The sequence below is a fragment of the Nocardiopsis oceanisediminis genome, from assembly GCF_048595525.1.
Taxonomy (GTDB): domain Bacteria; phylum Actinomycetota; class Actinomycetes; order Streptosporangiales; family Streptosporangiaceae; genus Nocardiopsis_A; species Nocardiopsis_A oceanisediminis.
Map to the genome: position 1 here is coordinate 1239789 of NZ_JAFMZJ010000001.1, position 56369 is coordinate 1296157.

The window sequence follows — 56369 nt, forward strand, 5'->3', positions numbered from 1 at the left end:
TCTGGTGGCGGCCGGCGCGCGCTGCGAGGTCTCCGGCCGGGCCGGGGACGTCCCGGCCGAGCTGCGCACCCTGGCCGCGTGGGTGGTGCGCGAGGCGGGCACCAACGTGGTCCGGCACAGCGCCGCCAAGCGCTGCGACATCGCGCTCCGCCGGGGCGAGCGCACCGTCACCGTCGAGGTGTACAACGACGGCGTCGCGGCCGGGCCGGAGCCGAGCCGCGGCAACGGCGTCACCGGGCTGGCCGAGCGGGTCGCCGCGGCCGGCGGCTCGCTCTCCGCCAGCCGCAGCGGCGCCGACGGCTTCCTGCTCCGCGCCGTGCTGCCGGTGGCCTCCGGCGGCGACCGGGAGCGGATCGCCCCGGGGGCGCCCGGCCCCGCCGCCGCGCCGGACGGGCCGGCGGCGGAGCGGGAAGAGACCCGAGAGGGAGCGTGATGAGGACCGGCCCGCGGCCCGGAACCGCGCCCGGCCGGACGGAGGAGAGCATGGGCACCGAACCCGCCGGCCCGGAGCCGGCCGCCTCCCCGGGAGGCGCCGGCACCGCCCCGGGGAAGGCCACGGACCGCACCGCTTCGGCGGAGGCCGGCGGCGGCGCCGCGGAGCCTGCGGGCGGCACGGCGTCCGAGGCGCCTCCGGGCCCGGCCGGCGCGCTGACCGACCGCGGGCTCGCCTCGGCCCGCCGCAGCGCCTACGGCGCGCTCGCCGTGATGGTGCTGCAGATCCCGCTGTGGACCGCCGCCCTGGCCTGGACGCTCTACCTGGACGGGACCATGCGGGAGATCCCGGGCCTGTTCGCGGTCCTGCTCGCCGCTGTTCTGCTCGCGGTGGCGCTGGCCGCCGTCGCGGCGCTGCTGCTGCGGATCCGGGTCGCCGGCTCCGCGCGGTACCGCGCGACCCTGGTCTGGTCCGGCAACGCGCTGGCGCTCGCCCTGCTCTTCCTGCTCGGCCCCAACCTGAACACCGCGATCGCCCTGGGAACCTGGTGGGCCGCGGTCTCGGTGGTCCCGCCCCGGCGGCACGTGCTGCTCACCACGCCGCTGCTGGTGGCGCTGCCGGTGGTGCACGCGCTGCTGCTCGACCGGTTCGACCCGGTCCAGTTCGCGGTCATCGGCGGGTTCGCCGTGCTGATCTGCGCCATCCTCCGCCTGATCGACCTGGGCATGCTGCAGCTGCTGGAGATCGCCCGGGAGGCCATCGCCGGCCGGGAGGCCCGCGCCCGGCTGGCGGTGAGCGAGGAGCGGCTGCGGTTCGCCCGGGACATGCACGACCTGCTCGGGCACAGCCTGTCCGGGATCGCGGTCAAGAGCGAGCTGGCCGGGCGCCTGGTGCGGCGCGCGCCGGAGCGGGCCGAGGCGGAGATGGCCGGGGTGCGGGAGGCGGCCCGGGAGGCGCTCCGCGAGGTGCGCGCGGCGGTCAGCGGGTACCGCAGCATCGACCTGGCCGGGGAGCTGGCCGGGGTGAGCGGGGTGCTCCGCGCCTCCGGCGCCGAGTGCGAGGTCTCCGGATCCCCCGACGACGTCCCGGAGGACCTGCGCGACCTGGTGGCCTGGCTGATCCGGGAGGCGGGCACCAACGTCATCCGGCACAGCACCGCGGCCCGGTGCCGGATCGCGCTCCGCCGCGACGGCGGCGCGGTCGTCGCGGAGGTGTACAACGACGGGGCGGCCGGGGCCGCGGGCGCCGCCCCCGGCAACGGCATCACCGGCCTGGCCGAGCGGGTCGCCGCGGCCGGCGGCACCCTCTCGGCCGCGCCCAGCGGCACCGACGGCTTCCTGCTCCGCGCCGTGCTGCCCGCACGCCGGGGCTTCCCCACCGAACCGGAAGAACCACAAGGAGCGAACACGTGATCCGCATCGTGCTGGCCGACGACGAGCACCTCGTCAGGGGGGCCATCGCCGCCCTGCTCGGCCTCGAAGAGGACCTCGAGGTCGTCGCCGAGGTCGGCCGGGGCGACGAGGTGGAGGCGGCGGTGGCCGGGCACGGCGCGGACATCGCCGTCCTCGACATCGAGATGCCCGGAGCCACCGGCCTGGAGGTCGCCGCCCGGCTGAAGGAGGGCGCCCCCGGCTGCGGGGTGCTGGTGCTGACCAGCTTCGGCCGCCCCGGCTACCTGCGCCGGGCGCTGGACGCCGGGGCCCGCGGCTTCCTCGCCAAGGACGCCCCGGTGGACGAGCTGGCCGGCGCCATCCGCAAGGTGCACGCGGGCGGCCGCTACATCGACACCGAGCTCGCCGCGGCCGCCATGACCACCGGGGACAACCCGCTGACCCCGCGCGAGGCGGAGGTGCTCAAGGCCGCCGCCGACGGCCTCTCGGTCTCCGAGATCGCCCGCCGCATCCACCTCACCGAGGGAACGGTGCGCAACTACCTCTCCTCCTCGATCACCAAGACCGGGGCCGGCAACCGGCTGGGCGCCATCCGGACGGCCCAGGAGATGGGCTGGCTGTGACCCGGGCACCGGCCGCCCTCAGCCCTGGTGGCGGGCGAAGCGCCAGCCGCCCGCGGCGGTGAGGGCGGCCGCGTGGCCGGCCAGCACCAGCAGGCCGAGGAGCTGGTGCCCGCCCCCGGCGCCCCCGGCGGCGGCGTCGCTCGCGGCGCTGGGCAGGTAGAGCATCAGGTCGGCGCGGCCGGCCATGCCGAGCAGCGGGAACGCCAGGTACTCGAGGAGCATGGTGACGATGAAGGCCGCGGCGACGGCGGCCGCCGTGCTGCGCAGGGCGGCGCCCGTGCCCACCCCGATCGGCCCCCAGAGCAGCAGGGCGGCGGCCAGGCCCAGCAGGGCCGCGGTCACCTCGGGGGAGCCCAGCCGGGTCGCGGCCCCGTTCGCGGCCAGCACGGCGGCGACCGCCGCGGTGCCCGCCCCGACGGCGGCCAGCGAGCAGACCGCCGCCGCGCCGCTGCCCACGGCGAGTTTCGCCAGGTAGACGGTGTGCCGCCGGGGTTCGGCGAGCAGCGTCTGGGCGATGCTGCCGGACCGGTACTCGTGGGTGACCAGGACGATCCCGATGACCAGCGGGAACAGGTAGCCCAGCGCGAGCGGGGCCTTGTAGAGCACCACCGCGTCGGCGGCCGATTCCGGTACGGATCCGAGGCTCAGCCAGAGCTGCGCCAGGGCGCCGACCAGCAGCGCGCTGACCGCGACCAGGCCGGCCAGGAGCAGCCAGGTGCTCTTCGCGGTGGTGAGCTTCAGCAGCTCGGAGCGGATCTGGACGGTCACGGCCGGCCTCCTCGGGCGGATCGGGGGTCGTCGGTCCGGGTCAGCTCCAGGAAGGCCGACTCCAGGGTCCGCGGCTCCGGGCCGCCCCCGGCGGGGACGGCGGCGGGCGCGCGGAGCAGGGCGCCGAGCGGGCCGGCGTGCACCACCCGGCCCCGGTCCAGCAGCACCACGTCGTCCACGGTCCGCTCCATCTCGGCCAGCAGGTGGCTGGAGACCAGCACGGTGCCGCCGCCGTCCGCGAAGTCGCGGAGGAACTCGCGGAGCCACCGGATGCCGTCCGGGTCCAGCCCGTTGGCGGGCTCGTCGAGGACCAGCAGGTCCGGCTCGCCGAGCAGGGCGGTGGCCAGGGAGAGCCGCTGCCGCATGCCCAGCGAGTAGCCCCGGGTGGGCCGGTCCGCCGCGCCGGCCAGCCCGACCAGCTCCAGGACCTCCGCGATCCGCTCCGGGCCGGCCCCCGCCGGTCCGGCGTAGCAGCGCAGGTGGTTCCGGCCGGTCCGGCCGGGCGGGAAGGCCCGCTCGTCCAGGACGGCGCCCACCGCGCGGGCCGGGGAGGGCAGGTCGGCGTAGCTCCGCCCGAACACCTCGGCCCGCCCCGAGGTCGGCCGGGTCAGGCCGAACAGCATGCGCAGCGTCGTCGATTTCCCCGCGCCATTGGGGCCGAGGAATCCGGTGATCCGGCCCCGGCGGACGGAGAACGAGACGCCGTCGACGGCGGGCGTTCCGCGGAACTCCTTTCTCAGTTCGCGGGCGGATATCACTTCTTCGGCATCGGGCACGCCGTCCTCCAGGGGAGATGGGAAAGGGAAAACGGATCCGCGCCGGCTTCGAGAGGAGATCCGGCGGTGCCTCGAACATAGCGATCCGGGAATGGGAATTCACTGGTCCGTTTGTCATGCCGGCGGCGGTGCGTTTCGCAGGGGATTCCGATGACGGGTGCGGGTTCCCCGGGCCGCCCGGCCTCGGCGAGGATGGGGCGGGGCGCCGCCGCCGGGGCGGGCCGGGAGAGGGGGGACGTGCGCGGACCGACGCTGGACGAGCGGGGGCTCCGCCAGGCCAGGAGGATCGTGCTGGGGCTGTACACCGGCGGGACCTCGGGCCTGGTCGTGCTGCTCGCCCTGAACGGTGTGACGGACATGTCCGACATCTCGGGTGTCGGGCGGGCGCGGCTGGTCGCGGCGGCCCTGCTCGCCCTGCCGCTCACCGGGTGCCTGCTGCTGATGGCCGCCGACCGGGTCGGCCTCCGGCCGAGCGGCCCCCTGCTCTTCTGGATCTCCTACGCGCTGCTGGCCGCGATGGCCGGCACCGCCGGGGTGCAGATGTGGACGATGATGATCGCCGGCGTCTGGTGGGCCGGGTGCGCCCTGGCCGAACCGCGGCGGCGCGTCCCCGCCGCCGCCCTGCTCCTCCCGGTGCTGTTCGGCCCGGCCGCGCTGGCCGGCCCCGAATGGCCGTTCGCGCTGGGGATCGCGCTGTTCATGATCCTCTACCCGGTCTTCACCGGGCTGTTCGTCTACTACGCCGACCTCTGCCTGCTCTGGCTGCTGGACCTGATCGGCGAGGCGGTCGCCGGGCGCGAGCTGCGGGCCCGGTTCGCCGCGAGCGAGGAGCGGGCGCGGATCGCCCGGGACATCCACGACCTGCTCGGGCACAGCCTGTCCGGGATCGCGGTGCGCAGCCAGCTCGCCGCCCGGCTGGCCGGGCGCGACCCGGAGGCGGCCTCCGCGGAGATGCGCGGCGTGCAGCAGGCCGCCCGGGACGCCCTGGGCGAGGTGCGCGCCGCGGTCGCCGGGTACAGGGAGGCCGACCTGGAGGCCGAGGTGCGCAGCGTCGGCGACGTGCTGTCCGCCGTCGGCGCCCGCTGCGACCTGCGGGTGGACGAGGGCGTGCCGGCCGGGCTGGGCGGGGTGGCCGCCTGGCTGGTCCGGGAGGCGGGGACCAACGCCATCCGGCACGCCCGGCCCCGCCGCTTCTCCGCGGCGGTCCGCCGCCTCCCCGGGGCGGTGGAGATCGAGGTCGCCAACGACGGCGTGCCCGGCCGGAAGGGCGGGGCGTGCGCCGAAGGGAGCGGCCTGGCCGGGATGAGGGAGCGCGCCGCCGCGGTCGGCGGCACGCTGACCGCCGGGCCCGACGGGGCCGGCGGCTACCGGGTCCGCGCCGTACTGCCGGCCGCGGAACCGGGGCGGGCGCCGTCGGCGCCCGGGATCGACGAACGGGAAGGGACCGCCGCATGATCCGGATCGTGCTCGCCGACGACGAGCACCTGGTGCGCGGGGCGGTCGCCGCCCTGCTCGGCCTCGAAGGCGACCTGGAGGTCGTCGCCCAGGTGGGACGGGGCGACGAGGTCGCCGCGGCGGTGGCCGAGCACGGCGCGGACATCGCCGTGGTGGACATCGAGATGCCCGGCGCCACCGGCCTGGAGGCCATCGCCGAAACCCTGCGCGCCGCCCCGGGCTGCGGGCTGCTGGTGCTGACCAGCTTCGGCCGCCCCGGCTACCTGCGCCGCGCCCTGGACGCCGGGGCCCGCGGCTTCATCGCCAAGGACGCCCCGGTCGAGGAGCTGGCCGACGCCGTCCGCAAGGTGCACGCCGGCGGCCTGAGCATCGACTCCGACCTGGCCGCCACCGCCATGATGGCCGGGGACAACCCGCTCACCCCGCGCGAGGCCGACACCCTGCGCGCCGCCGCCGACGGCGGCACCGTCACCGACATCGCCCGCACCCTGCACCTGGCCCGCGGCACCGTGCGCAACCACCTCTCCGCCGCCATCGCCAAGACCGGCGCCGCCAACCGCCTGGGCGCCATCCGCAAGGCCCGGGAGATGGGCTGGCTGTGAGCGCCGTGTCCTCTTCCGGGAAACCGGAACCATGCGTATGCTTTTTGTAATACGTTCTGGGCCATGTTCAGGGCGGTTCAGTGGAGCGATGCATCCGAAGAGCACATCGGCCGGCACGGGGTGATGCCGCAAGAGGTGGAGGACGTCCTCTTCCATCCACCGCGCTGGGTCGAGTGGCGGAGGGATTCGACCCGGGCGGTGTTCGGCCGGACGGGGGAGGGCCGCTACCTGGCGGTGCTCGTCGCGGACCGGGGCCGGGGCGAAGTGTTCGTGGTGACCGCGCGGGACATGACCCCGGCGGAGCGGAAGACCTATCGGAAGAAGGCGAAGTGAATGGCGAAGGACAGGGAAGAACTGGACCGCCTCGCCGAGCGGTTCGAGACCGAGGACCAGTCGGCCGCGATCGAGCGGGCCGAACGAGACGACTCGGCGGCCGCCGAGCCCATGGTCGTGACGTCGCTGCGGCTGCCCAAGCCGGTCATGGACGCGGTGCGCGACCAGGCCGCGGAGCGCGGCGTCAAGCCCACGCGGCTCATGCGGGAATGGGTGGAGGAGCGCGCGGTGGCCGGCATGGAGCTCGGCGGAACGGCGGTGCCCACCTCGGCACTGCTCGCCTTCGTGGCGGAGCACGCCGAGCGCCGCACGGCGTGAGCGAACGCGCGCCGCTCCTCTGAGGGGCGGTCCGCACCTCAGAGGAAGCGCAGCACCAGCATCGCCGTGTCGTCGGTGTGCCCGCCCGGGGCGAACTCCTCCAGTTCGCGGTCGAGGCGGCCGATGACGGCCTGGGCGGTCAGCCCGGAGCAGGAGGAGAACATCTCCATCAGGCCCTCGTCGCCGAGCATGGCGCTCTCGTTGCGGCGCTCGGTGACGCCGTCGGTGACGGCGAGCAGCACGTCGCCGGAGTCGATCTCCACCGTCTCGGTGAAGAAGTCGACGTCCTCGAAGGCGCCGAGCAGCGGCTGGGAGGTGCCGACCGGGACGACCTTGCCCTTGCGGGTGAGCTTGATCGGCAGCGGGTGGCCCGCGGAGACCAGCCGGATGCGCATGCCCTCGCCGGGGTCGCCGAGCGGGGTCATCTCGCCGTAGAGCATGGTGAGGAACCGGGTCGAGGTGTTCTCGTCCAGGATGGCCAGGTTGAGCCGGTCCATGATGTGCGCCGGGGAGAAGCCCTCCCGGGCCAGGGCGCGCAGGGTGTGCCGGGCCAGGCCGGTGACGGCCGCGGCCTCCGGGCCGGTGCCGCAGACGTCGCCGATGGCGAAGCACCACCGGCCGTCGGTGGCGAACACGTCGTAGAAGTCGCCGCCGACCACGGTCCGCTCGTCCGCCGGGCGGTAGAAGACCGCGTGGTCCACCCCCGGGATGCTCGGCTCCTTCTCCTTGGCCGGCAGCAGGCTGCGCTGGAGCGCCTCGCTCATCTCGGTCTGCCCGGCGTACAGCCGGGCGTTCTCCATCGCCGAGGAGACCCGGCCGGCCAGGTCGTTGGCGACGTCGACGTCCTCCCGGGTGAACTCGTGGCCGGCCTGGCGGCCCAGCGTCATCCGGCCCAGGGCGCGGCCGTGCGCCACCAGCGGGACGCTGATCGCCGGGCTCTCCGCCAGCTCCAGGGTGAGCTCGTCGGTCAGCCCGGCGGCCGCCACCAGCTCGCGGGACCACAGCGGCCGCGGGCTCCGCTGCTCGGGCGGCGGGAGCGTGGACAGCAGCGTGTGCAGCACGTCGTTGTAGTTCTCGTTGGCGTGCACCGCGTGCGCCAGCCGGGTGACGCCCAGGTCGCTGATGATGTGCACGGCGCACCAGTCGCCCAGCCGGGAGGTGGTCAGCTGGGCCGCGAGGGCCGCGGTCAGCGGCTCGTCCAGCGTCCCGGTGAGCAGGTCGCTGGCCTCGGCGAGGAAGCTCAGCGACGCCCGCCGGGACAGCTCCACCTCGGCCAGCCGGGCGCGCTCCACCGGCAGCGCCATCCGGTCCGCGCCCTCCTGCAGCCGGCGCGCCGCCGTGTCGCCGAAGTGCCGGGTGCGCCGCGAGGCCACCCCGATCAGCCCGGTGATCCTGCCCTCCACGATCAGCGGAGCGGTGACCAGGGAGCGCATCCCCGCGTCGGAGAGCCGGCCGCGGTGCGCGCGGGCGATCATCAGGTCGTCGTTGATCACCGAGCCGGGCGCCGGGGCGGCCGAGGGGAACGTCTCCTCGGTGCGGCTGCGGAACGGGCGCCAGTTCCGCTCGGACAGCCCGGCCCCGGCGCGCACCTCCCACTCGGTCTCGTCGGTGGTGGCCAGCGCGATGTAGGCGGCGTCGCCGCCGAGCGCGGCGCGCGCGTACTCCACGGTGCGGTCCAGCAGGTCGGGCAGGGCCAGCCGGGCGGTGAGCGCCGCGTCCAGCGCGGCCCAGGGGCCCGGCCGGGGCGCGCGGCGGCGCTGCGGGCGCACCGGGGCCGGCGGCGCCAGCGGCCGCTCCGCGGCCTCCTCGTCGTCCGGCACCCGGAACCAGACGGCCTTGTCCTCCTTGCTGTAGGCGACGCCCCACGAGGCGGCGATCGCCGCGGCCAGCGCCAGGCCCAGCCCGCCGCTGCGGGCGTTCTCGGTGGAGGGCGAGGTGTCCACCGCCAGCGGGCCGGCCTGGGGCAGGGCCCGCTCCGGGACCCGGTCGGCCACGACCACCTCGACCTGGCCCTGGTAGCGGCGGACCGTGACCTCCAGCGGGCTCTCGGCGTGGATCACCGCGTTGGTCGCCAGCTCGCTGACGAGCAGCACCACGTCGTCGGCTGAGCGCCCCACCGCCCACTGGTCGAGGGTCTCCCGGACGAACGCGCGCGCCTCGGCGGCGGACTCCGGAACGGGAGGGAACTCCCTGCTGGCGACCTTCATCGCATCATGTGGCATCGTGAAGCCGTACGGTTTCCTTCGGTGGCGGACTCTTCGGTGGCGGACGGCTCGGGCGGCCCGGATGCCCGGCGCCGGAAACCCGGTCGGGCACACCAGCCGAGGGTATCCGCCCGCTCCATCCCTACCCCCATCCGCCTACTGACCGACCCGCGGTGTCGGAACGGTCCTCACATGGGCACAGTAGGAGACAACGCAGTCATGATGGCAGAACGACCGTGTATTGAGCAGCCCGGCCGAATAACGTGAAACACCGCGGCCCGTGAGACCCCCCGAGCCACGGGTCTCCGGTGCTCCCCCCGGGGCCTGGGGCGGGCGCGGCCGCGCGATGGGGACAGCCCAAGGAGGGGATCCATGCCCGAGGCCACCCGGGCGCCGGCCACCGAAGCGCAGCTGGATGCGCTTCTCGGCGCCCTCTACAGCATGCGCGACGGCGATTTCAGCGTGCGCCTGGACGAGCGGGCGGACGGCAAGGCCGGCGAGGTCGCCACCGTCTTCAACCAGGTGCTGGACCACTGCGAGCAGCTCAGCAGCGAGCTGCAGCGGGTCGGCGACGTCGTCCGCACGGAGGGGCGGCTGACCGAGCGGGTCTCGGTCAGCCCGGCCCGCGGCGCCTGGGGCAAGAGCGTGCGCGCCCTCAACCACCTCCTCGACGAGGTCAGCGAACCCGTCACCTCGGTCGCCCGGATCCTGGACGCGGTCGCCGGCGGCGACCTGTCGCAGCGGGTGGACCTGTCCGGCAGGCACGGCGAGCTCCAGGGCGACCTGCGCCGGCTGGCCGCGTCGGTGAACCGGATGGCCGACCAGATGAACGGCTTCACCAAGGAGGTCACCCGGGTCGCCCGCGAGGTGGGCACCGAGGGCAAGCTGGGCGGCTCGGCCAAGGTCGAAGGGGTCTCCGGCGCCTGGCTGGACGTCACCGAGGCGGTCAACCAGATGGCCTCCCGGCTGACCGCGCAGGTCCGCGATATCTCCACGGTCACCGTCGCCGTCTCCCGGGGCGACCTGAGCCGCAAGGTCACCGTGGACGTGCAGGGCGAGATGCTGCAGCTCAAGGACACGGTCAACACGATGGTGGACCAGCTGTCCACGTTCGCCGACGAGGTGACGCGGGTCGCCCGCGAGGTCGGCACCGAGGGCAAGCTGGGCGGCCGGGCCAACGTCAAGGGCGTCTCCGGCATCTGGAAGGACCTGACCAACAACGTCAACTCGATGGCCGACAACCTGACCACCCAGGTGCGGGACATCTCCCAGGTCACCACGGCGGTCGCGCGCGGCGACCTGACCCGCAAGGTCAAGGTCGACGTGCAGGGCGAGATGCTCCAGCTCAAGGACACCGTGAACACCATGGTCGACCAGCTCGACTCGTTCGCGGACGAGGTGACCCGGGTGGCCCGCGAGGTCGGCTCGGAGGGCAAGCTGGGCGGCCGCGCCAACGTGAAGGGCGTGTCGGGGATCTGGAAGGACCTCACCGACAACGTCAACTCCATGGCCAACAGCCTCACCTACCAGGTGCGCAACATCTCCCAGGTGACCACCGCGGTGGCCGCCGGCGACCTGAGCAAGAAGATCACCGTCGACGCCCAGGGCGAGATGCTGCAGCTGAAGGACACCGTCAACACGATGGTGGACCAGCTGTCGGCGTTCGCCGACGAGGTGACGCGGGTGGCGCGCGAGGTGGGCACCGAGGGGACGCTGGGCGGCCAGGCGCACGTCCGCGGCGTCTCCGGGGTCTGGAAGGACCTGACGGACAACGTCAACTCGATGGCCAACAACCTGACCCACCAGGTGCGGCAGATCTCCGAAGTGACCCGGGCGGTGGCCGCCGGCGACCTGACCAGGAAGGTCACCGTCAACGCCAAGGGCGAGATCCTGGAGCTCAAGGGCACCGTGAACACCATGGTGGACCAGCTCTCGGCGTTCGCCGACGAGGTCACCCGGGTGGCCCGGGAAGTGGGCACCGAGGGCAAGCTGGGCGGCCGGGCCGAGGTCAAGGGCGTCTCCGGCATCTGGAAGGACCTCACCGACAACGTCAACTCGATGTCGCAGAACCTGACCACCCAGGTGCGCAACATCTCCCAGGTCACCACCGCGGTCGCCAAGGGCGACCTGACCAAGAAGATCACCGTGGACGTGCAGGGCGAGATGCTCCAGCTCAAGGACACGGTCAACACCATGGTGGACCAGCTGTCCGCGTTCGCCGAGCAGGTCACCCTGGTCGCCCACGAGGTGGGCTACGAGGGGCGCCTGGGCGGGCAGGCCAAGGTCGACGGCGTCTCCGGCACCTGGAAGCAGCTCACCGACAGCGTGAACGAGCTGGCCGGCAACCTCACCACCCAGGTCCGCGCGATCGGCGAGGTGGCCGCGGCGGTCACCCGGGGCGACCTCACCCAGCAGATCCACACCGACGTCCGCGGCGAGATGCTGGAGCTGCGCGACAACATCAACGTCATGGTGGCCAACCTCCGCGAGACCACCGCCGCGCAGCGCGACGACGACTGGCTCAAGTCCAACATCGCCCGCATCTCCGCGCGCATCCAGGGCCACCGCGACCTGAACGAGCTGGCCCGGCTCATCATGACCGAGGTGACCCCGCTGGTCGACGCCCAGCACGGCGCCTGCTACCTGCCGGAGGACTCCGAGGAGCAGAACACCTTCCTGTTCTACGCCGGCTTCGGGTTCCAGCCCGGCGAGGGGCGCAACCGGGTCCGCTCCGGGGTGGGCCTGGCCGGCGAGGCCATCGCGCAGAAGCGCGAGCAGCTGGTCCGCAACGTGCCCGCCGCCTACGTCACCGTGGAGTCGGGGCTGGGCTCGGCGCCGCCGCTCACCCTGGCGGTGCTGCCGATCGTCTCCGAGGGCCGGGTGCTGGGCGTGGTGGAGTTCGGCTCCTTCGGCGACTTCCGCGAGGTGCACCTGAACTTCCTCCGCCAGCTGGTCAACCTGCTGGGCACCACGATCAACACGGTGCTGGCCAACTCCAAGACGGAGTACCTGCTGGTGCAGTCGCGGCAGCTGACCACGGCGCTGCAGGAGCGCTCCAACGAGCTCCAGCGCCAGCAGGAGGAGCTGCGCCGGAAGAACGCCGAGCTGCACAGCAAGGCGGGCCAGCTGGCCAGCCAGAACCGGGCGATCGAGCTGCAGAACCGGCAGATCGAGCGGGCCCGCCGCTCGCTGGAGGACCGGGCGCACCAGCTCCAGGTCTCCTCCAAGTACAAGTCCGAGTTCCTCGCGAACATGTCGCACGAGCTGCGCACCCCGCTGAACAGTCTGCTCATCCTGGCCCGGCTGCTGGCCGACAACACCGAGCAGAACCTCACCTCCAAGCAGGTGGAGTTCGCCCAGACCATCCACAAGGCCGGCAGCGACCTGCTGGAGCTCATCGACGAGATCCTGGACCTGGCCAAGGTGGAGTCGGGCCGGGTCGAGGTGCAGGCCTCCGACGTCTCCATCGGCCAGCTGGTGGACTACGTGGAGGCGACCTTCCGGCCGATGACCACCGACCGGGGCCTGGCGTTCTCGGTCGAGGTCTCCCCGGACATCCCCAACTTCCTCTGGACCGACGAGCAGCGGCTCCAGCAGATCCTGCGCAACCTGCTGTCCAACGCGGTCAAGTTCACCTCCTCCGGCGAGGTCCGGCTGCTGATCCGGCCCGCCTGGGCCCTGGACGACGCCGACCTCGACCTGGTCGGGGAGAACGAGGAGGTCATCGCCTTCTCGGTGGCCGACACCGGGATCGGCATCTCCGAGGACAAGCTCCAGGTCATCTTCGAGGCGTTCCACCAGGGCGACGGCGGGACCGCGCGCCGCTTCGGCGGCACCGGGCTGGGGCTGTCCATCAGCCGCAACTTCGCCCGCCTGCTCGGCGGCGACATCCGGGTGGACAGCACCGTCGGCGAGGGCAGCACCTTCACGCTGCTGCTGCCGGTCCGGGTGCCGGAGGGCACCGCGGAGCGGATGGACGAGACCGTCGACACCCTGCCCGCCCTGGAGGAGGCCGGATCCGACATCGAGCCGCTGGCCGGCATGGACCTCTCCGACCTCTCCGACCCGTTCGCCGAGCCGCTGCCGCAGACCGACGGCGAGCCGGAGGCGGAGCCGGCCGCGGCCGAGGCGGTGCCGGTGCTCCGCGAGCCCGAGCCCGCCGCCGAGGGGGAGGAGTCGGCCGAGGACGGACCGGCGCCCGACCCGCGCCGCGCCGAGGTGCTGCGCGGCAAGCGGGTGCTCATCGTCGACGACGACGTGCGCAACGTCTTCGCGCTGACCAGCGCCCTGGAGGCGAACGGGCTGCGGGTCCTCTACGCGGACAACGGGCGCACCGGCATCGAGAAGCTGGAGGCCAACGAGGACGTCGCCCTGGTGCTGATGGACATCATGATGCCCGAGCTCGACGGCGACGCCACCACCCGGGCCATCCGGGACATGCCCCAGTACGCCGGCCTGCCGATCATCTCGCTCACCGCGAAGGCGATGCAGGGCGACAGGGAGCGCAGCCTGGAGGCGGGCGCCTCGGACTACGTGACCAAGCCGGTGGACCTGGACCACCTGCTGAACGTCATTCAGAAATGGCTGGACCCCGAATCCGGGCAGCACGCCCCGGACGATGAGCAGGAGCAGTAGACGTGCCGCAGAAGGCCAACATCCTCCTCGTGGACGACCGCGACGAGAACCTGACCGCCCTGGAGGCGATCCTCACCTCCCTGGACCAGAACCTGGTGCGGGCCGGCTCCGGTGAGGAGGCGCTCAAAGCCCTGCTCGAGGACGACTTCGCGGTCATCCTGCTGGACGTGATGATGCCGGGCATGGACGGCTTCGAGACCGCCACCCACATCAAGCAGCGGGAGAAGACCCGGGACGTCCCGATCATCTTCCTGACCGGGGTCGGCATCGACCGGCACCAGGTCTTCCGCGGCTACGCCTCCCGCGCGATCGACTACCTCACCAAGCCCTTCGACCCCTGGGTGCTCCGCTCGAAGGTGGAGGTCTTCGTCGAGCTGTTCCAGGTCAAGCAGCGGCTCAAGGACCAGGCCCGGCTGCTCCAGCGCCAGCTGGTCGAGGATGCCGGGGTGGAGGCCGAGCCGCTCAGCGCGCGCCTGGCCCGCCAGGTCGGCGAGGTCAACGCGGGCCTGGAGCCGCTGCGCGAGCTGATCGTCACCGGCGACCACCACACCGACCAGCGCACCGTCGACGCCGTGCGCGACCTGGCCGAGTCGGTGGCCAGGCTGACCACCATGGTGGAGTCCATCCGCGGCCCGGAGTGACCCGGGCGCGCCGCGCGCCGGCCCCGCGCCCGCTTCGAGGGCATGGTCGACACCGGCCGGCGCCCGGCCGAGGCCGCCGACCGGCCGGTGCGCGACTACTTCCGCTTCCGCAGAGGGGCCGCCGGCTTCGGCCGGGTCGGCCCCGGCGGTCCGGGCCGGGCCCAGGACCTGTCCGGCGCCCGGCCCGAAGGGGCCTGGGCCGCCGCACCCCCGCCGGGGCCTGGAACGGCTTCCCCGGTGCGGCGACCGATCGACAGCACCGGGCGGCCGGGGCGGTGCTGTCCGGAAAGAGGTTCGATGTCCGGAATCGGCCAGGCGGGCGTCCGCGGTGCGGCCGGCCGGCGCCGCGCCCCCGCCGGTGACCTGCGGCGGGCCCGCGGAACAGGCCCTCCGGCCTGCGCGCGGCCCGGCGGGGGAGTGCTGCCCTCGGTGATATTCTCACGGCGCTCTGCAACGGCTACGGACAACGGACATCCCCCATGGACCTTCGCGATCAGAACTCCCCGCCCCGCCGCTTCGCATCCCCCGGGGTGCTGGGGTTCGTGCTGCTCTGCTTCTTCCTGCCGTTCGTCGGCGTCTCCTGCGAGAGCTCGATGGGGTCGCTCGAGGTGCAGGCGAGCGGCTGGGACATGGCCGTCGGAGGTGAGCCCTCGATCACCGGCACCGGCGTCTTCGCGGAGGGGACGGAGACCGACGCCTCGGCGCTGACGACCGAGGACCTGGAGTCGGAGACCGGCGAGCCGATCGAGACGTTCAGCCCGCTGATGCTGCTCAGCGCCCTGGCCATCACCGCCGGGATCATCGCCGGGTCGATCCCGGCCAAGCCGTTCGTCCGCGCGGTGGGCGTGCTGTCGGCGAGCGGGCTCGGCCTGCTGCTGTCCCTGGTGAACATCTCCCTCGCCCTGGCCGGCGGTGCGGAGGAGTCCTCCTACGGAGTGACCGTCTCGGCGGGGACCCGGGCGGGCTTCTGGGTCACTGCGGTGCTGCTGATGGCCGTCGTCGGCTTCGCGGTCTTCGAGATGGCGGCGAGCCGCCGGCCGGCCCCCGCCGCCCCCGGCGGGCCCTTCCCGCCGCCGCCCGGACAGGCTCCGCCCGGTGCCGCTCCGCCGCCCGCCGGCCCCTACCGGGCCGGGCCGCCGACCGGGCCGACACCCCCTCCGGGGCCGCCGGCCCCGCAGCGGCCTCCGATGCCGCAGGGCCCGCCGCCCCAGGGCGGCCCGGCCGCGCCGGCGCCCCCTCCCGGGCGGCCCGGCACCGCCCCGCCGAACTCCCCGCGCTTCCTCCCGCCGGGGCGGCAGGACCGCTAGACCGCTGATGGGAAGGGCGATGGGCGCAGAAGAACACCCCGCCCCCCGCCCTTCCCCCCGATGGTCTTGGCGTTGCGGGGGCACCAGGGCGCCCTGATGCCCCCGCAACGCCGAGACCATCGCCCGGGGCGGGCTTCTCCCATCAACGATCCAGGCCGGCGACGGGGCGGCCGCGCTCCGGGCGGCCCCGGCGCCGGCTCACTCCCCGCCGGCGGGCGGGGCGGTGGGGTGCGGCGGCAGGGCCAGGCCGATGTGCTCGCCGATCTCCTCGATCAGGCCCAGGTCGGCCAGGCGGAACGAGCCGCGGTTGCTCCTCCGGACCAGGGTGAGGGCGCCGCGGACGCCGCGGCTGCCGATCAGCGGGACGCTCAGCAGCGAGCCGGCGCCCAGGGCGCTGAGTACCGGGGCGCCGGAGTCGGTGCCGAGCACCGTCTCGTCCTCGATGAGCTGGTTGAGGACCGACTTGCCGCTCTCCAGGACCCCACCGGGGACCTCGGAGGCCATCGGGTCGAGCCCTTCGAGGAGCCCGCGGTGGCCGTCGCCCTCCGGGACGGCGACGACGGCGCGGCGGGCCCGGCGCGGATCGGCCGGCAGGTCGCAGACGTCGATGAGCACCCAGTCCGCGTAGGAGTCGGCGAGCAGCGCCGCGGCCTCGTCCAGCGCCAGCGGGCTGCCCACCCCGCCCGGCCCGGCCGAGGCGAGCAGCAGCCGGGTCATCCGGGTGAGCACGTCGAGCCGGCGCGCGGCGAGCACCACCACCTGGTCCTCCACCTCCGACTCCAGCGGCGGCGGCCCCTCGTCGCCGCCGCCCTCCAGCGGCGGCGAGACGACCGCCAGCACCAGCGGGTTGGCCTCGGTCGGCAGGTCCAGCCGGGTCAGGGTGAGGTGCACGTCCTCGGCCCAGCCGCGCTGGGCGAGCCGGGACTCGAACGACGCCGGGTCGCCGCCGCGCAGCACCGAGGCCAGCCAGGACCGCATCGGCGCCCGGCGGCGCAGGTCCACGAAGTTGGAGAACGGCTTGCCGGTCAGGTAGCCGGGGGCGCTGCCCAGCCGCTCGGCGGCGAGCGTGTTGATCCGGCGGATGTAGCCCTCGTGGTCGAGCAGCAGTACCGGCACCGTCAGTTCGTTGAAGACCGCCCGCAGCACCGCCTTCTCGTCGTCCGGCGCCCGCGGCCCCCCGGCCGGCGGGGCGCCGCCGCCCGCCTCGGCGGCGATCCGCTCGCCGCACTCGCGCAGCAGCTCGCCGGCGTAGCCGAGCTCGGCGAGCGCGGCCTCGGCGGTGCCGGCGGCATCGTCGGGGTACATGCCGAGCGTGGTGCGCAGGGCCTCGGCCCGCTCGTTCAGCTCCGCGATCTCCCGCTGCAGATCGGCGAGGTTCTCCGGCACGCTCTCAGACTCCAGACATCTAGCCGTGCGGGGCCGCGGCGGCGTGCTCCGGCGCTCTTCATCCCCCGCATGACGCTAACGCATGCGGGGCCCTGCGGGTTCTGCGGTTACCGTGGAGTTCGGCCGTGTCCGAGCGGGTGCGGCCCCGAGCGCGACCGGGTGCCCGCGGGGCACCGGAGAGGGGGCTGCGATGACCGGCGGCGCACCGCAGTGGGTCGAGCGGCTCGCCCGCGAGATCGGCGCGCTGGGGCAGGCCGAGGGCGGCACCCCGGAGCGGGCCCTGGACCGGATGAGCGTCGCGGCGGCGCGGGCCGTCCCCGGCTGCTCGGCGGCGCTGGTGGTGATCTGGCGGGACGTCGGCCCCGGCGGCGGGGGCGGCGGGGTGGCCGGCGGACACGTGGTGGTCGACTACGGTGCCTCGCACTCCGACCTGTCCACCGCCTTCGAGTACCAGTACACGACCGACCAGGGGCCCGCGGTGGAGGCGGTCCGCGAGATGCGGCCGGTCGCCATCGGCGACGTGCTGCGCGAGGACCGCTGGCCGGACTACGTCAGCACCGCGGTGCAGTGCGGCGACCGCTCCTCGGTCACCTACCCGGCCGAGCTGGACGGCGAGGTGGTCACCTTCGGGGTGCACTCCGGCCGCGGCGACGCGTTCGACGTGGAGGCGGTCGCCCCGCTGGTGGCCCTGCTCGCCGAGCACGCCGCGATGGCGCTGCACAGCGCGGGCCGCTACACCGACGTGGCCCGGGAGGCCGCGCACATGCGCCGGGCGATGTCCGCCCGCGCGGTGATCGACCAGGCCAAGGGGATCATCATGCACGCCCGCGGGTGCGGGGCGGTCGAGGCCTTCGAGGAGCTGCGCCGGGTGGCCCAGCGGAACCGGATGAAGGTGACCGAGGTGGCGCGGAGCCTGGTCGAGGAGAACTCCGCGGAGCGGCCGCGCCCGGCCGCCGCGGCCGAGCGCAGGCGGATGTGAGCGCCGTATGTGGGCGCGGTATCGGTGTGATGACGGTGCGCGGCGCCTTCTGTATCGGGCCCGCGGCGGGCGCTAGGGTGGTTCGGGTGGCGTTCCCGCCCGGCGCGCGCCCGTCCCGGCGGGAGCGGGCCGCTGCGGGACGCCGGCGCAGCGGAGGAGGAGAGTGAGCGTGCCGTCGGAGATCCCGGTCCGCCGCGACGGCGGTGTCGCGGTCGTCTCCCCCTCGGGAGAGCTGGACGCCATCACCTCCCCGGCCCTCGCGGAGACCCTCGACGCGCTGCTGCTCGCCTCCGAGGAGCCCGTCCGCGGCATCGTGGTGGACCTGGCCGCCGTCACCTTCTGCGACTCCCGGTGCATCGGGGTCCTGGTCGCCGCCTACCGGCAGGCCCGGGACCGCGGCATCGGCCTGGCCGTCGCCGCCCCGCAGCGCACCGTGCTCCGGCTGTTCGTGATCGCCGGCATCGACCAGGTGATCACCATCGAGTCGGACCCGGTCGTGGCCCGCGAGGCCGTCCTCGCCTGAGAGGCCGTCGGGTGCGCGGTCGGCCGCCCGGGGCGTCCGGGCCCGGTCCGGGGTCAGCGCGGGTGGGGGAGGCGGAAGTGCAGCCGGACCCGGGTCCCCTCGGGGCCGGGGAGGACCTCGAAGAAGTCGCAGACCTGGCGGGTGATCCACAGCCCGTAGCCCCGGTCGCCGGAGGTGTCGGCGGGGCGCAGGCCGGCGCTCCGGTCGTCCAGATCGGGGGAGGGGTCGTGCACCTCGCAGACCACCCGGCCGTCCTCGCGCCACAGTGAGACGGTGCCCTTGCCCGCGCCGTGCTCCAGCACGTTCGCGGCCAGTTCGTTGACGGCGATGACCAGGTCGGAGCGGCGCTCGTCGGGGATCCCGGCGGCGTCGGCCAGCGCCGCCGCGTCCTCCCGGACCAGGGTCAGGTCGGCGGCCAGGCCCATGCTGAGCACCGGGGCCCCGGCCGGCGGCGGGGCCGGGTCGGCGGCGTCCGGCGGCGGGCGGTGCGCCGGGTTGGCGCGGGGCCCCTCGGGGGTGGCCAGGCATGGGTGCGCGGCCAGGGCGCCCTCGCGGACCTCCTCGGCCAGCTCCGAGGTCAGGTGCGCGCAGACCACCCGCAGCCGGTGGCCGGCCAGCGCGGTGCCGAGCTCGGCCTCCAGCCGCTGCCAGTGGGCCAGCTCCACCGGGCGGTCGGCGGGCAGCACCGGCTCCCCGACGAAGAGCGCGCCGGAGGCACCGCCCTCCAGGGCGAGCCGGTACAGGGCGGCGACGGTCCGCCCGGGGGCGTCGTAGAAGGCGCCCCGGTCGGCGAAGCGCAGGCCGGCGTCGGGGCGGGCGGAGCGGAGCCGCCCGCGCAGCCGAGGCCCGACGGCCACCGTGACGCGCGCGCCGCGCGCCAGGCCGCCGTCGATCTCGGTGAGCAGCGCCTCGCAGAGCCGGTCCGGCGCGCCGGCGAAGGCCCCGGCGTGCTCGAAACCGGAGGCCGTGGCGCCCGGATGCGTCGCGTGCGTCACATGCGAGGTCATCCCCGGGCGCTCCTCCTGGCGTTCGGGACGTCGGACAGGGGGCGGCACGGCCGGACCTCACCCGCCGCCCGGACTAGTGTGCATCATCACCGGAGGCGAGCGGGAGGCCGTCCTCGGCGGGCAGCGCCGACCGGTAGATCCGCTCGGTCTCGGCGGCGACCCGCTGCCAGGTGAACCGGGACCGGGCCCGGTCGGCGGCGGCGATGCCCTGGGCGGAGCGGATGGTGGGCTCGTTCATCAGCGAGCGGACCGCGCGGGCCAGCGCGTCCGGGCGTGCGTGCCGGAGCAGCAGCCCGGTGGTGCGGTCCAGCACGGCGCCGGTCGCGCCGCCGGACGCCTTGGCGATCACCGGCAGCCCGCACGCCATCGCCTCCAGCACCGCGCCGCCGTAGGGGTCGTAGGCCTCGGCGGAGACGTAGACGTCGGCCGAGCGGAGCAGCCGCGGCAGCTCCTTGCGCTCCACCGGGCCGGCCAGCCGGACCCGGTCCTCCACGCCGGCCTCCTTGACCAGCAGCTCCAGCCGGCGGAGGTCCTCGTCGAGCGAGGGCTCGGCGGGGGAGGCGGCCGCGACCACCAGCAGCTCGGCCCCGGGCAGCCGGGTGAGCGCCTCGACGACCCGGTCGGCGCCGCCGGAGCCGGGCCGGGCGACGGTGATCAGCCGGGTGCGCTCCTCGCGGCGGTGGCTCCACGGGTCGGTGGCGGCGCCGCCCTCGACGGTGAAGTGGTCGGTGTCCACGCCGAACGGGACCACGGCGACCTGGTGCCGGGGCAGCCCCATCCGGGCCAGCTCGAAGCGGAGGTCGGCGGAGCCGGCGACGACCGCGTCGGCGCGGCCCGCGATGGCCGCCTCCATCCGGACCCGGTCCGGCCGCTCGGGAAGGCCGGAGCGCTGCTCGGCGACGTTGAGGGAGTGGAAGGTCTGCACGATCGGAGGCGTCTCGCCGCGCTCGGCGCCGCGCACCGCGGAGAGCGCGGCCAGCCCGCTGGTCCAGCCGAGGGCGTGCACCACGTCCGGGGCGTCCTCGTCGAACGCCGCGGAGAGCGCGGCGGCGAAGGCGCCGGTGTGCTCGGCCTCCTCCCCGCCGTGCAGCGGCCGCTCCGGCCCGGCGGTCAGGATCTCGGCGTGCACGCCCCGGCCCATCCGGGAGCGGCCCGCGGGGTCCTCGGTGCTCTTGCGCGCGTACACCGTGACCCGGTGCCCGAGCTTGGCGAGCTGCCGGGACAGCGATGCGACGTGCACACTGTCACCGCAGGTGGCTTCGCCCCTGTGTGCGGCGAGGGGAGTGGTGTGCTCGGCGATCAGGGCGATCTTCACGTAGGACTCCTCGTTGCGGGACGAGATCGGAAAAGGCGCGCGGGGGCCGGCCGCAGGGCGGGCGGGGCCGGCCGGTCGGAGGCCGGGCGGGAGCCCCGGCGAGGCGCGGTGGGACATCGCGAGAACGCGTCCGCGCGGGGCGCGGACGCGGGGAGGGCGAAGTGGGGACACGGGGCGGAACATGAAGACGCATGGGCATCACACCTGGGGTTTCAGTGGAGAAAGAGGAAACACCGAAAGCGCCCGCCTCGGCACCGGGAGGTGACCCCCGGGAGGGAGCGCTCTGAGGTAGGTGTGTCTGCGTCTTAGACACCCGGACCGCCCATTCTGCCAGATGCCCCGAAGAGCCGACAACGCCGCTGCGACGTGCGGGGACATCGTGAAGCCCCATGTGGGTGGGGGCGGAGCGGCCCCGCGGGGTGTTTGTCGGCGGGCGTCTCGGGCAGGGTGGGCGGCGACGGGCGGTGTTCGCACGGCGCACACCGCGGACCGCGAGCGCGGACGGAGGCGGGTCGGATGGCCGGGATCGTGCCGCGGCAGGCGGAGAGGGCGCGGTCGGGGCGCCCCCGGGGGAACCCGGCCCCCGGATCGCACCCGCTGCGCGGCGGGCGCGCGCTGGTGGTGGGCGGCTGCGCCCCCGGCCCGGACGGCGCCCCGGCGGAGGCGGTCGCCGCCGCCCTGGCCGCGGCGGGCGCGGCCGTGGCGGTGGCCGGCGACACCGGGCGGCCCGGTGCCCCCGCGGCGGTGCTGCCGGCCGACGGGCCCGGTGCGGTGCCGGAGGCCGCGCGGCGGGCGGCGCGGACCGGGGCCCCGGTGCTGGCCCTGCACTGCGCGTCCGGCTCCGAGGCGGCCTGCCGGGCGGCCGTGGCCCACACCACCCTCGAATTCGGCGGGATCGACCTGGTCGTGGTCTGCGCGGAGGCGGGCGGTGAGATCCCGGTTCGGACGGCGTCCTGGCTGCTCAGCGCGGTGCGCGGGTTCACCCGGGACGGCGCGGCGGTGCTGCTGGCGGGGCCGGCGCCGCAGGGCGCCCCGCCCGTTCCGGGAGTCCCCGCGGACGACCCGCGGGTCGCGGTGCGGCCGGTGCCGGGGGCGGACCCGGAGGAGCTGGCCCGCGGCTGCGTGCGGGCGGCGGCGGAGGCGGTGCGCGGGCGTCCTGCGGGTGCGCCGGCGGTGCGGCGGGCGGCCGCGCGGGGCCCGCGGCGCTGAGCTCCGCGGCGCCGGGATTCCGGGCGGAACCTGCGTGCGCGGGCGATTTCCGCCATGATGTACGCGGTCTTTGGCAAGGGGTACCGGTCCCCCGATACGGTTACTTGATCAAAGCGCCTCCGCTACCGTCCGGGAGAGGCGCCGCTTGGTCGTGAACGGCAGGCCCGCTGCCGATGAAACTGGAGGTAGGGCGCATGGGTGTCGCTGGTGGGGAAGTCACGGTCACGGCACTAACGCACCGGGGCGCCGTCCGTCCGGCGAACGAGGACGCGGTGGTCATGGGCGCCCTGACCGTCGCCAGCGCGAACATGACCGTCCCGGTCCGCTGCACGGTGTCGCTCGCCGAGCCGGTGATCCTCGCGGTCGCCGACGGGCTGGGCGGCCACGCGGCGGGGGAGATCGCCTCCGAGCACGCGGTGCACCGGATGGCGGAGATGAGCCCCCGCCTGGTCGGGCCGGACGACGTCGACGTCCTGCTGAAGAACATCGACGAAGAGATCAAGGAGCACGCCACCCAGCACGCGGAGTTCTCCGGGATGGGCACCACGGTGGCGGGGATCCTGCTCAACGCCGACGGGAACTTCTGGTTCAACGTCGGCGACTCGCGCACCTACCGGCTGGAGGGCAACCGGCTCCGCCAGCTCTCCCAGGACGACTCGCCGCCGCTGCCGCCCTCCGAGGACGGCAAGCCGGTGACCACCAACTTCATCACCCAGTCGCTGGGCGGCAGTGGCGCGACCGCGATGGTCCCGCACGTCGGCCGGGACCCCGAGCCGGACCCCGGCGCCTGGCTGATGTGCAGCGACGGCCTGAGCGACCTGGTCACGCTGGAGGACATGGAGCGGATCATCGCCGAGGCGGCCGACGACGAGGCCGCGGTCTACGCCCTGTGGCGGGCCGCGATGGACGCCACCGGCCGGGACAACATCAGCATCCTGCTGGCCCGCCGCAACTAGGCGGAGACCCGGCGGCCGAAGGGCCGGGCGGAGGGGGAGGCCCCGCCGCCCGGCCCTTCGGCGCTCCCGGGGCCGCCGGGCGAGCGGGGCCCGGGGCGGTGCCCTCCGGCGGTCCGTCCGGACGGACCGCACGGTCCGCGGCCGCGGGCGGAGCGGCGGTGCGGGGCGGCCGGGCAGCTCGGGCGGCCTGCGGCGGGGGCCCGGAGACGGGGGAGAGGGTTCGGGTCCGGGGCGGCGCCCCCCGGGGGGCCGTCCCGCCGCCCGCGGCCCGCCCGGTCCGCGTCCGAGCGGTGTCCCGCCCGGACGGGGCCCGGAGGGGGCGCGGCGGGGCCCGGAGACGGGGAGGGGCCGCGGCCCCGGGGCGTGTGATTCCCGGGGCCGCGGCCCCCTCGGTCCGCCGCGCGGGGTCAGGCGCCGTCGCCGCCGCTGCCGCCGGAGCGGTTCCGCAGCAGCCGCAGCACCACGACGGCGACCAGGGCGATCAGCGCGATGCCGATCACCGCGCCGCCGACCGGGCCGAACAGCGAGACCGGGTCGGAGGAGGGCGCCGGGGCCTCGGAGGCGCCGTCCCCCGCGGCCTGCTCCCCGCCGTCGCCGGCGGACTCCCCGGAGGCCGGGCTCTCCTCGGCGGAGGCCCCGTCCTGCTCCGCGCCGGCCACCGCGTCCTCGGTGAGGGCGAAGGAGAAGTCGTCCTCCACCACGTGGCCGTCGGAGGAGACCATCCGGTAGGCGACGGTGTAGTCGCCGGCCTCGGTCAGCTCGTCCAGCTCCACGGTGGCGTCCGGGCCGTCGACGGCGGGCTCGCCGACCGCGTGGTTCTTCCCGGAGGGGTCGTTGACCACCACGGCGTTCCCGCCGTCGCCGATGTCGGCGCTGAAGGTGAGTTCGATCTGCTCGGGCGCCTCGTCCAGTTCGGCGCCGGCCTCCGGGGTGGAGGAGAGCAGGGTGTCGTGGGCCAGGGCGGCGGGGGCGCCGCCCAGCCCGAGGAGGCCGGCCGCCGCCAGGGAGGCGGCCAGCACCGCGCCGCGGCGCAGCGGGTTCTTCACGGAGGTGTCGTTCATCGGTTCGGGCCCTTTCCGGCCGTCGGGGTCGGTTCCTCGGCGTGCGCGCTCAGCGCGCGGCGGCCGGAGGACCGCGCTGCCGGTCGGCGCAGAGCAGCCCGGGGCCGGGCCGGGCGGGAGGGGCGGGGGCGGCCGGCCGGGGCCGGGCCGGGTGCGGCGCCCCGCGGAGCGGGGCGAGCAGCCGGGGCAGCGCCGCGAAGACCAGGCCGGCCAGGGCCCAGAGCGCCGCCTCGCCGTGCGCGAGCAGCGCGGCGGCGAGCAGTGCCGCCCACAGGTGCCCGGCGAGCATCGCGGGGTGGTAGCCCAGGGCGTGCGCGGCGTGCGGGCCGGCCGCCGCGCCCGGCCCCGGTTCCGGGGCGCCCCAGGTGAGCAGCAGGTGGAGCGGGACCTGCGCGGCGGCCAGCACCGCGAAGATCTCGCCGAACTCGCGTCGGGCGCGGGTGAACCGGGAGAGCGGCGGCCACAGCGCGGCCCCGGCGAGCAGCGGGGCCCACGGGGAGGTCGGCGCGCCGCCCCACACCGCGTGCCCGCACCAGGCGATGCCGACGCACGCCGCGGCGAGGACCGCGGCGCGCAGCGCGTGCAGCGGGCCTCGTGCGGGGCCGGGCCGGGCGGGACTGTGCACGGTTCTCGAACCTAACCGAGGCGGCCCGGCGGAGGAACCGCCCCGTCGCGCCGGGCCCCGCGCGGCGGGTGGGGCGGGAAGGGCGGGAAAAGGGCGGAGGCCGGCCGCCTCCGCTCGGCGGCCGGCCTCCGGAGGGTGCTCTTCTAGGCGACCGGTGCCAGCTCGCGGCGCATGTAGCGGCGCTCCTCGGGCGTGGTGCCGCCCCATACGCCGTCGGCCTCTCCGGCCCTCAGCGCCCACCGCAGGCATTCTTGGCGAACAGGGCAGCTGCGGCAGACGGCCTTGGCCAGGTCGGTGCTCTGCCGGCCGGGGCCGGTGCTGCTGACCGGGAAGAAGAGCTCCGGGTCGTACTGGCGGCATGCTCCGCTGCGGACCCAGTCTTCGCTGTCGTGGTAAAGGCGATTCACCGGAAGCCTCCGTTCCCATGCTCACGTCCCGCCCCACCGGGCGGGGGGATCGCCGGCGGGGCCGCCGCCGACCGGGACCTCGCGTGAAGGCTGTCGATGGCCGTGCGATCGAGCTTCACCGAGACATCGACCCGCTGTAGTACTACAACGGGTCGTACTACAGGCAGTCTGTTCGATAACGCCGCTCAGATCAACCCGGGGGGCGGTCGCTGTGAAGGAACGAGGCCACCGTCACACGATCCGTGCAATCGCCCCGCTGACCCCGCCGGACTGCGGGAACGCCGGAGGTTTTGGGGCCGGGGCGGAGCGGGGGTGGGCGCTTCGTGGTCTGTCGCGAGGATTCACCCGAATCAGTGTGACTTAGAACACTGTTCTCGGCGGCGTGTCCGTGGCGTATGTTTGCCCGGTGAGAGCCGGGCGCGGCAGTATGCCCCCGGAGCTCCTCCGCCGGACGGCCCCCGCGGCGATCGGGGCGAATCCCCTGGTGGCCCCGGCGTCCTGAGCGCCTCCGGGCCGGCCCGCCCGGCCGCCCCCGGCCCCCACGGATAGTGACGGCGAGGGCCAGAAGGGCTAGCCCTACCCGACGAAACAGCGTCGAAACACATCCGTCGTTTTCAAGAAAAACGCTGCTCAGGAACGTTCGCTAAGTTCCTACGACGTGCCTCACCGAAGCAGCGACCACGCAGATCCCGAGACGGCCGACCGCGGTCCGCTCCCCAGGGTGACCGCCGGAAACGGCGCGGACCCCGACGGAGCGGTCCTGTCCAGGCCGGTGCTCGACGACGGACCGGACCTGTGGCGGCTGGCCCGCGACTGCGGCCTCGACGTCAACTCGCCCTACGCCTACACCCTGTGGTGCCGGGACTTCCCGGACACCTCGGTGATCGCCCGGGACGCGGACGGGACGCCGCTGGGCTACGTCATCGGACATCTGCGCCCGGCCGCGCCCGCCACCTACTTCCTGTGGCAGGTGGGCGTCGCCGAGCGGGCCCGGGGCCGCCGCCTGGCCCGGCGCATGCTGGACCGGGTCGCGGAGCGCTTCGCCGAACTCGGCGTCACCCACCTGGAGGCCACCGTCACCCCGGGGAACACCGCTTCACGCGCGCTGTTCGCCTCGTTCGCCCGGGAGCACGGGGCCGAACCCGAGTGGACCCCGCTGTTCGAGCACCGCCACTTCCCGGCCGAGAGCGGCGAGCACGACCCGGAGGACCTGGTCCGGATCGGCCCGCTGCACACCCCCGACCCCTCCTGAACACCCCGACTTCCAAGCCGAGAGCCCATGAAACTGGGGAAAGGAACGAAGGAACCCACGATGGAGATCTTCGAGCGCCTCGAGTCCGAAGTCCGCAGCTACTGCCGGAACTGGCCGGTCGTCTTCAACGAGGCGCGGGGCAGCTACATCTACGACGAGTCGGGCCGCGCCTACCTCGACTTCTTCGCGGGTGCCGGTTCCCTCAACTACGGCCACAACAACCCTGAGCTGAAGACCCGGCTCATCGACTACATCGTCTCCGACTCGGTCGTGCACAGCCTGGACGCCTACAGCGCGGCCAAACGCGAGTTCCTCAGCGCCTTCGACGAGGTCCTGCTGACCCCGCGCGGCCTCGACTACAAGGTCCAGTTCCCCGGCCCGGCCGGGAACAACGCGGTGGAGGCCGCGCTGAAACTGGCCCGCAAGTACACCGGGCGCGAGACCGTCATCAGCTTCACCAACGGCTTCCACGGCATGACCCTGGGCGCGCTGGCGGTGACCGGCAACTCGATGAAGCGCGGCGGCGCCGGCGTCCCGCTGGGCCACACCGCCACCATGCCGTTCGACAACTACCTCGACGGGCAGACGCCGGACTTCCTCTGGCTGCGCAGCCTGCTCGAGGACAGCGGCAGCGGCCTGGACAAACCGGCCGCGGTCATCGTCGAGACGGTCCAGGGCGAGGGCGGCATCAACGCGGCCAGCGCCGAGTGGCTGCGCGGCCTCGAAGCGCTCTGCCGCGAGTACGGCATCCTGCTCATCGTCGACGACATCCAGATGGGCTGCGGCCGCACCGGCGGGTTCTTCAGCTTCGAGGAGGCCGGGATCACCCCGGACATCGTCACCCTCTCGAAGTCGATCAGCGGCTACGGCCTGCCGCTCGCGCTCACCCTGTTCCGCCGCGAGCTGGACGTGTGGGAGCCGGGCGAGCACAACGGCACCTTCCGCGGGTTCAACCCCGCCTTCGCCACCGGCGCCGCCGCGCTCCGCGCCTTCTGGAGCGACGACGAGCTGGAGAAGGCGACCCTGGCCAAGGGCGAGCTGATCGCCTCCCGGCTGACCGACATCGCCGAGGACGCCGCCGAGGCGGGCGCGCACGTCCGCGGCCGCGGCATGGCCCGCGGCCTGGCCTTCGAGCGCCCCGGCGCGGCCAAGGCGGTGGCCGCCGAGGCGTTCAAGCGCGGCCTGCTGCTGGAGACCTCCGGCCCCGAGGACGAGGTCGCCAAGCTGCTGCCGCCGCTCACCACCGCCACCGAGGACCTGGAGCGGGGGCTGGACATCATCGCGGAATCCACGCGTGCCGCGGTGAAAACCCCCCAGCCGGCCTAGCGCCCTGATAAACCGGGTTGCATCACCCGGAACGGCTCGCGGATCCTGCAACTGCGGACGCCCGTGCGGAGCGGGATCCGCGAGCCACTGCACGAAGCAAGCGAAAAGGGAGCAGCCACAGTGATCGTGCGCAGCCTGAAGGAAATCGACGGCACCGAGGCGGACGTCAAGACCGAGACCTGGCGCAGCCGTCGGATCGTCCTCGCCAAGGAGGGCGTGGGCTTCTCGTTCCACGAGACGGTGCTGTACGCGGGCACGGAGACCAGCATGTGGTACGCCAACCACATCGAGCTGGTGCACTGCATCGAGGGTGAGGCCGAGCTCACCAACGACGAGACCGGCGAGGTCCACCTCATCACCCCCGGCACCCTCTACCTGCTCAACGGCCACGAGAAGCACACCGTGCGCCCGAAGACCGACTTCCGGGTGCTGTGCGTGTTCAACCCGCCCGTCACCGGGCGCGAGGTGCACGACGAGAACGGCGTGTACCCGCTGCTCACCGAGGCCGACGCCTGAGCGGCCGGGCGGGGCGCGCCGCGCCCCGCCCGCCCGCCGCGCTCGGCCCGGCCATGAACGCCAGAGAACCGATCACGAGCAGAAGAAGGAGAGAACCCCGCAGAGGGGTGACGCCATGACTGCGTTGACGGAGACTCAGCTGCCGGCCCCGGACGAATACCCGACCCGCAAGGACCGAGCGCCGGCCCTGCTCTACCGGACCCACCCCACGGTGTGGGGACCGGTCGAGGACGGCCCGTGCACCGACGAGGAGATCGAGGCCTACGCGGCCACCGGATACGCCCGCACCGGCGGGCTGCTCACCGGGGACGAGATCCGCGGCCTCAGCGCCGAACTGGACCGGCTCCGCGGAGACGACGGGATGCTGGTCGACGACCGCACCGCGATCTCCGACGGCCTGGACGGCGCCCAGGTGCGCTCCGTCTACGAGGTGCACCGGATCAGCGACGCCTTCGCCGAGCTGGCGCGCGACCCCAGAGTGGTCGACCGCGCCCGGCAGATCCTCGGATCCGACGTCTACCTGTACCAGACCCGGGTCACCCACGTCCCCGGCCTCGACACCGCCGACGTGCACTGGCACTCCGACTTCGAGACCTGGCACGCCGAGGACGGCATGCCGGCGCCGCGCGCGGTGGCGGTCTCCATCGCGCTGACCGACGCCGTCGAGGACAGCGGCGCCCTCCGGGTCATGCCGGGCTCGCACAAGACCTTCGTGTCGTGCGTGGGGGAGACCCCCGACGACCACTACCTCGACGCCGGCAAGAGCCAGGAGGCCGGCCTGCCCGACGACGGCAGCCTGTCGATCATGACCGGCATGTACGGCGTGGACGTGCTGGCCGCCGAGGCCGGCGCGGTGACGCTGTGCGACGCCAACCTGATGCACGGCGCCGCCGCCAACGCCACCTCCGACCCGCGCTCCGAGCTGCTGCTGGTCTTCAACAGCGTGGAGAACACCTGCGTGGACCCGTTCTCGGCGGACGCCCCGCGCCCCGCGTTCCTCGGCGCCCGGGAGGTCCAGCCGCTCGGCTGACCGGGCAGGCGGCCCCGGGAACGGCCGCATCGGGCGCCGCCCGGCCGCTCCGGCCGGGCGGCGCCCGCACTTCCTCCCGCCGCTCCGCCGGGCCGGCCCGCTCCGCCCCCGGGCGCTGACCCGCTGAAGTCGCCCGCATCCCTACGGTGATCAGGGCGTTCTTCCCGGGTAGGTCTCTCAGGGCGACCCGATCGTTACGGGGCCGGACCCGGCCAAAGTGTTGGGGAACAAGTGGATAACGACCCCGTTAGGGGCCGCCGATCTTGGGGACGTGAGCCCGAACAAGGCGGCACCCGCCGGCGACCCGCGCGCTCGCCGGGCACGACCGGGCCCGCGCACCGCGGACCCGGTCGTGCCCGGCGGGCGCCGTCGGTACTCCCCCTCCGGGGGGAACCCGCCAGGGGAGTACCGCCGCACCATTCCCTTAGCCCCCGATGAGGAGAAGTCAATGAGCAAGAACAGGCCGCATGGCCGGTACGGACGCCGCAATCTGGTCCGTGTGGGCGCACTGGGGGCGGCGGCCGTCCTCGGGGCGACCTCGCTGACCGCGTGCTCCCGGGCCGACACCGGGCCGATGAGCCTGGACGACCTGCGCGAGCAGGGCTACATCCGGGCCGCGATCAACAACGAGCCGCCGTTCGGCTTCATCGACGAGGACGGCGAGACCACCGGCGCCGCTCCGGAGCTGCTCAAGGCGATGGCCAAGGAGCTCGGCGTCGAGGAGGTGCGGGCGGAGTCGGTCGCCTGGGACGCGCTCATCCCCGGGCTGAACTCCGGCAAGTACGACGTGGTCGCCGCCGGCATGTACATCACGCCGGAGCGCTGCGACCAGGTCGCCTTCATGGAGCCCGACTACAAGGTCGAGCAGGCGCTGATGGTGCCCAAGGGGGACGCGGAGAAGCTCCCCGACTTCGCGGCGGTCGCCGAGGACGGCGAGGCGAAGGTCGCGGTGCTCAACGCCTCGGTGGAGCAGGGCTACGCCGAGGCCGCCGGGGTGGGCGAGGACCAGATGGAGCTGGCCGGAAGCGCCACCGAGCTGCTCGACCTGCTGGAGAACGGCCGGGTGGACGCGGTCGGGCTGAGCACCTTCTCGCTCAACTACCAGTTGGAGCAGCGCGGGATGGAGGAGGACTTCGAGGTCACCGAGGGCTTCATCCCGAAGAACGAGGAGGGCGAGGACGAGAGCCCGGCCGGAGGCTTCGCCTTCGCCAAGCAGAACACCGAGCTGCGCGACGAGTTCAACACCGTTCTCGCCGACTTCAAGAAGGACGGGACGCTCCGCGAGACCGTCGAGCCGTTCGGCTTCGACGAGTCCTCCGACCCGGGCGACCTGACCACCGAGCAGCTCTGCGCGGCCGGCTGACGGAAGGGCCCCGTGGACTTCTTCATACAAAGCTATCCGCTCTACCTGGAGGGGGCCTGGGTCACGATCCGGCTCACTCTGGGCGGGGCCGCACTCGCCTTCGCCCTGGCCATGGTGGTCGGGACCCTCGGCACCCTGCAGAACCGGCTCGCCCGGGCGGTGGCCACCGTCTACACCGAGGTCTTCCGCGGCATCGCGGCGCTGGTCCTGCTCTTCTGGACGACCTACTCGCTGCCCCAGCTCACCGGCTACGAGCTGGAGCCGATGTTCGCCGGGATCCTCGCCCTGGGCCTCAACCTCGGCGCCTACGGCGCCGAGGTGGTCCGGGCGTCGATCAACGCGGTGCCCAAGGCCCAGGTGGAGGCGACGATCGCGCTGAACATGACCTGGTGGCGCCGGATGCGCCTGGTGGTCCTGCCGCAGGCGTGGGCGCAGATGCTGCCCACCTTCGGCAACCAGGTCATCGAGCTGATGAAGGCGACCGCCATCGTCTCGATCATCGGCCTGACCGACCTGACCAAGGTGGCGCAGGACTTCCGGGCCTCGGCCACGGCGGACACCTTCACCGTGTTCTTCGCCGCCCTGGTGCTGTACTTCCTGATCGCGCAGGTGCTGATCCTGCTGGTCCGGATCCTGGAGCGGCGGGCCAACCGCCGGCTGGGCCGGATCCCGGAGGGCGGCGGGCTCCTGGCGCTGCTCCGGCCGCCGTCCATCGGCACGTCGACGGGGGGTGCGCGCTAGATGTGGGACGTCGAATTCACCCGGATCCTCATCCCCGCGCTGCTCAGCGGGTTGTGGGTGACCCTGCAGGCCACGGTGTTCGGCTACGCGCTGGCACTGGTGCTCGGCCTGGCGATCGCCATCGTCCGCCGGGTCCCGGTGGTCGGCTCGGTGGTCTTCGTGGCCATGGAGTTCATCCGGACCACGCCGCTCCTGGTCCAGCTGGTCTTCGTCTTCTCGCTGGGCGCCCTGGCGAACATCTCCCCGCTGGTCATCGGCATCGTGGTGCTGGGCGTGCACTACTCCGCCTACACCGCGGAGGTGTACCGGTCCGGCATCGAGGGCGTGGCCAAGGGGCAGTGGGAGGCGTGCCGGGCACTGAGCCTGCCCGTGCACCGGGTCTGGGGGGCCGTGGTGCTCCCGCAGGCCATCCGCAAGGTCATCCCGGCTCTGGGCAACTACCTGCTCGCGATGTTCAAGGACACGCCGCTGCTGTTCGCGATCTCCGTCCCGGAGATGCTCAGCGTGGCCAACGGCATGGGCGGCCGGTACTTCAACTTCTTCGAGGCGTTCACCCTGGTGGGCGTGGCATTCCTGATGGTGAGCGTGCCCGCCGCAGTGATCATCCGCCGTCTGGAGCGACGTTATGCAGCAGTCTGAGCAGTCCGACGAGAAAGAGTCACCCGGTATGGCAGACCAGGCTTCCGGCGGCCCGCTGATCACCTTCGAGGACGTCGTCAAGAAGTTCGGCGACAACGTGGTCCTCAACGGGCTGAACCTGGAGATCAACGCCGGCGAGCGGGTCACCCTGATCGGGCCCAGCGGCTCCGGCAAGACCACCATCCTGCGCCTGCTCATGACGCTGGAGCGGATCAACGGCGGTCTGATCCGGGTCGGCGGGGAGCCGTTCAGCCACATGGAGAAGGGCGGGAAGCTGGTCCCGGCCAGCGAGTCCTACCTGCGCACCAAGCGCAAGCGGATCGGCATGGTCTTCCAGCAGTTCAACCTGTTCCCGAACATGAGCGTGCGGAAGAACATCACCGAGGGCCCGGTGCACACCCTGGGGGTGGGCAAGGACGAGGCGAACCAGCGGGCCGAGGAGCTGCTGGAGATGGTGGGGCTGTCGGACAAGGTCGACGCCCACCCGACCCAGCTCTCCGGCGGCCAGCAGCAGCGCGTCGCCATCGCCCGCGCGCTGGCCATGCGCCCGGAGATCCTGCTCCTGGACGAGGTCACCTCGGCGCTCGACCCGGAACTGGTCGCGGGCGTGCTGGACGTGCTCCGCGACATCGCGCGCAGCACCGACATCACCATGCTGTGCGTGACGCACGAGATGGGCTTCGCGCGCGACGTCTCGCACCGCGTGTTCATGTTCGACGACGGCCGCATCGCCGAGGAGGGGCCGCCCGAGCAGCTCTTCGGCGACCCGCGGGAGGAGCGGACCAAGACCTTCCTCAAGGCGGTCCTGGAGAACGAGTGACCGCGAACCGCTGAACGCGGCGGGGGCGGGCCGGGCGATCCCGGCCCGCCCCCGCCGTTTCCGCGGGGCGGCCCCCGGTCAGCCCGCTTCCGGCCGGTCCGCCGGGAGCGCTCCGGAGTCGGCCTCCTCGCGGGCCGGCGGCGGGGCGGGGTCCCCGGCGAACGGGGCGAGCGGCCGCTCCGGGCCGGGCGCGGCCGGGAACGGGACGGGCTCCTCGTCCCGGAGCAGGTCTCCGGTGAAGGAGGTCCAGGCGCCGGCGGCGGTCTCGGCGGCCGCGGCCGGGTCCGGGGCGATCCGGCCGCCGCCGGCGCGGGCCAGGACGAAGGCGACCGAGTAGCGCGGGGTGGCGCCGACGTACCAGGCGGCGGTGCGGCCGCCGGAGTAGGTCCCCGGCATGCCGGCGACGGTGTGCGCGGCGGTCGGGTCGCCCTGGCCGAGCGGCCGCTCGCGCAGGTCGGCCAGGGTCAGCGCGCGCACGGTGCCGGCGGCGGCCTCGGGGCTCATCGCGGCCGTCCCGGAGGCCGGCTCCGCGCCGTCCACCGGTTCGCGCACCTCGCCGTGCTGGTCGGTCACCCCGGTGATCAGGTGCGCCGGCATCCGCACCCCGCCGTTGGCCAGGGTGGCGTAGCCGCGCGCCTGGTCCAGCGCGGTGACCTGGTAGGTGCCGATCGCGATGCTGGGCTCCAGCGCGGCGGTGTCGAACTGCTCCTCGGCGATCCCGGAGGCCTCCGCCAGCCGGGCCACCGCGCCGGGGCCGGCCTCCCCGGCCAGGCCGGCGAGGAGGCCGTCGTCGGCCTCCCGGTCCGGCCGGAGCAGGCCGCCGCCGGTCTCCGCCTCCCCGTCCTCCCCCTCCTCGGCCGCTCCGGTGCCGGCGGCCGCGTCGTCCGAGGCGAGCAGCGGGCCCAGGTCCTCGCCCTGCTCCAGGGCGGCGGCGAGCACGTAGGGCTTGAACGCGCTCCCGGCCTGAGCCCGCTCCACCAGGGACGGGTCGGGCTCCCGGAGGAAGTCCGCGCCGCCGGCGAAGGCGAGGATCTCCCCGGTCCGGGCGTCCATCGCGACCAGCCCGGCGCGGGCGTCCCCGGGGGCGCCTTCCAGCGCCCCGCCGGCCGCCCGCTCGGCCGACTCCATCAGGTCCTCGCGCAGCGAGGTGGCGACCCGGTAGCCGCCGCCGGCGATCTCGGCGTCGGAGAGGCCGTAGCGCTCCCGCAGCTCCCGCTCGACCGCGGCCTTCACGTAGCCCCTGTACCCCTCGAAGCGCCCCTCGGGGTCGCGCTCGGCCACCTCGGGGAAGTCCAGGGCGTCCGCCTCGGCCCGGGAGAGGCCCTGCCCGGGGTCGGCCCCGTGCATCTCCACCATGCCGTCCACCACGTACTCCCAGCGCTCCTCCAGCAGCCGCTCCACCTCCGGGTCGGAGCCGTACCGCTCGAAGTTGCCGGGCTGCTGGATGACGGCGCCGATGAACGCGCCCTCGGCCCGGTCCAGCTCGGAGGCGTCCTTGCCGAAGTAGGCCTGGGCGGCGGCCTGCACCCCGTAGGCGTTGCGGCCGAAGTAGATGGTGTTCAGGTAGGTGGTGAGGACGTCGTCGCGGGACATGGTCCGCCCCACCTTGACCGAGATCAGGATCTCCTTGAGCTTGCGGGTGTAGGTGCGCTCCTGGGAGAGCACGTCGTAGTAGTTGCGCGCCATCTGCTGGGTGATGGTGGAGCCGCCGCCGGAGGAGCCGCCGGTGAGCACCGCGCGGGCCAGGCCGGTGACCGAGACGCCGGGGTCGGTGGCGAAGGTGCGCTGCTCGGCGGCGAGCACCCCGTCCACCACGGTCCGCGGGATCTCCTCCCGCTCGACCGGGATGCGCTGCAGTTCGCCGAAGGTGACGGCCTGCTCGCCGTCGGCGTAGTCGATGCTGGTGCCCTTGAGCTCGGCGCCGGACTGCGGCTCCAGCTCGGCGGGGTCGGGGGTGTGCCGGTAGGCGACCACGCCGGCGGCGGCCGCCGCCCCGGCGCCGAGCAGGGCGGCGACGGCGGCCGCCTTCCCGGTGAACGCCAGAACCCGGCGCAGCCGGGAGCGCTTCCCGGCGGGCCTCCGGCCGGGCCCGCGCCTCCGGCGCCGCCCGCCCCTCCGGTGCGATCGGGGGGCGCGGGCGGCCCGCTCCTCCCCGGCGCCTTCCGCCCGGTCCTCCGCGGGCTCCTCCGGCCGCTCCCCGGCGCCGCCGGGGCCCTCCCGGTCGCCGTCGGCGCGCTGCTTCCCCTCGTCCATGCGGCTGCTCTCCGTCCCCCGTGGCGGCCCGTGTCCGGGCAGCACCCTGTCCGGCCGGTGTGAGCCGGGCGTGAGCCGGAGGTGAGGGGGGAGTATGCGGTCCCGCGCGGTGCGGGGGCGGGGCGGGGAGGGGCGCGGCCCGTGCCACCCTGGGGGCATGGCACGCCTGCTGATCGTCCACCACACCCCCTCGCCCGCCACCCAGGAGCTCTTCGAGGCCGTGCTGGCCGGGGCGGGCGACGACGAGATCGAGGGGGTCGAGGTCACCGCGCGGGCGGCGCTCGCCGCGACCGCCTCCGACCTGCTCGCGGCCGACGCCGTGGTGCTGGGGACCCCGGCCAACATCGGCTACATGTCCGGAGCGCTGAAGGTGTTCTTCGACGCGGTGTACTACCCGTGCCTGAACGACACCGCCGGGCTGCCCTACGGCCTCTACGTGCACGGCAACAGCGACACCGCGGGCGCGGTGCGGGCCGTCGAGCAGATCGCGAAGGGGATGGGGTGGGCGCGGGTCCGCCCGCCGGTGGAGGCGGTGGGCGCGGTGACCGGTGAGGCGCGTGAGGCCTGCTGGGAACTGGGAGCGGTCACCGCGCTGGCCGCCGCGGGCGAGGTCTGAGCCCGGTCCGCGCCGCACCGCCCGGAGCCGGGCCCGGCCCGCACCGCCCGCCGCGCGGCGCCCGGCGGCCGTTCGGACCGGTCGTTTCCGGAGGAGTCCGCCCCTAACGTGACCAGCCGCGCGCCCGTTCGGCTCGCGACATTCCGTGGCCGATACGTCGCAATCCGTTCCTCTCCGGTCAGACTGAGGAGGCGACCGGGACAGAATCGAGTGACAGTGGCGTACAGGTGGGTGCTGTGGGGAGGGGCCGCCGTCGTGGCGGTCCTCGCCGCGATCGTGGTCGTCGCGGCCCTGGCCGGCCGCCCGGAGATGCCGGCGGAGCTGCACTGGCTCGGCCTCGGGGCGTTCTGGGGCGTGTGGCTCCCGGTCGCCGTCGGCCTGCTGCTGACCTGGTTCCTGGGCAGCCGGACCGGCCAGGCCGAGCTGCACCGGCGCACCGAGACCGCGCTGATGGGCCACCCGATCGGGGGCGAGCTCGGCGTGCTGCTGGCCTCACTGGTCGGCTACATCGCCGCCGGTATCGGGCTCTACCAGCTGTTCAAGCTGGTGACCGAGGACATCCCGCCGGGCATGGGGCTGCCGGTGGCGCGGGTCGTCTTCCTCTTCCTGATCCCGGTGCTCCTGGTCGACCGGGGCGGTTTCACGGTCAGCGGGCACAGTACGGCGATGCCGGGGCTGTCGATGCGGATCCGCGAGCCGTGGCGCTGGCTGGGCCTGGTCACCGTGGCGGTGTGCGTCGCCCTGGCCTCGCTCGACATCGGGGAGGTCGCCGTGACCGGGCCCCGGGCGGTGCTGTTCGGCACGGCCGTGGCGGCGGCGGTCTGCATGATCGAGGAGATCTTCTTCCGCGGCATGGTGCAGACCCGGCTGGAGCTGCTGATGGGGCGGGTCCCGGCGGTGGTGCTGGCCGCGCTGCTGTTCGCCGGGGCGCACGCGGTCAGCGGCCACTTCAACCCGCGCAACCCGCTCAGCTACGTGGGCTTCGTGGAGGGGGCGGGCGCCTCCGTGCTCACCTTCGGCCTGCTCGGCCTGCTGCTCGGCTACGTCTGGGTGCGCTACCGCAACATCTGGGTCAACGGGCTGCTCTACACCGGGCTGGTGGTCGCCGGCATGCTCCCGGTGACCTACGCCGACCAGATCCCGTTCTCCTGACCCCCGGACGCCCCCGAACCCCGGGCGGCATGTTTCCCGTTATCGTCACGTATCGGGGTAAAAACGGTAAAATGCCTGCTCGGGCGTTTTCGACCGCCCGTCCGGGACTCACGGGGGCCAGGTGGCATCGATCGACCTCAGCGGCGGCGGGCCGGGAACCGGTGCGGCGGGCCGGGCCGGCCGGATCATCGGGGGGACGGCGGCCGCGGCGTTCGCCGCCTGCATCCCGGTCCACCTGCTCGGCGGCGGCGCGGGCGAGGGGCGCACCGCCGCGCTCTTCTGGGCCGGCTCCGCGGCCGGGGTGCTGCTGGTCCGCCTGATGCCGCCGCGCGCCCCCGAGGCGGAGATGCTCGCGCGGGTGCGCGCCCGGACGGCCGGGCACCCGCTCGCGGCCGAGACCGCCGCGCTGCTCGGCTGCACGGCGGCCTTCGCCGGCGCCTACACCGTGCTCACCCCGCTGTTCGGGGCGATCGGCCCGGCCGCCGAGCCGCTGGCCTACTACACCGCCAAGATCATCTTCCTGCTGCTCTTCCCGCTGCTGATCGCCGGCGGCTCGGGGCTGATGCGCCGGTCCAGCGGGCCCGACCTGCCCGATCTGGCCCTGCGGGTGCGCGAGCCGTGGCGCTGGGCCGGGCTGCCGGTGGCGCTGCTCGCCCCGCTCACCTTCGCCGCCCCCTGGGCGCCCGACGTGGTGCTGCCCGGAGGGCTCCCCGACGACTACGCGATCGGCGCGGCGCTGCTGGTGAGCTACATCGGCATCACCGCGGCCGAGGTGCTGTTCTTCGCGGTGCTGCTGCAGACCCGGCTGGAGCTGCTCCTCGGCCGCCGGCCGGCGATCCTGCTCACCGCCCTGCTCTACGCGCTGCTCTCGCTGGTCGGCCGGCCGGTGGCGGGCGGCCCGGAGGGCCTGGCCGACGCGGTCGCGCTGCTCGGGGTCGGGACGGTCCTCTCCGGGTACATGTGGTCGCGGTACCGCAACGCCTGGCCCGTGCTGGCCATGCACGGGCTGCTGACCACATTCGCCGTGCTGCCGGGCGGTGTCTCCGCGGTGACCACCGGCTGATCATCGCGCGCCGTTCCGGTATCGATGGGCCGCGCCTCATTCTCCCGCGGCGCCCGATAAGCAAGAATGAGCGCTGTACACGCGTTATGCCCGGAAGAGCGGTGGTCATGGCGGAAGAGGCGGCGGTGCTGCCGGAAGGGCGGTTCCTGGACCGGGAGGAAGGCTGGCTCCGGTTCAACCAGCGGGTCCTCGAACTGGCCGAGGACACGGCCATGCCCCTCCTGGAGCGGGTCCGCTTCCTGGCGATCTTCGCGAGCAACCTGGACGAGTTCTTCATGGTCCGGGTCGCCGGCCTGAAGCGCCGGCTGGCCACCGGGCTGGCCGTGCCCAGCCCCAGCGGCCACCACCCCAAGGAGCTGCTGGAGCGGATCTCCAAGGTCAGCCAGGAGCTCATGCAGCGGCACGCGCGCACCTTCCACGACGCGGTCGCGCCGGCCCTGGCCGACGCGGGCATCCGCATCCTGCGCTGGGAGGAGCTGGGCGACGCCGACCGGGAGCGGATGCACCGGTTCTTCCGCCGCGCCGTCTACCCGGTGCTCACCCCCTTCGCGGTGGACCCGGCCCACCCCTTCCCCTACATCTCCGGCCGCTCGCTCAACCTCGCGGTCACCGTCCGCGACCCGCGCACCGGCCGCACCGCCTTCGCCCGGATCAAGGTGCCCTCGGCGCTGCCCCGGTTCATCCGGCTGGAAGGGGACGGCTTCGTCCCGGTCGAGGACGTCATCGCCGCCCACCTGCCCCAGCTGTTCGCCGGGATGGACGTGCTGGAGCACCACGCGTTCCGGGTCACCCGCAACGCCGACCTGGAGGTCGACGAGGACGAGACCGACGACCTGGTGCAGTCGCTGGAGAACGAGCTGCTCCGGCGCAGGTTCGGCCCGCTGGTCCGGCTGGAGGTGGAGGAGAGCATCGCCCGGGAGGTGCTGGACATCCTCTGCAGCGAGCTGGGCGCCGAGGACGAGGAGGTCTACCGGGTCCCCGGCCCGCTCAACCTGGCCGGCCTGGACCTCATCGCCGACCTGGACCGGCCGGAGCTGAGCTTCTCCCCGATGGTGCCGGTGGAGCCGCCCGGCCTGGACCGGGGCGACCTGTTCGGCGCGATCGACGGCGGCGAGCTGCTGGTGCACCACCCCTACGAGTCGTTCGCCACCACCATCGAGCGGTTCCTCGCCCTGGCCGCCACCGACCCCAGCGTGGTGGCGGTCAAGCAGACCCTCTACCGGACCAGCGGCGACTCGCCCATCGTGCAGTCGCTGATCGAGGCCGCCCGGGCCGGCAAGGAGGTGGTCGTCCTGGTCGAGATCAAGGCCAGGTTCGACGAGCAGAACAACATCGCCTGGGCGCGCAAGCTGGAGGACGCCGGAGCGCACGTGGTCTACGGCGTGGTCGGGCTCAAGACGCACTGCAAGCTGGCGCTGGTGGTGCGCCGGGAGGAGAGCGGCGCGCTGCGCCGCTACTGCCACGTCGGCACCGGCAACTACAACCCCAGCACCGCCCGGATCTACGAGGACTTCGGGCTGTTCAGCACCGACCCCGAGGTCGGCGAGGACCTCAGCGACCTGTTCAACCGGCTCACCGGGTTCTCCCGGAAGGTCCACTACCGGCGGCTGATGGTCGCCCCGGACGGCCTGCGCACCGGGCTCACCGCGCGGATCGACCGGGAGGTGGCGGCCGCCGCCGAGGGCCGCCCGGCGCGGATCCGGATCAAGGTCAACTCGCTGGTCGACGAGGAGGTCATCGACGCGCTCTACCGGGCCTCCCAGGCCGGCGTCCCGGTGGACCTGTGGGTGCGCGGCAGCTGCGTGCTCCGCCCCGGCCTCCCCGGGCTGTCCGAGGGCATCCGGGTCCGCAGCGTCCTCGGCCGGTTCCTGGAGCACTCCCGGGTGTTCGCCTTCGAGAACGGGGGCGACCCCGAGGTGTGGCTGGGCAGCGCCGACCTGATGCCGCGCAACCTGGACCGCCGGGTGGAGGCGCTCATCCGGGTCGCCGACCCCGGGCACCGCCGCCGCCTGGTCGAGCTGCTGGACGAGGCGATGGACGAGCGGACCTCGTCGTGGCACCTGGCCGCGGACGGGGACTGGACCAGACACACGCGCGACGCGGACGGGGCGCCCCTGCGCGACCTGCAGAGCGCCCTCCGCGGCGACCGGCACCTGAGAGCGTTCGATGGCTGACGAGTACCCCTTCGACGAGGCCTCCATCACCAGCGCCTGGCCGCCCCGGGACACCGCGCCCGGGGGCTACATGGAGCCGATCCGGGCGGCCGGCGCCGTGCTGTGGCGCGGGGCCCCCGGCGGCGGCCGCGAGGTGGCGCTGGTGCACCGCCCCGACCGCCGGGACTGGACCCTGCCCAAGGGCAAGGTGAAGAACGGCGAGCACGTCCTGGACGCCGCGGTGCGCGAGACCGCCGAGGAGACCGGCCTGCGCCCGGTCCTCGGCCGCCGCCTGCCGCCGCAGCGCTACCTGCGCGACGGCTGGCCCAAGCTGGTCGACTGGTGGGTGGCCCGGCCCTCCGGGGAGTCCTCGTTCGAGCCCAACGACGAGATCGACGCGGTGGAGTGGTGCGCCCCGGCCGAGGCCAGGGAGCGGCTCACCTACGACCACGACGTGCAGGTGCTGGACAACGTCTTCTCCGGGCCGCTGGAGACCTTCCCGCTGGTGCTGCTCCGGCACACCTCGGCCGGGGAGAAGCGCGACTGGAGCGGCAGCGACCTGCTCCGCCCGCTGGACGAGGGCGGCCGGGAGGACGCCTGGGGCCTGGCCCGGGTGCTGGGCGCCTACGGCCTGATGCGGGTGCTCACCTCGGCCGCGGCGCGCTGCACCGAGACCGTGCTGCCCTACGCCGCCGAGCAGGGCGCGGAGGTGCGCACCCTGCCCGCGCTCACCGCGGGCGTGCACGGCGACTCCTCCGCGGTGGACGCCGAGGCCGCGCGCCGGGAGTTCGGCCGGCTGCTCGACGAGGGGACGCCCACCCTGGTCTGCACGCACGGCGAACTCGTCGCGCACCTGATGCGGGAGGCGCTGGGCCGGCTGGACGCGCCGGTCACCCAGCAGATCTCGCTGCGCAAGGGGAACTTCTGGGTGCTGCACGTCCCGGTGGGCGAGCGCGCCCTGGCCGCCGTCGAGCGCCACCCGGCCTCCGGCGGCTGACCCGCTCCTCCCGCCCCTCCCGCGATGATCTTGACGTTGCGGGGGGCAACGCGCCCTGATACCCCCGGAACTCCAAGACCATCGCCTTCCCGGGGGAGGGGCGGTGCCGGGGGCCCGGGGAGGTTGAGAGGATTCCGGCATGGGACAGCACAGAGTGGCGCGCAGCGCCGTCGTCGACGCACCGGCATCGCTGATCTTCGACATCATCGCCTCGCCCGCCCGGCACGCCGAGTTCGACGGGTCCGGCACCGTCCGGGAGGCCGCCGACGGCCCGGACCGCCTCGGCCCGGACGACCGCTTCGGCATGGGCATGCGGATGGGCATGGACTACCGGATGGGCAACCGGGTGGTGGAGTTCGAGGAGGGCCGGCTGATCGCCTGGCGGCACGCGGGCGCGCACCGCTGGCGCTGGGAGCTGGAGCCGCTGGACGCCGGGGCCACCCGGGTCACCGAGACCTTCGACTACTCCGCGGTCTCCGCCCCGGCCGCCTTCGCCTACCAGATGCTCGGGTTCCCGTCCCGCAACGCCCGCTCCATCGAGGCCTCGCTGCTCCGGCTCAAGGCCCTCGCGGAGAAGGAGCACGCCGAGGGCTGACCCCCGGCCCCGCGGCGGCATGGCGCCGCGGCCCTCTCGGGGTTCAGGGAAAGGGCCGCGGCGCGGCGGCCCGCTCGGCGGCGGGCCGCCGCCGCGCCCGCCCGGCGGCGGGCGGGGCGCGCTCGGCAGCGGGGCTACTCCTCGCTGCTGTAGCTGTACTCGTTGCCGTGCTCGTCGTAGCCGTGCTCGGTGTTGATGCCGTGATCGCCGTCGATGTCGAAGCCGTCCCGGTCGATCGAGACGACCCCGTTCTCCTCGACCCAGCTCCAGAGCTCCTCCCAGAAGCCGCCGGACTGGTGCTGGACGGAGTCGTGGCGGACCTCCGCGTCGCCCGCGAAGGCGGGGCCGGCGGTGGTCGCGAAGGCGGCGCCGGCGATCGCGGCGGCGGCAAGGAAGCGGTGCAGAGACACGGATCATCCCTCCATAAGGTGGTCGTTCGACCACGGACGGTGACAATCCTAGGAAGCTCCGGGCGACACGCCGGGAAGCGGGGCGGGGCGTGTCCGGCATCTCCCGGTCCGGAGGGCCGCAGGCCGGGCGCGGCCCCGCGCGGACCGGCCCCGCCGCCCGGCGCGGTCGCGAATCAGCGGGTCAGGCCGGGTAGCACTCCACCTCGGTGGCCTTCACCGACGCCCACACCTCGCCCCCGGGCTCCGGGGAGAGCTCGGCCAGGGCCGCCGGGGTGATGTCGGCGCTCAGCGGCAGCGCCCCGCCGAGCCGCACCCGCACCTGGTCGCCGAAGCGCTCGACGCCCTCCACCCGCAGCCGCCACACGTTGCGCGGGGTGCCCACCGGCTCCTCGCGGTAGAGCGCGACCGCGCGCGGCGGGAACGCCGCGAACACCCGGCCGCCGCCCGGCGAGGCCGTTTCGATCCGGGGCCCGCCCCCGCCCCCATCGGCCGCCTCCACCTCGATCGAGGTGCCGTGCCGCACCCCCCGGTAGAGGTTGAGCCCGACCAGCCGGGCCACGTAGTCGGTGCGCGGGTAGCGGGCCACCTCGGCCGGCGGGCCCTCCTGGACCACGCCCCCGCCCTCCAGCACGGTGACCCGGTCGGCGAGCACCATCGCCTCCAGCGGGTCGTGGGTGACCAGCACCGCCGCGCCGTCGAAGTCGTGCAGCCGGCGGCTGAGCCCGGCGCGCACCTCCACCCGGGTGTGCGCGTCCAGGGCCGCCAGCGGCTCGTCGAGCAGGAGCAGCCGCGGGTGCACCGCGAGCGCGCGGGCCAGCGCCACCCGCTGGGCCTGCCCCCCGGACAGCCGCCGCGGCCGGGTGTGCGCGTACGCCTCGAGCCCCATGTCCGCCAGCAGCGCGGCGGCGGCCGCGCGCGCCTCGGCCCGGCCCGCGCCCCGGCAGCGCGGCCCGAACGCCACGTTCTCCAGCGCGCTCATGTGCCCGAACAGCAGGTAGTCCTGGAAGACCACGCCGATCGGGCGGCGCTCCACCGGTTCGGCGGTGATGTCCCGCCCCTCCAGCAGCACCCGCCCGGCGGAGAGCGGCTGCAGCCCGGCCAGGGCGCGCAGCGCGGTGGACTTGCCCGCGCCGTTCGGCCCGAGCAGCGCCACCACCTCGCCGGGCCCGGCGGTGATCCGGGCGTCCAGCCGGAACCGGCCCCGGTCCACGGCGATCCGGGCGTCCAGCACCGGCTCCGCGGCCTCCGCCGGGGAGGCCTCCCCCTCGCCGCTCACGGCGTCCCCACCCATCGGTCGCGCAGCGCGATGAGGATGGCCAGCGAGACCAGCAGCAGGACGAGGCTGAGCACCACCGCCTGCTCCGGGCTGTTCTGCATGGCCAGGTACACCGCGAGCGGCATGGTCTGCGTCGTGCCGGGGAAGTTCCCGGCGAAGGTGATGGTGGCGCCGAACTCGCCGAGCGCCCGCGCCCAGGCGAGCACCGCCCCGGCCGCCACCCCGGGTGCCGCCATCGGCAGGGTGACCCGGCGGAACGCGGTCCACCGCGAGGCGCCCAGGGTCGCCGCGGCCTCCTCGTAGCGGCGGTCCGCGCCGCGCAGCGCCCCCTCCACGCTGATCACCAGGAACGGCATCGCCACGAAGACCTGGGCGACGACGACCGCGGCGGTGGTGAACGGGAGGGAGAAGCCGGTCCACTCGTACAGGTGCCGGCCGAGCAGGCCGCTGCGGCCCAGCACCAGCAGCAGCGCCACGCCGCCCACCACCGGCGGGATCACCAGCGGGACGGTGACCAGGGCGCGCACCGCGCGCCGGCCGGGGAACTCGGTGCGCGCGATCAGCCAGGCCAGCGGCACCCCGAAGAGCAGCGAGACGGCGGTGGCGGCGGTGGCGGTGCCCAGTGAGAGCCACAGCGCCCCGCGGACCTCGGCGGAGGAGAGCAGCGGCAGCAGGTCGCCCCACGGGGTGCGGACCAGCAGCCCGGCGAACGGCAGCACCAGGAAGGCCAGCCCGATCAGCGCCGGGACCAGCAGCGCCCACGGGGTGCGGCCGCGCCGGACCGCGGCGGCGGTCCGGCGGCCCGGCGCGGCGGCGGCCATCACGCCTCCGAGGCGGGGCGGAACCCGGCGTCGGACAGGGCCCCGGCGCCCTTCTCGGAGAGGACGAAGTCGACCCACTCCCGGGCGAGCTCCGGGTCGCCGGAGGAGGCCAGCGGGACGATCGGGTAGTCGTTGGCGGCCTCCTCGGCCCCCTCGATCCCGATGCCCTCCACCTCGCCGCCGGCGGAGCGCACGTCGGTCTCGTAGACCAGGGCGGCGTCGACCTCGCCCAGCCGGGCCTTGGTCAGCGCGGCCTTGACGTCCTCCTCCTGCGAGGCCGCGTCGATCCGGACCCCGGTGGCCTCCATCAGCTTCTCGGCGGCGGCGCCGCACGGCACCTCCGGCGCGCACACCGCGACGGTGACCCCGTCCCCGGCCAGGTCGGCGAAGTCCTCGACGCCGGCCGGGTTGCCCGGCGGCACGGCGATCCGCAGCACGTTGCGGGCGAAGACCTCCGGGTCGCCCTCGGCGAACCCGCCCTCGGCGACCTCGTCCATGTTGGGCACGTCGGCGGAGGCGAACACGTCGGCCGGGGCGCCGTCGGCGATCTGCTGGGCCAGGTCGGAGCTGCCCGCGAAGGAGAACTCCACGGTGGAGCCGGTCTCCTCCTCGAACCGCTCGCCGAGGCCGGTGAAGACCTCGGTCAGCGAGGCCGCGGCGAACACGGTCAGCGAGCCGCCGCCCTGCGCGCCGGGGCCCCCGCCGTCGCCGCTGCCGGAAGGCCCCCCGCACCCGGCCAGGCCGGCCAGGAGCAGGGCGGACGCGGCGGCGGTGCCCGCCCTCAGACGGCCGTCAGTCATGCCGGACCCCTCTTTCGGTATCGCTCTCCACGATGACGTTGGTGGACTTCACCACCGCCGTGACGGCGGAGCCCGGTTCGAGCCCGAGCTCGTCGGCGGCCTCCCTGCTCATCAGGGAGACCAGGCGGTGCGGGCCGGCCTGGATCTCGACCTGCGCCATCACCCCGTCCCGGAGCACCTCGGTGACCAGGCCGCCCAGCCGGTTGCGGGCGGAGGTGCGGCGCCGGGCCGGGTCCTCGCGGTCGCTGCGCAGGAACGCGGCCAGGGCGGCCCCCCCGACGAGGCGGTGCCCGTTGGCGTCGCGCTCGGCGGGCAGCCGCCCGGAGTCGACCCAGCGCCGCGCGGTATCGGGGCTCACCCCGGCGAGTGCGGCCACCTCGCTGATCCGGAACGTCTGCATGACCGGAAATCTACCGGTCGCAGATGCGAGGGGGAATAGCGAATCGGCCAGCAGATGCGAGAGAAATGTCCGGTCTCCTTGGAGGATCCGCCGGACGCGCCGGGACCGCCCTCCGCCCCCGGCGGCCCGGAGCGGCGCGGGCGGGCCGCCGGGCGGACGCGGCGGGACCCGCCCCCGCACCCGCCCCCGTCGCGCGGTGCCGCTCCGATGCGCGGCCGGTGCGGCCGGGGGAGGGCCCGCCGCCCGCCGCAGGCCCGTGCCCGGGGCCTCCGGCGCGGGCGGGCTCCGGTACGGACGGGGGCGGGGGAGGGGTGCCTGCACTACCCCCGGCGGCGTGGTGCCGCCATGGCCTCCGCGCCGTCGCGGACCGTAGTTTTGGAACCGAGAGGCGGGAGCGGGTCCTGCGGTCGGTGCGGAGGCGGAAGGCGGTGCGGGCGCGGATGGCGAGCGGTGCTGCGGCCCGGTCCGGAAGCCGGTGGCGCTCCCTGCGCGCGGTGCTGTTCGCCCGGCGCGGCTGGAGCGAGCGGACGGTCGCCCTGCTCGGCGTGCTGACCTCGTTCGTGCTCTCCTTCCTCTACCTGCTCCCCGCCGGGATGCTGGTGGCGAGCGCCAGCTCGCTGGCGGTCCCGCTGGTGCAGAACGTGAGCGGCGTCCGCTACGACCCGGCCTCGGTCCCCCGGCAGCTCCTGTTCGCCGGGGTGATGCTGGTCGGCGCGCTGCTGGTGGCCCGGCTGTGCTGCCGGATCCAGCGGAGCAGGCTCGGCGATACGCACGGGGTCCAGGAGGCCGCCCTGCCCGACCCGCTCGCCCCCCGGTCGCTGCCCGGCCGGGCGCTCACCCTGGTCTTCGGGGCGGAGTCCTGGCACGCCCTGCTCTACACCACCCTGGCCGGCGCGCAGGGACTGATCGCCGGCGCGCTCGCGCTGGGCATGCTCTTCTACGGCGTCGGCGGCACGGTGGGCACCATCGTCGTCTTCATCGTCACCCTGGTCGGCGCGACCGGGCTCGCCCCGCTGCTGATCCTGCAGCAGCAGCTGCTCAGCCTCGTCGCGGGCACGGCGGGCCTGCTGCTCGGGCTCTGGCTGTCGCCGCTGCTGGTCGGGGCGGAGCTGGCGGTGGCCCGCCGGCTGCTCTTCGACGCCCCGGAGATCCGGGTCCGCCGCCGCCTGCTCCAGGTCCAGGACAGCCGCTCCCGGATGGTGGACGCCGCCGAGGCCGAGCGCCGGCGGATCGAGCGGGACCTGCACGACGGCGCCCAGCAGCGGCTGCTCGCCGTCACCATGACGCTCAGCCGGGCGCACGCCCAGTTCGACCGGGACCCGGAGAAGGCCCGGGCGCTGCTCGAAGAGGCGCGGCGCGAGGCCAAGGAGGTCATGGGCGACCTGCGGGACGTCGCCCGCGGCCTGCACCCCAAGGTCCTCACCGACCACGGGCTGGAGGCGGCGCTGCCGGTCGCCGCCGGCCGCGCCCCGATGCCGGTGAAGGTCGAGGCGGACCTCGGGGAGCGGCCGTCGCCGCGCGCCGAGGGGGTCGCCTACTACGTGGCCAGCGAGGCGCTGACCAACATCGCCAAGCACGCCGGGGCGGGGCGGGCCCAGGTCGCGGCGGCCCGGGTGCGCGGAGCCGGGCGCCACGGCGCCGACCTGCTCCGGGTCACCGTCACCGACGACGGCGCGGGCGGCGCCGACCCGTCCCTCGGCTCCGGGCTGTACGGCCTGTGGGACCGGGTCGACGCGGTCGACGGCGAGCTGCGGGTGCACAGCCCCAAGGGTGGGGGCACCGTCCTCACCGCGGACATCCCCTGGGAGGCATGAGGAATGCGGATCATCATCGCCGAGGACTCGGTGCTGCTGCGCAGCGGCATGGTGAAGCTGCTGGAGGACGAGGGCATCGAGATCCTCGCCGCCGTCGGCGACGCCGAGCGGCTGCTGGCGGCGGTCGAGGAGCACGGCGACGTCGACCTGTGCCTGGTCGACATCCGCATGCCGCCCGGCTACTCCGAGGAGGGCATGGACGCCGCGATCCGGATCCGCCGCGCGCACCCGGGGGTGGCGGTGCTGCTCCTCTCCCAGCACGTGGTCAGCAGGTACGCCGCCGAGCTGCTCGGCGGCGGCTCGGCCAAGGTCGGCTACCTGCTCAAGGACCGGGTCGCCGACATCGACGAGTTCCTGGCGACGCTGCGCCGGGTGGCCGGCGGCGGCGCGGCGATCGACCCCGAGGTCGTCTCCCAGCTGCTCAGCCGGAACTCCGACAGCGCGCTGGACCGGCTCAGCCCGCGCGAGTCGGAGGTGCTGGGCGTGATGGCCGAAGGGCTGAACAACGCGGGCATCGCGGCCCGGCTGGTGATCACCGAGCGGGCGGTGGAGAAGCACATCCGGTCCATCTTCACCAAGCTCGACCTGGGCCAGGACGACCACGACCACCGCCGGGTGCGGGCCGTGCTGGAGTACCTGCGCGGCACCGGCGGACAGGACTGACCGGCACCGGACGGCGCGGTCCCGGGCGGGGCCGCGGGAACAGCAGGGGAGGAGCGATCCGAACCCCGGGAAGGAAGCGGAGATGACGTTCCAGGCACGAGGGCTGTACGCCTCGTCGAGCAAGGAGCCGCGCAGGCGGCGGTTCCGCTGGCTGTGGGTGGGCGCCGTGGTCGCGCTGCTGGCGCTGCTGGGCGGCGCCGTCGGCGCGCTCGGCGCCGTCCCGGTCGGCGAGGAGGGGGACACCCGGTCGTTCGACGGCGCCGAGGGGCTGGTGGTGCAGAACCGCACCGGCGGCTCGGTCACGGTCACCGAGGGCGGGAGCGGGGGCCTCCGGGTCGAGTCCGAGCTGCGGAACACCCTGCTGAACAAGGCCGAGTCCGACCTGGAGCAGGACGGCGACGGCGTGGTGCGGGCCGAGGCCGACTGCACGGGGACGTTCGGCGCCGCCTGCGCGGTGGAGTACGACATCACCGTTCCGGCGGGGACCGAGGTCACCGTGGAGACGGCGAGCGGGGAGGTCGAGCTGGCCGGGCTCACCGGCCCGGTGCGGGTGGACACCGTCTCCGGCGAGATCGAGGCGAGCGACCTGAGCGGCGGCGCGGACCTGCGGAGCACCTCCGGTGAGATCGACGTCTCCGGCGCCACCGGGGACGCGCTGCGCGCCGCGACCACCTCGGGCGAGGTGGACCTGGAGGACGTCGACACCGCCGAGCTCGAGGTGGAGAGCGTCTCCGGCGGCATCGGCGTCGAGGGCGGCTTCGACACGGCCCGGCTGATCACCACCTCCGGCTCGGTCGGGGTGGAGGCCGAGCGGCCGTTCGAGCGGCTGGCCGCCGAGACGGTCTCCGGATCGGTGGAACTGCGGGTGCCCGAAGGCCGCGCCTACGACGTGCGCGCCGACACCACCAGCGGCTCCACCGAGGTCGGCGTGGACACCGCCGAGGACGCGGAGAGCCTGATCGACATCGGCACCACCAGCGGCTCGGTGGAGATCAACGGCGACTGAGCCGGGACGCCCGCGCCGCCCGCACCACCGGCGCGGTCGCCCGCTCCCGGGCCGCGGGCCCTCCCCGCGGCCCGGGAACGGGCCGGACGGGGCGCCCCGGGCGCGGACGGGACGCCCGGCGCGCCCGTGCGAACGGTGTCCCGGGCCGGAGCGGCGGGGAGGCACCGCCCGCCGGCCCGGTGCCGTTCAGCGGTTCCGCGAGGGCGGGAGGGCCGCCGCCCGTCGTGCAGGGTGCCCCGGATCGCCTAGTGTTCCTGGGGCACGGGTCCTGCCCGTGCCCGGGGAACGCCGAGCCGATCGAGACGGGAAGCCGCCATGGAGGGCACATCGTTCGAGCAGGTCGTGGACGAGGTCTTCGCGACCCAGTCCGCGCCGCAGTGGTGGCTGGTCCTGGCGACCGGGATCATCGCCCTGGCGCTGGTCTCCACCGGCGGCCCGTGGCGGCTGGCCCGCAACGTGGTCACCATCGCGCACGAGGGCGGGCACGCCCTGGTCGCGCTGGCCAGTGGGCGGCAGCTGACCGGGATCCGGCTGCACTCCGACACCTCCGGGGTGACCGTCTCGCGCGGCCGGCCGGACGGCATCGGGATGATCCTCACCGTGTTCGCGGGCTACATCGCCCCCTCGGTGGTGGGCCTGTTCGGGGTGCTGTTCCTGCTGAACAACCGGATCACCGCGCTGCTGTGGATCTCCATCATCCTGCTGGCGGCGATGCTGCTGCTGATCCGGAACTTCTACGGGGTGCTCTCGGTGCTGGGCACCGGCGCGCTGGTCTTCGGGATCTCCTGGTTCACCCCGGAGGAGGTGCAGGCGGTGTTCGCCTACTTCTTCACCTGGTTCATGCTGGTCGCCGGGGTGCGGCCGGTGTTCGAGCTGCAGGCGCAGCGGCGCCGCCAGCCCTCGCCGCACTCCGACGCCGACCAGCTGCACCGGCTGACCGGGGTCTCCGGGACCGCCTGGGTGATGGTGTTCGGCGCGGTGAACCTGGGCGCGCTGGCGCTGGGCGTGTGGCTGCTGTGGAACTCGGCGGCGCCGATGGCGTGAGCCGCGGGGCGGTGCCGCGGACGCGGTGCCCCGAAGACGCGGTGCCCCGATGAGGAAGAACACCCGGCCGGATCCGGCCGGGTGTTCTTCCTCATCGGGTCCGTCAGCCGCCGATGCTCAGCGGCGCGGCGAGCGCGGAGGGCACGTCGGGCAGCACCGGGATCCGGGTGTCGATCGCGGTGACGTGCAGGATCTGCGCGACGCGCTCGTTGGCCGCCGCGAGCAGCACGGTGGCGTAGTGCTCCTTGGCGAGCTTGTGCGCCTGGATCAGCACCCGCAGCCCGCTGGAGTCGATGAAGTCGAGCCGGGTGCAGTCCAGCACCACCCGGCCGTGCGGACGGGACTCGACGGCCTCCCGCGCGGCCTGGTGGAACCGCTTCTCGGTGGCCATGTCGATCTCGCCGTCGAGCACCAGGACGAGGCCGTCGTCGTGGGCGCGGCTGGTGATCCTCAGGGCGGGCATGTTCGCTCCGGGAGCTCCGGGAAGGGACGCGGAGACAGCGGGCCTGCCTGAGGCCGCATGCTGGTCGTGGCGGAACTGCTGTCTCATCGTGTGGCTACCCCTCATGCCGGGATACTGCCTACCGGCACCTGCGTGGTCATCGTCGTTCGCGAATGCTTCGACGTCGGGGCGGGCAGCCGTGTCGCGGCCGAACGGGCCGGAAGCGGCCTTCGGGGGGCGACGCGTGTGCGCTGGCTCGTGGTGGTCGGCGCCCGCTCGTTGCTAAGGAGCTTAAAACAAGCATCCGACAGGGACGATACCACACGGCCGTGGCCTATTCGTGACATGGGCGAAGCGGGAGTGTGTTCGGGGCCGGGCACGGGCGGTGCCCGGGGTCTGGGGGAGCGGGCCTCCGGATGCTAGCCTCTGAAACCAAGCATGTGCTTGTTCGACAAGGAGGCGTCTCGGCATGGCCATCGAATTCAGCAGAGCCACGGCGCGCGTCGGTGCCTACGTCACCGGAGCGGACCTCCGCAAGGAGCTCTCCGCGGAGGAGGTCGGCACGCTCTACGCCGGGCTGCTCGACCACGGCGTGCTCTTCTTCCGGGACCAGCACATCACCGACGAGGAGCACCTCCGCTTCGCCCTGCGCTTCGGCACGCTGAGCATCCCGCCGATGAAGATCCGCAAGGACACCGGCGACCCGGTGGCCGACGCGGTGCACGTGCTCAACCAGACCAGCCCCAAGGGCGAGGGCGGCGACAACTGGCACGCCGACAACACCTTCATGCCCGCCCCGCCGCTCGGCTCGATCCTGCGCGCCGTGGTGCTCCCCCCGGTCGGCGGCGACACCCTGTGGGCCAGCGCCTACTCCGCCTATGAGGCGCTCTCCCCGCCGCTCCGCGCGCTGGCCGAGAGCCTCGTCGGCGTGCACGACATCACCCCCGGGGTGACCAAGGCCAAGGCCAAGGGCCACCCGCTGGACCTGGAGCGGCTGCAGCGCGAGTGGCCGCCGACCGAGCACCCGGTGGTCCGTGTCCACCCGGAGACCGGCCGGAAGCTGCTCTACGTCAACCGCAGCTCGGTCACCCGGCTCAAGGGCCTCACCGAATGGGAGAACGAGGCGCTGCTGCCGCTCCTCTGCGACCAGATCCGGCACCCCGAGTTCCAGGTCCGGCTCACGTGGGAGCCGGGCACCATCGCGTTCTGGGACAACCGCGCGGTGCAGCACTACGCCGTCCCCGACTACACCGAGCGCCGCGAGATGCACCGGGTCACGGTGGACTTCCCCAAGGGGTTCGCCGACTGAGCCGGGCCGGCGCCGCCGGCCTCAGCGGCCCACCGCCTCCCCGCCGCCGGACGGGACCCCGTCCCGGGAGCCGTCCGGCCCGGCGGGGCCCTCCGGTTCGGCGGGGCCCTCGGGCTCGGGGGCCCCGTCCGCCTGCGGGTCCTCGCGCTGCATCACCCAGACGGCGGCGGAGAGCGTCAGCGGCACCGCCACGGTCAGCGCCAGCGCCGGGATGGCGATCCCCGAGTCGTTCGCGGCGAACCCGACCAGCGCGGTGACCAGCGAGCCGGTCAGCCCGGCGCGCAGCGTCGGGGCGTACTCGTAGGTGCGCTGCAGCGCCCCCATCCGCCAGTTGGTCGGCTTGTTCAGCACCGCGAACAGGAACAGCAGGGCGCACGCGGCGAGCAGGGTCAGCTGCCAGTTGCCCAGGGTGCCCAGCATCGCGCCGAGCTTGCGCGCGACCACCGGGCCCGCCTCGCCGCGCAGCACCTGCTCGGCGAAGAGCCCGAAGTGGCTCCGCTCCGCGGGCGGGCCCAGGTAGTCCCAGTAGGACACCGCGGCGAGCAGCACCGCGCCCGCGGCGCACACCAGCGCCATCCGCCAGACCGTGACCCGGTGGCCGGCGATCATCAGCACCGTCACCGCCAGCCCCGGCAGGATCGCGATCAGCCCGCCGAAGTCGGTGCCCAGCCCGGGGGTGCCGATCACCGCCATCGTGGCCAGCCCGATGGCCGCGGCCGCGGCCACCGCCGCGCGCCGCCGCCCGCGCTCGATCAGGAAGTGCGCCACCCCGGCCACCAGCATCAGCATGCCGGTGGCGAAGGTGGCGAAGGCGATGTTGCCCAGCCCGTAGAACCGGCCCGCGACGATCGGGGTGTACCCGGTCGGCGAGTTCATCTGCAGGTCGGAGCCGGTGCACATGTCCACGAAGAGCACCGCTGTGGTGATCCCGGCGACCACCGTCATCGGGCCCAGCACGGTGCGCCGCCACGGCCCGGCCACCGCCGCGAGCACCACCAGCGCCGCGCAGGCCAGCACGCACACCGGCAGCGCGACCTGCGGCACCGAGGAGGACCACCACGGCACCAGGTTGGCCAGGTAGCTGGAGACCGGCACGGCCGCCCCGCCCAGCGCCACCACCCGGGTCACCGCCAGCACCTGGGCGCGCTTGGTGCGGTTCCGCTCGCCGTACCGGTGCACCGCGTAGGCCGCGGCCGCGTAGATCAGCAGCTGGATCGCGACCAGCAGGCTGAAGAAGCCCGCCATCAGCGCCTGGACCACGTCGGCGGCGGTGGAGAAGGCGGTGAGGTCGCCCACGGACCGCCCGGTCCCCTCCGGCCGCTCCACCGCCGACCAGGTCCGGCCCACCATCGCCCGGGTCGGCTCGGTGCCCATCGACCGCACCAGGGTCATGGTGGCGTCGGTCAGGGTGACCAGGCCGTCCCGCCGGGTGGACTCCGAGCGCAGGTAGCCGCCGCCGTAGCCGGCCGCCTCCGGGCCGGGGCCGTGCAGCAGCGCCGCGTTCAGCCGGGACGCCCCGGCCTCCACCGAGACCCCGGCGACCATCAGCGTCGCGTCCTCCGGCAGCCGGTCCAGCACCCGGCCGAGCTCGGCGTCGGCGTCGGCCAGCGCCTCCCGCCGCTGCCGCTCCTGCACCGGGCCGGGCTCCGGCTCGGGCTCCTCATCGCTGTTGGCGGTGGACTCCTCCTCGTCCGGGGTGGCCTCCGGGTCCTCGGGCGGGTTCAGGTAGAGGTCGGCCAGCGAGTCCAGGGCGACCACGGTGAGCCAGGACGACTCCATGTCCTCGCGGCGCAGCGACTCGGTGCCGGACAGGTAGTCGTCCACCCGGCCGTCCTCGTCGGCGGCGGCCAGCGCGGCCCCCGGGCCGACGGCCAGGGTGGTGCCGCCCATCTCGTGCACCGACCGGCCGAGCAGCCCGACCCGGGCGCCGTAGGGGGAGCCGGCGTTCACCTCGACGTGGTCCTCGAAGTCGGGCACCACGGCGCCGCCGTCCGACCGCTTCGGCCGCACCGGCAGCTCGCAGATGGAGTACTGCTGCCGCAGGCTGAACGCCCGCTGCCCGGCCGAGACGGTCAGCCACCCGTCCACCGGGCAGGTGCGCGAGGTGGCGGTGCGGATCGACATGTTGCCGATCGCGCTCCCGCCGGCCAGCGCCCACAGCTCCGGCATGGTGCCGGGGTCGACCTCCTCCCAGCGCAGCCCGGGGACGCCGACCAGCACGGCGGGCCCGCCGGGGGGGCCGTTCCCGGCGGTCACCGCGTCGGAGGTCCGGGCGTGCGCGGCGGGCGCGGGCGGGCCGCCCTGGGCCGGCGGCGCGGACGCGGCACCCCCGGCCGCCAGCGCCGCGCCCACCGCGACGACGCGCAACAGCAGACCCCCCAGCGCCACGGCGCCCCCTCGAATCGAACCGGAAAGCCCTGCCCGTGCCGCTCACGGTAGTGCTCCGGCCACGGAGATCAAGGCCGTGCCACGCATCCCGCCCCATCCCGCCCGGAATGCCGGTACCGCCGCCGGAACGGGGGCGGAGCAGGGCGCTCTCCCCGCCGGAACCCGCCCCGCGGCGCCGGGGCGTGCCGCCGGGCCGTCCGGGGGAGCGGCCACCGCGCGGCGGCCGGGCGCCGCGGGGGAGGGGGAGCGGCGCCGCCGGGGCACGGAGGGGCAGCGCGCAGGGGCGGCGGCTCCGCCGGCCCGCGAGGACCGCCGCCGGGGCGCGGGGCGGGAGCTCTCCGGGGCGGCCCGGGGTCAGTGCCGGCGCAGGCCGGTGAAGGCCGCGGCGGCGACCTGGTCGGCGAGGGCGTCGGCGTTCAGCCCGCGGCCCGGGCGGTACCACTCGACCAGGGAGTTGACCATGCCGAAGATGAGCCGGGCGGCCACCTCGGGGTCGGCGTCGGGGCGGATCGCGCCGTCGGCCACGCCCTCGCGGACCAGGTCGGCGACGAAGTGGTCGAAGTCGCGGCGCCGCTTCAGCGCGCGGCGCTCCACCTGGGTGTTGCCCCGCACCCGGAGCAGCAGGGTGACGTGCGGCAGCTCCGCGACCAGCACCCGGACGCTGCCGCGCAGCACGTGCTCCAGCCGGTCGATGGCCGGCCCGGTGGTGGCGCCGGGCTCCCGGGTGACCGCGAACAGGGCGTCCATCGCCCGGTCCAGGGAGCGGCGGAGCAGCTCGGCCTTGCCGGAGTAGTGGTGGTAGATGGCCGACTTGGTCACGCCCAGGGCGCGCGCCAGGTCCTCCATGCTGGTGCCGTCGTAGCCGCGCTCGTTGAACACGCGCACCGCGGTGCGCAGCACCGATTCGGCGTCGTGGCCGGGGCGCCCGGCGCGGCGCCGGGCGGGGGCGGAGCGGCCGGAGGGGGCGCGCTCGGGCGCGGTCGAGTGCGGCATAGAGGGTGAATCTACCCGCGCGGCCGGGGCCCCGGAGCCCCGACCGGCGCCGTCCGGCTCAACCGTGCCCAACGCCACAGCCCCCGCTCACCGGGGCCGCTGGTCGCTGATCCGGCGGACCTTGCCCACCGAGCGCTCCAGCGCCTCCGGGTCCAGCACCTCCACGGCCGCACCGACCCCGGTGTGCTCGCGGACGGCCTCGGCCAGCGCGGCGCCGGCCCGCCGCCGCTCCTCCTCGCCGGTGCCGGGCCGGCACTCCACCCGCACCGTCATCTCGTCCAGCCGCCCGGGGCGCCGCAGCACCAGCTGGAAGTGGGGGGAGAGCGCGGGGATCCGGAGCACCTGCTCCTCGACCTGGGTGGGGAACAGGTTCACCCCGCGCAGCACGATCATGTCGTCGCTGCGCCCGGTGATCCGGGATATCCGCCGGAACGCCGGCCGCGCCGTGCCGGGCAGCAGCCGGGACAGGTCGCGGGTGCGGTACCGGACGACCGGCATCGCCTCCTTGGTGAGCGTGGTGAACACCAGCTCGCCCTCGCCGCCGTCGGGCACCGGCGCGCCGTCCACCGGGTCCACGGTCTCCGGCAGGAAGTGGTCCTCGAAGACGTGCGGGCCGTCCTTGGCCTCCACGCACTCGTTGGCCACCCCCGGCCCCATCACCTCGGACAGGCCGTAGATGTCCACCGCGTCCAGGTCGAAGACGTCCTCGATCTCGGCGCGCATGTCCTCGGTCCACGGCTCGGCGCCGCAGATCGCGGTGCGCAGCGACGAGGCGCGCGGGTCCAGGCCCCGGGCGCGGAACGCGTCGGCGATGGTCAGCAGGTAGGAGGGGGTGACCATGATGACCTCGGGGCGCAGGTCCTCGATCAGCCGCACCTGGCGCTCGGTCTGCCCGCCGGACACCGGGATCACCGTGCAGCCCAGCCGCTCGGCCCCGTAGTGCGCGCCCAGCCCGCCGGTGAACAGCCCGTACCCGTAGGCCACGTGCACCTTCTGCCCGGGGCGGCCGCCGGAGGCGCGGATGCACCTGGCCACCAGGTCGGCCCAGACGTCCAGGTCGCCGCGGGTGTATCCGGCCACCGTGGCCTGGCCCGTGGTGCCGCTGGAGGCGTGCAGCCGCAGCACCCGGTCCATCGGGGCGGCGAGCGCGCCGAACGGGTAGGCGTCCCGCAGGTCCTGCTTGGTGGTGAAGGGGAAGCGGGAGAGGTCGGAGAGCGATCCCAGGTCGTCCGGGTGGACCCCGGCGGCGTCGCACTTGCGCCGGTAGAACGCCTGGTGCTCGTAGGCGCGGCCGAGCGTCCAGCGCAGCCGGGACAGCTGGTGCTCCTCCAGCATGTCCCGGGAGGCCCGCTCCATCGGGTCGAGCGCGGAGGGCTCCGGCGGCGGGCCGAGCCGGCGCGGCGCGGAGCCCCCGCCGCGGGGGCGGGGCGGACCGGCCGGGCGGGATCCGGCCGTCTGGCGGGGTGCTTCGGTCACGGCGACGTCCTCTCGGCGGGGGCGCTCCGGCGGCGGGCACGGGCGCGCGCGGCGGCG

At 74.7% G+C, this 56369-nt stretch carries 52 protein-coding genes (1 of these 52 only partly in view); 33 read left to right on the top strand and 19 right to left on the bottom strand.

Translation table 11 applies throughout. The features are described from left to right. The 3 genes in view from J0910_RS05625 to J0910_RS05635 are tightly spaced (at most 50 nt apart) and all read left to right on the top strand, a layout consistent with a single transcriptional unit that may run on beyond the window. A protein-coding gene (locus tag J0910_RS05625; protein WP_420157451.1) for a sensor histidine kinase crosses the window boundary here: on the top strand, window positions 1-433 show its 3' portion. The gene continues 851 nt to the left of window position 1, outside the view; the window shows 433 of its 1284 coding nt (coding positions 852-1284); its start codon lies beyond the left edge, outside the window; the stop codon is at window positions 431-433. A 50-nt stretch (window positions 434-483) separates the two neighbouring features. Then, a complete protein-coding gene (locus J0910_RS05630; RefSeq protein ID WP_420157452.1) occupies window positions 484-1845 on the top strand; it encodes a sensor histidine kinase in 1362 nt (453 codons plus the stop codon). Then, window positions 1842-2447, top strand: a complete 606-nt coding sequence (locus J0910_RS05635; RefSeq protein WP_420157453.1) for a response regulator — start codon at window positions 1842-1844, stop codon at window positions 2445-2447. Before J0910_RS05630 ends, J0910_RS05635 begins: the two co-directional genes overlap by 4 nt. A gap of 18 nt (window positions 2448-2465) precedes the next feature. Here J0910_RS05635 and J0910_RS05640 read toward each other — a convergent pair whose 3' ends face one another. Next, complete coding sequence (locus tag J0910_RS05640; RefSeq protein WP_420157454.1) at window positions 2466-3215, bottom strand: ABC transporter permease; 750 nt, start codon at window positions 3213-3215, stop codon at window positions 2466-2468. Then, on the bottom strand, window positions 3212-3991 hold the full coding sequence (locus J0910_RS05645) for an ABC transporter ATP-binding protein (protein ID WP_420157455.1): 780 nt from the start codon (window positions 3989-3991) through the stop codon (window positions 3212-3214). Before J0910_RS05645 ends, J0910_RS05640 begins: the two co-directional genes overlap by 4 nt. 237 nt (window positions 3992-4228) lie before the next feature. Between J0910_RS05645 and J0910_RS05650 the strand changes: the two genes are divergently transcribed. The 4 genes from J0910_RS05650 to J0910_RS05665 all read left to right on the top strand — a co-directional run bounded on the left by J0910_RS05650 (window position 4229) and on the right by J0910_RS05665 (window position 6699). Continuing rightward, complete coding sequence (locus J0910_RS05650; protein WP_420157456.1) at window positions 4229-5446, top strand: sensor histidine kinase; 1218 nt, start codon at window positions 4229-4231, stop codon at window positions 5444-5446. Next, window positions 5443-6048: a response regulator gene (locus tag J0910_RS05655; protein WP_420157457.1), complete on the top strand. Its 606-nt coding sequence runs from the start codon at window positions 5443-5445 to the stop codon at window positions 6046-6048. Before J0910_RS05650 ends, J0910_RS05655 begins: the two co-directional genes overlap by 4 nt. Before the next feature lie 63 nt (window positions 6049-6111). After that, on the top strand, window positions 6112-6381 hold the full coding sequence (locus tag J0910_RS05660; RefSeq protein WP_420157458.1) for a BrnT family toxin: 270 nt from the start codon (window positions 6112-6114) through the stop codon (window positions 6379-6381). Further along, on the top strand, window positions 6382-6699 hold the full coding sequence (locus J0910_RS05665) for a hypothetical protein (RefSeq protein WP_420157459.1): 318 nt from the start codon (window positions 6382-6384) through the stop codon (window positions 6697-6699). It abuts the gene before it with no gap. A gap of 38 nt (window positions 6700-6737) precedes the next feature. Here the strand turns inward: J0910_RS05665 and J0910_RS05670 are convergent, their stop codons facing one another. Next, window positions 6738-8906, bottom strand: coding sequence for a SpoIIE family protein phosphatase (locus tag J0910_RS05670; protein WP_420161898.1), 2169 nt, complete (start codon window positions 8904-8906; stop codon window positions 6738-6740). 369 nt (window positions 8907-9275) lie between these two features. Here J0910_RS05670 and J0910_RS05675 point away from each other — a divergent pair, with 369 nt between their 5' ends. From J0910_RS05675 to J0910_RS05685, 3 genes are all read left to right on the top strand, one after another. Beyond that, entirely contained in the window at window positions 9276-13538 is a 4263-nt protein-coding gene (locus J0910_RS05675; RefSeq protein ID WP_420157460.1) for a HAMP domain-containing protein, read from the top strand. Window positions 13539-13540: 2 nt separating this feature from the next. Then, the gene (locus J0910_RS05680; RefSeq protein ID WP_420157461.1) at window positions 13541-14179 is read left to right on the top strand and encodes a response regulator; all 639 of its coding nucleotides are present in this window, start codon (window positions 13541-13543) and stop codon (window positions 14177-14179) included. A gap of 479 nt (window positions 14180-14658) precedes the next feature. Continuing rightward, complete coding sequence (locus tag J0910_RS05685) at window positions 14659-15486, top strand: hypothetical protein (protein WP_420157462.1); 828 nt, start codon at window positions 14659-14661, stop codon at window positions 15484-15486. A gap of 198 nt (window positions 15487-15684) precedes the next feature. On the opposite strand, the gene J0910_RS05690 is transcribed toward J0910_RS05685, so the two are convergent. Then, window positions 15685-16872, bottom strand: a complete 1188-nt coding sequence (locus J0910_RS05690; protein ID WP_420157463.1) for a GAF domain-containing protein — start codon at window positions 16870-16872, stop codon at window positions 15685-15687. 190 nt (window positions 16873-17062) lie between these two features. On the opposite strand from J0910_RS05690, the gene J0910_RS05695 reads away from it, so the two are divergent. Both J0910_RS05695 and J0910_RS05700 read left to right on the top strand, forming a co-directional pair. Beyond that, on the top strand, window positions 17063-17851 hold the full coding sequence (locus tag J0910_RS05695) for an ANTAR domain-containing protein (RefSeq protein WP_420157464.1): 789 nt from the start codon (window positions 17063-17065) through the stop codon (window positions 17849-17851). Window positions 17852-18020: 169 nt separating this feature from the next. Beyond that, entirely contained in the window at window positions 18021-18374 is a 354-nt protein-coding gene (locus J0910_RS05700) for an STAS domain-containing protein (protein ID WP_420157465.1), read from the top strand. 53 nt (window positions 18375-18427) lie between these two features. Here the strand turns inward: J0910_RS05700 and J0910_RS05705 are convergent, their stop codons facing one another. Then, window positions 18428-19381: an anti-sigma factor RsbA family regulatory protein gene (locus tag J0910_RS05705; protein WP_420157466.1), complete on the bottom strand. Its 954-nt coding sequence runs from the start codon at window positions 19379-19381 to the stop codon at window positions 18428-18430. A 73-nt stretch (window positions 19382-19454) separates the two neighbouring features. Next, window positions 19455-20696: a glycosyltransferase gene (locus J0910_RS05710; RefSeq protein ID WP_420157467.1), complete on the bottom strand. Its 1242-nt coding sequence runs from the start codon at window positions 20694-20696 to the stop codon at window positions 19455-19457. Window positions 20697-21212: 516 nt separating this feature from the next. Here J0910_RS05710 and J0910_RS05715 point away from each other — a divergent pair. Together J0910_RS05715 and J0910_RS05720 are read left to right on the top strand one after the other, a co-directional pair. Next, window positions 21213-21905 (top strand): hypothetical protein, encoded by a 693-nt coding sequence (locus J0910_RS05715; RefSeq protein WP_420157468.1) that lies wholly within the window; start codon window positions 21213-21215, stop codon window positions 21903-21905. Between the two features lie 194 nt (window positions 21906-22099). After that, a complete protein-coding gene (locus J0910_RS05720) occupies window positions 22100-22861 on the top strand; it encodes a PP2C family protein-serine/threonine phosphatase (protein WP_420157469.1) in 762 nt (253 codons plus the stop codon). Window positions 22862-23268: 407 nt separating this feature from the next. On the opposite strand, the gene J0910_RS05725 is transcribed toward J0910_RS05720, so the two are convergent. The 3 genes from J0910_RS05725 to J0910_RS05735 all read right to left on the bottom strand — a co-directional run bounded on the left by J0910_RS05725 (window position 23269) and on the right by J0910_RS05735 (window position 24954). After that, complete coding sequence (locus J0910_RS05725) at window positions 23269-23922, bottom strand: copper resistance CopC family protein (protein WP_420157470.1); 654 nt, start codon at window positions 23920-23922, stop codon at window positions 23269-23271. A gap of 49 nt (window positions 23923-23971) precedes the next feature. Continuing rightward, a complete protein-coding gene (locus J0910_RS05730; protein WP_420157471.1) occupies window positions 23972-24547 on the bottom strand; it encodes a hypothetical protein in 576 nt (191 codons plus the stop codon). A 143-nt stretch (window positions 24548-24690) separates the two neighbouring features. Then, on the bottom strand, window positions 24691-24954 hold the full coding sequence (locus J0910_RS05735) for a WhiB family transcriptional regulator (RefSeq protein WP_017592134.1): 264 nt from the start codon (window positions 24952-24954) through the stop codon (window positions 24691-24693). A gap of 721 nt (window positions 24955-25675) precedes the next feature. Here J0910_RS05735 and ectA point away from each other — a divergent pair. From ectA to ehuA, 8 genes are all read left to right on the top strand, one after another. After that, entirely contained in the window at window positions 25676-26206 is a 531-nt protein-coding gene (gene ectA, locus J0910_RS05740) for a diaminobutyrate acetyltransferase (protein ID WP_420157472.1), read from the top strand. A gap of 60 nt (window positions 26207-26266) precedes the next feature. After that, window positions 26267-27532 (top strand): diaminobutyrate--2-oxoglutarate transaminase, encoded by a 1266-nt coding sequence (ectB, locus tag J0910_RS05745; protein WP_420157473.1) that lies wholly within the window; start codon window positions 26267-26269, stop codon window positions 27530-27532. Between the two features lie 120 nt (window positions 27533-27652). Beyond that, window positions 27653-28048: an ectoine synthase gene (locus J0910_RS05750; protein WP_420157474.1), complete on the top strand. Its 396-nt coding sequence runs from the start codon at window positions 27653-27655 to the stop codon at window positions 28046-28048. Window positions 28049-28163: 115 nt separating this feature from the next. Then, window positions 28164-29078 carry a phytanoyl-CoA dioxygenase family protein gene (locus tag J0910_RS05755; RefSeq protein WP_420157475.1) on the top strand — a complete coding sequence of 305 codons (915 nt, stop codon included), beginning with the start codon at window positions 28164-28166 and terminating at the stop codon, window positions 29076-29078. A gap of 448 nt (window positions 29079-29526) precedes the next feature. Then, window positions 29527-30441, top strand: coding sequence for an ectoine/hydroxyectoine ABC transporter substrate-binding protein EhuB (ehuB, locus tag J0910_RS05760; protein ID WP_420157476.1), 915 nt, complete (start codon window positions 29527-29529; stop codon window positions 30439-30441). Between the two features lie 12 nt (window positions 30442-30453). Next, window positions 30454-31182, top strand: a complete 729-nt coding sequence (gene ehuC, locus J0910_RS05765) for an ectoine/hydroxyectoine ABC transporter permease subunit EhuC (RefSeq protein WP_420157477.1) — start codon at window positions 30454-30456, stop codon at window positions 31180-31182. Continuing rightward, a complete protein-coding gene (gene ehuD / locus J0910_RS05770; protein WP_420157478.1) occupies window positions 31183-31821 on the top strand; it encodes an ectoine/hydroxyectoine ABC transporter permease subunit EhuD in 639 nt (212 codons plus the stop codon). It begins immediately after the preceding gene. Window positions 31822-31849: 28 nt separating this feature from the next. Continuing rightward, entirely contained in the window at window positions 31850-32641 is a 792-nt protein-coding gene (gene ehuA / locus J0910_RS05775) for an ectoine/hydroxyectoine ABC transporter ATP-binding protein EhuA (RefSeq protein ID WP_420157479.1), read from the top strand. A 78-nt stretch (window positions 32642-32719) separates the two neighbouring features. Here ehuA and J0910_RS05780 read toward each other — a convergent pair whose 3' ends face one another. Continuing rightward, complete coding sequence (locus J0910_RS05780; protein ID WP_420157480.1) at window positions 32720-34894, bottom strand: transglycosylase domain-containing protein; 2175 nt, start codon at window positions 34892-34894, stop codon at window positions 32720-32722. A 157-nt stretch (window positions 34895-35051) separates the two neighbouring features. Between J0910_RS05780 and J0910_RS05785 the strand changes: the two genes are divergently transcribed. From J0910_RS05785 to J0910_RS05810, 6 genes are all read left to right on the top strand, one after another. Beyond that, entirely contained in the window at window positions 35052-35510 is a 459-nt protein-coding gene (locus J0910_RS05785; protein WP_420157481.1) for a flavodoxin family protein, read from the top strand. A gap of 216 nt (window positions 35511-35726) precedes the next feature. Next, window positions 35727-36662: a CPBP family intramembrane glutamic endopeptidase gene (locus tag J0910_RS05790; RefSeq protein WP_420157482.1), complete on the top strand. Its 936-nt coding sequence runs from the start codon at window positions 35727-35729 to the stop codon at window positions 36660-36662. Between the two features lie 121 nt (window positions 36663-36783). Further along, complete coding sequence (locus tag J0910_RS05795) at window positions 36784-37725, top strand: CPBP family glutamic-type intramembrane protease (RefSeq protein WP_420157483.1); 942 nt, start codon at window positions 36784-36786, stop codon at window positions 37723-37725. A gap of 107 nt (window positions 37726-37832) precedes the next feature. Further along, window positions 37833-39899: an RNA degradosome polyphosphate kinase gene (locus J0910_RS05800; protein WP_420157484.1), complete on the top strand. Its 2067-nt coding sequence runs from the start codon at window positions 37833-37835 to the stop codon at window positions 39897-39899. Then, complete coding sequence (locus J0910_RS05805) at window positions 39892-40875, top strand: NUDIX hydrolase (RefSeq protein WP_420157485.1); 984 nt, start codon at window positions 39892-39894, stop codon at window positions 40873-40875. Before J0910_RS05800 ends, J0910_RS05805 begins: the two co-directional genes overlap by 8 nt. Window positions 40876-41014: 139 nt before the next feature. Further along, window positions 41015-41470: an SRPBCC family protein gene (locus J0910_RS05810; RefSeq protein ID WP_420157486.1), complete on the top strand. Its 456-nt coding sequence runs from the start codon at window positions 41015-41017 to the stop codon at window positions 41468-41470. Between the two features lie 134 nt (window positions 41471-41604). Here the strand turns inward: J0910_RS05810 and J0910_RS05815 are convergent, their stop codons facing one another. The 5 genes from J0910_RS05815 to J0910_RS05835 form a co-directional block, all read right to left on the bottom strand. After that, complete coding sequence (locus J0910_RS05815) at window positions 41605-41880, bottom strand: hypothetical protein (protein WP_420157487.1); 276 nt, start codon at window positions 41878-41880, stop codon at window positions 41605-41607. A 181-nt stretch (window positions 41881-42061) separates the two neighbouring features. Further along, the gene (locus J0910_RS05820; RefSeq protein ID WP_420157488.1) at window positions 42062-43171 is read right to left on the bottom strand and encodes an ABC transporter ATP-binding protein; all 1110 of its coding nucleotides are present in this window, start codon (window positions 43169-43171) and stop codon (window positions 42062-42064) included. Then, window positions 43153-43977, bottom strand: coding sequence for an ABC transporter permease (locus J0910_RS05825; RefSeq protein WP_420157489.1), 825 nt, complete (start codon window positions 43975-43977; stop codon window positions 43153-43155). Before J0910_RS05825 ends, J0910_RS05820 begins: the two co-directional genes overlap by 19 nt. Further along, window positions 43977-44777 (bottom strand): molybdate ABC transporter substrate-binding protein, encoded by an 801-nt coding sequence (gene modA, locus J0910_RS05830; protein WP_420157490.1) that lies wholly within the window; start codon window positions 44775-44777, stop codon window positions 43977-43979. The genes J0910_RS05825 and modA overlap by 1 nt, the downstream gene beginning before the upstream one ends. Then, window positions 44770-45177: a TOBE domain-containing protein gene (locus J0910_RS05835; RefSeq protein WP_420157491.1), complete on the bottom strand. Its 408-nt coding sequence runs from the start codon at window positions 45175-45177 to the stop codon at window positions 44770-44772. The genes modA and J0910_RS05835 overlap by 8 nt, the downstream gene beginning before the upstream one ends. Window positions 45178-45617: 440 nt before the next feature. On the opposite strand from J0910_RS05835, the gene J0910_RS05840 reads away from it, so the two are divergent. From J0910_RS05840 to J0910_RS05855, 4 genes are all read left to right on the top strand, one after another. Continuing rightward, entirely contained in the window at window positions 45618-46991 is a 1374-nt protein-coding gene (locus tag J0910_RS05840) for a sensor histidine kinase (RefSeq protein ID WP_420157492.1), read from the top strand. A gap of 3 nt (window positions 46992-46994) precedes the next feature. After that, entirely contained in the window at window positions 46995-47654 is a 660-nt protein-coding gene (locus J0910_RS05845) for a response regulator transcription factor (RefSeq protein ID WP_420157493.1), read from the top strand. Window positions 47655-47736: 82 nt separating this feature from the next. Next, window positions 47737-48660, top strand: coding sequence for a DUF4097 family beta strand repeat-containing protein (locus J0910_RS05850; protein WP_420157494.1), 924 nt, complete (start codon window positions 47737-47739; stop codon window positions 48658-48660). Window positions 48661-48975: 315 nt separating this feature from the next. After that, window positions 48976-49704 carry a M50 family metallopeptidase gene (locus tag J0910_RS05855; RefSeq protein ID WP_420157495.1) on the top strand — a complete coding sequence of 243 codons (729 nt, stop codon included), beginning with the start codon at window positions 48976-48978 and terminating at the stop codon, window positions 49702-49704. A gap of 103 nt (window positions 49705-49807) precedes the next feature. On the opposite strand, the gene J0910_RS05860 is transcribed toward J0910_RS05855, so the two are convergent. Continuing rightward, window positions 49808-50167: an STAS domain-containing protein gene (locus J0910_RS05860; RefSeq protein WP_420157496.1), complete on the bottom strand. Its 360-nt coding sequence runs from the start codon at window positions 50165-50167 to the stop codon at window positions 49808-49810. 448 nt (window positions 50168-50615) lie between these two features. Between J0910_RS05860 and J0910_RS05865 the strand changes: the two genes are divergently transcribed. Continuing rightward, window positions 50616-51455, top strand: coding sequence for a TauD/TfdA dioxygenase family protein (locus J0910_RS05865; RefSeq protein WP_420157497.1), 840 nt, complete (start codon window positions 50616-50618; stop codon window positions 51453-51455). 21 nt (window positions 51456-51476) lie between these two features. On the opposite strand, the gene J0910_RS05870 is transcribed toward J0910_RS05865, so the two are convergent. The 3 genes from J0910_RS05870 to J0910_RS05880 form a co-directional block, all read right to left on the bottom strand. Further along, window positions 51477-53843 carry a hypothetical protein gene (locus J0910_RS05870; RefSeq protein WP_420157498.1) on the bottom strand — a complete coding sequence of 789 codons (2367 nt, stop codon included), beginning with the start codon at window positions 53841-53843 and terminating at the stop codon, window positions 51477-51479. 354 nt (window positions 53844-54197) lie between these two features. Next, window positions 54198-54836, bottom strand: coding sequence for a TetR/AcrR family transcriptional regulator (locus J0910_RS05875; RefSeq protein ID WP_420157499.1), 639 nt, complete (start codon window positions 54834-54836; stop codon window positions 54198-54200). Between the two features lie 87 nt (window positions 54837-54923). After that, window positions 54924-56312 carry a phenylacetate--CoA ligase family protein gene (locus J0910_RS05880; RefSeq protein WP_420157500.1) on the bottom strand — a complete coding sequence of 463 codons (1389 nt, stop codon included), beginning with the start codon at window positions 56310-56312 and terminating at the stop codon, window positions 54924-54926. Window positions 56313-56369: the final 57 nt, after the last annotated feature.

Bases quoted from the DNA above. Each gene is read 5' to 3' on its own strand.
- J0910_RS05630 (WP_420157452.1), top strand. From the start codon at position 484: ATGGGCACCGAACCCGCCGGCCCGGAGCCGGCCGCCTCCCCGGGAGGC.
- J0910_RS05655 (WP_420157457.1), top strand. From the start codon at position 5,443: ATGATCCGGATCGTGCTCGCCGACGACGAGCACCTGGTGCGCGGGGCG.
- J0910_RS05660 (WP_420157458.1), top strand. From the start codon at position 6,112: ATGTTCAGGGCGGTTCAGTGGAGCGATGCATCCGAAGAGCACATCGGC.
- J0910_RS05665 (WP_420157459.1), top strand. From the start codon at position 6,382: ATGGCGAAGGACAGGGAAGAACTGGACCGCCTCGCCGAGCGGTTCGAG.
- J0910_RS05670 (WP_420161898.1), bottom strand. From the start codon at position 8,906: ATGAAGGTCGCCAGCAGGGAGTTCCCTCCCGTTCCGGAGTCCGCCGCC.
- J0910_RS05675 (WP_420157460.1), top strand. From the start codon at position 9,276: ATGCCCGAGGCCACCCGGGCGCCGGCCACCGAAGCGCAGCTGGATGCG.
- J0910_RS05685 (WP_420157462.1), top strand. From the start codon at position 14,659: ATGGACCTTCGCGATCAGAACTCCCCGCCCCGCCGCTTCGCATCCCCC.
- J0910_RS05695 (WP_420157464.1), top strand. From the start codon at position 17,063: ATGACCGGCGGCGCACCGCAGTGGGTCGAGCGGCTCGCCCGCGAGATC.
- J0910_RS05705 (WP_420157466.1), bottom strand. From the start codon at position 19,381: ATGACCTCGCATGTGACGCACGCGACGCATCCGGGCGCCACGGCCTCC.
- J0910_RS05715 (WP_420157468.1), top strand. From the start codon at position 21,213: ATGGCCGGGATCGTGCCGCGGCAGGCGGAGAGGGCGCGGTCGGGGCGC.
- J0910_RS05720 (WP_420157469.1), top strand. From the start codon at position 22,100: ATGGGTGTCGCTGGTGGGGAAGTCACGGTCACGGCACTAACGCACCGG.
- J0910_RS05725 (WP_420157470.1), bottom strand. From the start codon at position 23,922: ATGAACGACACCTCCGTGAAGAACCCGCTGCGCCGCGGCGCGGTGCTG.
- ectB (WP_420157473.1), top strand. From the start codon at position 26,267: ATGGAGATCTTCGAGCGCCTCGAGTCCGAAGTCCGCAGCTACTGCCGG.
- J0910_RS05755 (WP_420157475.1), top strand. From the start codon at position 28,164: ATGACTGCGTTGACGGAGACTCAGCTGCCGGCCCCGGACGAATACCCG.
- ehuB (WP_420157476.1), top strand. From the start codon at position 29,527: ATGAGCAAGAACAGGCCGCATGGCCGGTACGGACGCCGCAATCTGGTC.
- ehuD (WP_420157478.1), top strand. From the start codon at position 31,183: ATGTGGGACGTCGAATTCACCCGGATCCTCATCCCCGCGCTGCTCAGC.
- ehuA (WP_420157479.1), top strand. From the start codon at position 31,850: ATGGCAGACCAGGCTTCCGGCGGCCCGCTGATCACCTTCGAGGACGTC.
- J0910_RS05780 (WP_420157480.1), bottom strand. From the start codon at position 34,894: ATGGACGAGGGGAAGCAGCGCGCCGACGGCGACCGGGAGGGCCCCGGC.
- J0910_RS05785 (WP_420157481.1), top strand. From the start codon at position 35,052: ATGGCACGCCTGCTGATCGTCCACCACACCCCCTCGCCCGCCACCCAG.
- J0910_RS05800 (WP_420157484.1), top strand. From the start codon at position 37,833: ATGGCGGAAGAGGCGGCGGTGCTGCCGGAAGGGCGGTTCCTGGACCGG.
- J0910_RS05805 (WP_420157485.1), top strand. From the start codon at position 39,892: ATGGCTGACGAGTACCCCTTCGACGAGGCCTCCATCACCAGCGCCTGG.
- J0910_RS05810 (WP_420157486.1), top strand. From the start codon at position 41,015: ATGGGACAGCACAGAGTGGCGCGCAGCGCCGTCGTCGACGCACCGGCA.
- J0910_RS05820 (WP_420157488.1), bottom strand. From the start codon at position 43,171: ATGGGTGGGGACGCCGTGAGCGGCGAGGGGGAGGCCTCCCCGGCGGAG.
- J0910_RS05825 (WP_420157489.1), bottom strand. From the start codon at position 43,977: ATGGCCGCCGCCGCGCCGGGCCGCCGGACCGCCGCCGCGGTCCGGCGC.
- modA (WP_420157490.1), bottom strand. From the start codon at position 44,777: ATGACTGACGGCCGTCTGAGGGCGGGCACCGCCGCCGCGTCCGCCCTG.
- J0910_RS05835 (WP_420157491.1), bottom strand. From the start codon at position 45,177: ATGCAGACGTTCCGGATCAGCGAGGTGGCCGCACTCGCCGGGGTGAGC.
- J0910_RS05840 (WP_420157492.1), top strand. From the start codon at position 45,618: ATGGCGAGCGGTGCTGCGGCCCGGTCCGGAAGCCGGTGGCGCTCCCTG.
- J0910_RS05845 (WP_420157493.1), top strand. From the start codon at position 46,995: ATGCGGATCATCATCGCCGAGGACTCGGTGCTGCTGCGCAGCGGCATG.
- J0910_RS05850 (WP_420157494.1), top strand. From the start codon at position 47,737: ATGACGTTCCAGGCACGAGGGCTGTACGCCTCGTCGAGCAAGGAGCCG.
- J0910_RS05855 (WP_420157495.1), top strand. From the start codon at position 48,976: ATGGAGGGCACATCGTTCGAGCAGGTCGTGGACGAGGTCTTCGCGACC.
- J0910_RS05860 (WP_420157496.1), bottom strand. From the start codon at position 50,167: ATGCCCGCCCTGAGGATCACCAGCCGCGCCCACGACGACGGCCTCGTC.
- J0910_RS05865 (WP_420157497.1), top strand. From the start codon at position 50,616: ATGGCCATCGAATTCAGCAGAGCCACGGCGCGCGTCGGTGCCTACGTC.
- J0910_RS05875 (WP_420157499.1), bottom strand. From the start codon at position 54,836: ATGCCGCACTCGACCGCGCCCGAGCGCGCCCCCTCCGGCCGCTCCGCC.